This is a genomic window from Corallococcus sp. AS-1-12 (assembly GCF_020036995.1).
In the GTDB taxonomy this organism is placed as follows: domain Bacteria; phylum Myxococcota; class Myxococcia; order Myxococcales; family Myxococcaceae; genus Corallococcus.
Genome location: NZ_JAIQDD010000001.1, coordinates 456,543 through 511,685 on the forward strand (window position 1 = coordinate 456,543; position 55,143 = coordinate 511,685).

A 55,143-nucleotide genomic window follows, 5' to 3' on the forward strand; every position below is an offset into this window, starting at 1 on the left:
AAAGGCATACAACAATCCATCCACATCAAAACCTCTCACAAGATGAGGCAAGGATGTGGAGGGTTTGCTACAATGCCAGACGTCCGGGAGCCGGTCCGTCCGGGCGCGAAGTGTGTCCGCTTTGGGGAGGGTGCGCGACAGATGAACGACAACTCGACGTGGATTCCCGTGGATGGAAGCGACCCGATGCGTGCGTGGGTGCGACGCCCCGCCTCTGGAACGGGTCCGGCCCTGCTGCTGCTGATGGTGGAGGCGTTCGAGGGCAACGCCCACCTGAAGCTGATGGCCGAGCGCTTCAGTGAAGAGGGCTACGTGGTGGTGGTGCCGGACCTCGCCTCGCGCGGGGAGCCGGAGGAGGTGGACCTCAAGCCGGTGGTGGCCTGGGCGCGCTCGCTTCCGGAGGTGGTGGGGCTCCGGGGGAAGAAGCAGGTCGGCGCGCTGGGCTACGGGCTGGGCGGGACGCTGGCCGCGCAGTTGGCGGCGCACGCGCACGTGGACTGCGCGGTGGCCTACTGCGCGCCGGGCATGGAGGACGTGCTCGCGCAGGCGGGTGAGAACGCGGTCCCCATGGTGCTCCACTACGCGGAGTGGGACGGCTTCGTGCCCCCGGCCGCGGTGGCGCGGGTGAAGCAGCACGTGAGCGTCGACGTGGAGCTGTACGTGTATCAGGGCGTGCGCCACGGCTTCTTCCGCGAGGGGTCGCCGGCCTGGCACCGGCCCTCCATGATGACGGCGCACACGCGCACGCTCGCGCTGCTCAAGCGCGTGATGGGGCCGCGCTACGACCTGGCCGCGCTGTGGGACAAGCACACGGAGCTGGAGTTCGCCGCCCGGGACGCGGCCGCGACCATGAAGACCATGGTGTCGCACCCGTACGTCAACAGCGTGCCGGTGATGACGGGGGGCGTGGGCGCGGAGTACCTGCACCGCTTCTACGAAAACCACTTCGTGCACGCCAACCCCAAGGACACGAAGATGACCCTGCTGTCGCGCACGGTGGGCGCGGACCGCGTGGTGGACGAGTTCATCTTCAGCTTCACCCACGACGTCGAGATGGACTGGATGCTCCCGGGCATCCCGCCCACCGGGAAGTACGTGGAGGCGGCCTTCGTCGCGGTGGTGAACTTCCGCGGCGACAAGCTCTACCACGAGCACATCTACTGGGATCAGGCCTCCGTGCTCGTGCAACTGGGCCTGATTGACAGGAAGGGCCTGCCCGTCACCGGCGCCGAGGCCGCCCACAAGCTGCTGGATGAGACCCTCCCGTCCAACACCCTGATGGGGAAGTGGGACGAGAGCGCGCCCTCCAACCTCAAGGCCGGCTGACGCGGCCGGGTTGACCCCCGCGCCCCGGGTTCGTCGCTACCCAGGGCGCGGTGTCTGACTTTCACGGGCCGGCATGCGCGCGGCCATTGCGCCGGCTCCTCTGGATTGTCCACAATGCGGCACCTCGCTGGATGGTCCAGGGGGGCTTCGTTTCCCAGACTTCCTCTGGATTTGGCGCCGCTCCCGGATGCGACTCTCCCTCTCCCAGAAGCTCACGCTGGCGCCGCTGTTGGTGGCGCTGTTCTTCACGGTCCTCTTCTTCGGGTACCTCATCCCGCGCGTCAGCTCCGCCTTCGAGGCGCAGGGCCGGGACGTGGGAGGCGCGCTGCCCGCGGCGCTGGCGGCCACGCTGCCCGCGGCGATGCCCGGGGGGCAGACGGAGGCGCTCCAGGCGGTGCTGGAGCAGGCGGTGCGCCACCACCAGGTGGCCTACGTGGCCGTCTTCGACGGGGCCGGGCAGATGCGCGCCGTGGCGGGCGAGTACGCCGCCGCGATGCGGGAGCTGCGCGACCGGCTGGGCCGCGCGCAGGGTGAGGCGACGTTCTACGTGCGGGACGCGGAGCTGCTGGACGTGAGCGCGCGCTTCGCGAACGGGGCGGGCACCGTGCACGTGGGCTTCAACCGCACGTCGGCGCGCGCGCAGGTGCGGGCCATCACCACCGGGGTGAGCGTGGTGATCGTCCTGGCGCTCTCGCTCTTCGTGGTGGTGGGCATCCTGCTGGCGCGCCGGGTGGCGGCGCCGCTGGTGCAGTTGACGGAGGCGGCCCAGCGCATCGCGGAGCACGGCGACCTGCGCGAGACGGTGCGCGTGGGGGGCACGGACGAGGTGGGCCAGTTGGCGAAGGCCTTCTCCATGATGGTGTCCAAGGTGAAGGACCTGCTGCAGCAGCTCCAGGCGTCGTCGGACCTGCTGCGCGGCTCGGTGGACCACCTGAACGACTCCGCGGGCCGGCAGAACGAGATGGTGTCCCGCCACGCCGCCGCGCTGCAGGAGACGCAGGTGACGGCGCAGGAGATCCGCCAGACGTCGGTGGTGGCGTCGCGCGCGGCGGAGACGGTCATCGACGTGGCGGAGCGCGCGGAGGTGCTGGGCAAGACGGGCGAGATCGCCATCACGGAGAGCATCGAGGGCATGGTGGCCCTGCGCGCGCAGGTGGAGCAGATCGCCGAGCGCATCATGGCCCTGGGCGAGCGCACCGAGCAGATCTCCGGCATCACGGAGACGGTGAAGGACCTGGCGGACCAGTCCCACCTGCTGGCGGTGAACGCGGCCATCGAGGCGGCGCGCTCCGGGGAGCACGGCAAGGGCTTCGCGGTGGTGGCCCGGGAGATCCGCGGCCTGGCGGACCAGTCCATCCGCGCGACGAACCAGGTGCGCGGCATCCTGGCGGACATCAGCACCGCCATCTTCGCCACGGTGGAGATCACCGCCGCGGGCACGCAGCGCATGGAGGCGGGCCTCGCGCAGGTGCGCACGTCCGGGGACACGCTGCGCCAGTTGTCCTCCATCGTCCGGGACAGCGTGGTGTCCGCCCGTCAGATTTCGCAGACGGTGAACCAGCAGGCCACCGGCATCGAGCAGATCTTCACCGCCGTGAACGAACTCAACACGGTGATGGGCGACACGGTGAAGCGCATCTCCGCCACCAGCGAGTCCGCCGTGTCGCTCAAGCTCCTGTCGGAGCGCGTGGCGGCGATGGTGCGCGACTACCGGCTGTAGCCGGGCGGGGGCGGGGCAGGAACCGCTCCACCACCTGGGCCACGGTGCGCGTGGTGGCGGCGCCCGGTTCGTTCACCCGGGCCGCGAGGAAGGCGGCCCCCAGCCGGGCCACCGACGACACGACGAAGAGCACGTGCAGGTTCACCCAGAGGTGGCCGCCCAGCATGAACTGCTGGGGCACGCGCGCCGCCAGCGCCCCGCCCAGGGCCGCCGCCGCCGCGTAGGCCAGCCCGCCCGCGGTGGCGAACGCCGCCAGGTAGAAGGGCCGGCCGTGGCGCGGCGCCACCGTGAGGGGCAGCGCGAAGATGGCCAGGCCGTGGCCGCTCCACAGCGCGCCCGCCAGGAGCACGTCGAACAGGAGCGGCCAGAGCGTCCCCGCGGAGGGCAAGAGCCACAGCATGGGGATGGCGCTGATGCCCAGCGAGCAGAGCATCAGCACCGGCTGCGCGCCCAGCCGGTCGATGGCGCGCCCCCACAGGGGCGCCGTCAGCACGCGCACGCCCGCCACCGCCGCCGCGTGCAGGGCCATGATGACGAAGGTCATCTTGAGGTTCTGCAGGCTGTGCAGCGCGAAGAAGGGCGCGGACACGCCCACCGCCGCGTTCCACGCCACCTGGTACAGGAGCACCCGCCGGGCCCCGTCGTCCTTCCAGGGCAGCAGCGCCGCCTTGAGCTCCAGCTTCGGAGCGGTGCCCGGGGGCGCAGGATCATGCTGCGCGGCCATCATCAGCGTGGTGACGACGCCCATGACGCAGGCGGCGAGCGCCAGCATGGGCAGCGCCAGGCCCACCCCGTCCAGCCCCTTGAGCCGGTCCATCAGCAGGCCCGCGGTGAGCGACGCGGCGGTGCCCATCAGCGTGGTGAGCGCGGTGCGCTTGCCGAAGAAGCGGCCCCGCACGGCGCCCGGCACGAGCTCCCCCATCCACGCCACCCACGCGTTGTTGCCCACCACCGCCAGCACCGCGGACGCCCCGGCCACGGCCAGCAGCAGGTGCTGGCGCCCCTCCAGGGACAGCCCCAGCCACGGCAGGAGCGCCAGGGGCAGCAGGGCCAGGCGGGACAGGCACACCGCCGTCAGCGCCACCCGCCGGTGGCCGAAGCAGAGGGTGAGCCACGCGGCGGGGAACTGCACGAACTGCGCGAAGAACGGCAGCGCCGTCATCACGCCCACCAGGAAGGGCCCCAGCTTCAGCGCGATGGCCCACGCGGTGAGCACCGTGGGGCCGGCACACGCGGTGAACACCTCCGCGAACATCCCCTCCACGATGGACACCTTCAGCGACGCCCTCAGGCGCCGGTGCAGGGGCGGGCCCGGGCGGCCGTCCGGGGGCGGAGGGGCCCCCAGCAGGGGCGCGGACGAGCCGGGCAGCGAGGCGCCAGGGCGGAAGAGGGGGACGCCGGTGGCGAGGGAAGCGAAGCTCTGGACGAGGCGGCGACGGAAGGCGGCGGACACTGGGATTCGTTTCCCACGGGCTCGCATTCCCCCTCAATCGGACCTCCAAGGAGACCGCCGGGCCCGGCCGGACACCAACCGGCCTTATTCGTCGCTTTCAGCCCACTGTCCGCCCGCTTGGAGGGCAGGAGGGATTCAGGTGCAGTTCACGCGGTCTTGAACTATATGAACGACCCGGAAGGAGACCGCGCACATGGATGTCGCTCACGAGCTGACGGAGTTTCTGGGGCAGGTGGAGCAGCGTCTGACCGAATTGCTCGCGGATGGTGACGTCGGGCCGGACGTGAAGGGCGACACGCTGATGGACGCGGCGCGGCACCTGTGCCTGGGGGCCGGGGGCAAGCGGGCCCGTCCCATGCTCGTCCGCCTGTTCGGTGGCGTGGTGGGGGTGCCGGCCGCCCGGCTGGTGGACGTGGGCGTGGCGGCGGAGATGATCCACTCGGCCAGCCTGCTGCATGACGACGTGGTGGACGCGGGCATGTTCCGCCGGGGCCGCCCGACGGTGAACGCGCGCTGGGGGAACATCGTCGCGGTGATGAGCGGCGACCTCATCCTGTCCACGGCGCTGTCGCGGCTGTCCCTGCTGGACGCGCGCCTGGTGCAGAGCGGCCTGGCCATCGTCACGGAGATGACCCGCGCGGCCATCGCGGAGGTGGAGGCGCGTGGCGACATGAACCTGCCGCTCACGCGGCTGCGCTACATCGCCGAGGGCAAGACGGGCTCGCTGTTCGGCTGGTGCGGCAAGGCCGCGGCGACGCTGGCGGACCAGCCGGAGGCGCAGGCGCGCTTCGACGCCTTCGGCCGGCACCTGGGCGTGGCGTTCCAGATCGCCGACGACATCCGCGACATCCTGGGCACGGACGTGGGCAAGCCCCGGTACGCGGACGTGCACTCGCGCACGCCGTCGCTGCCCATCCTGCTGGCGGTGTCCCGGGACGAGTCCCTGCGCCGCAAGCTCAAGGACGCGTGGGCGTTCTCCGTCATCACCCCGGAGCGCACCCGGGAGATTGGCGCCGCCATCGAGGCCACCGGCGCGGTGGAGGCGTCCATGGAGATGATGAACCAGGAGATTGGCGCGGCGCTCGACAAGCTGGGGCCCTTCGCCAACGACGCCGCGGGCGCGGAGCTGATGAGCTGGGCGCACCGGCTTTCGGAGGGCATCGCGCAGCAGGTGAAGGGACGCGCTGCATGAAGGGCTACCTGTGGACTGGGGGGGATCCCGGGAGCCAGAAGACCGTCGCGCCGCCGGAGAACGGACGGCTGGCGCCATGGGAAGCCATCGCGGTGGAGGCGGTGGGCAACGTCATCGAGTTCTGGGGCTTCAAGCGCAACCAGGGCCGGGTCTGGGGCCTGCTCTACCTGCGCGGCGAACCCCTGACCGCCGGTGAGATCGAGCGCGAGCTGGATCTGTCCAAGGGCGGCGTGTCCATGCTGCTGCGCGACCTGGAGCACTGGGGCGTCGTCCAGCGGGTGCGCGTGCCGCAGGACACGGTGTGGCGCTACGCGGCGGAGACGGACCTGGTGCGGATGGTGACGCACGTGGTGGAGGAGCGCGAGGCGGCCTTCGTCACCCGCATCCGCGCGGACCTGGCCGAGGCGCGCCGGCTGGCGGAGGGCGCTGGCGGCGTGCAGGCGGAGAAGCTGCGGCGGCTGGAGCGCATGGCCGTGCTGGCCGACCACGTGGAGCGCGCGCTGCGGTTGTTCATCAAGACGTCCCGCCTGGACGTGGGCGGGGTGCTGGGCGCGTTCCGCGACGGCGCCCTGTCGCGCGGCAAGGCCGAGCGGTAGCCGGTAGGAGGACAGACCATGGATTCGCACTACGATCAGGTGATGAAGGCGCGCGAGCAGGCGGACGCGAACGCGCCCCGGCGCTACTTCGCGTACTCGACCATCCTGGACCGGGCCGCCTTCGACGAGTGGAAGCACCAGCACAGCTACGGCTTCTTCGAGCTGCCGGAGGGCCGGCTCGCCGAGGCGCTGGACGTGGACCTGGTGTACGACTTCCCGTCGCGCTGGTGGGGCGGCCGGGTGGCGGGCCTGACGGACGCGCCGGGCGCGCGGGTGTACGGCCGGCTCTTTGAAATCCCCGGCAAGGACTGGCCCATCGTCCAGCACAAGGAGGGCTTCGTCACCAGCATGTGCGTGGAGCGCACGGTGCGCGTGCGCGTGGACGGCCAGGAGGTGGAGGCCACCGCGTTCGTGACCAACCCGCGCCGCGCGTCCTCCGACGGGCCGGTGAGCCCGCGCTTCGTGGAGGCGCTGGTGCGCGGCGCGAAGAGCGCCGGGCTGCCCGCGGACTACGTGGAGAAGCTGGCGCGCGGCGAGTCGCGCTGAGCCGCTCGCCGCCGGGCTACGGCCGGGCGGTGGGGGCGATGCGGTAGAGCGCTCCGGCGGCGTCGTCGCTGACGATGAAGCCGCCGCCCGGGGCCAGGGCCACGTCCACCGGCCGGCCCCACACGCCCAGGTCCGGCGTTGTGAAGCCGGTGACCAGGTCCACCTCCGCCGTGGGCTGGTGCGTGGCCAGGTCCCACGGGAAGACGGTGACCTTGTAGCCGGTCCGCTCCGTGCGATTCCACGAGCCGTGGTAGGCGACCAGCGCGCCGCGCTGCCACGCCGGGTTGAGCTCCCCCTTGTCGAAGAACGTCAGGCCCAGGGGCGCGGAGTGCGCCTGGATGCCCTGGTCCGTCCTGTCCATCGCGGCGCAGTCCGCCCGGGAGCCGTCCCGGTTCATGTCGTAGTCGCGGTCCAGGGGCATGTGCTTCAGGCCGCTGGGGGAGTCCGGGTTGGGGTTGCAGAAGGGCCAGTCCCACCGGTAGATGGCGCCGCGCAGCGGGTCGCTGGTGGTGTCGCCCAGGCACACGTTGCAGGTGGACGCGATGGCCACGTACACGCGGTGCCGGGAGTCCACCGCCAGGTTCTTGAGCTCGTGGCCGTAGGCGCCGTGAAGCTCCGGCAGGGACGCGTCCGGCAGCCCGGAGACGACCGTCTCCACCGCGCCGCGCGTCGTCTCACCGGGCGTCCAGCGCGAGCGCGTGACGCGGTCCTTCTCCGACAGGAAGACCCACATCTGTCCGTCGCGCTCGTGGAAGACGATGTCGTGGGGCCGGCCCAGGCCGCCCGCCCACTGCGTCACCTCCGGGTCCTGTCCCGCGCGGGGGCGCACCTGCATCACCTTGCCCTGGCCGGGCACGGAGACGAGCAGGGTGCCCTCCGGCGAGAACGCGATGAAGCGCGCCCCCGGCATCCGTGCCCAGACCGCCACGGACATGCCTGATGGGATGTTCAGGGAGCGCGGCACGTCGAACGGGCTGCTCCGCATGCCCTCTGGAACCTCCACCGGCGCCGCCTGGAGGCTCCAGGGGCCAGGCGGCTGCCCCGCGTCCACCACGCCCGCGTCCTGGAGCGAAGGGGAGGGGCCAGGGGCCTCGGGCGGGTGGGACTTGCAGCCGGGCTGGAGGCATTCCAGCCTCAGGAAGATCGTCAGCACGAGTGGTCGCCGCATGGTCCTCTTTTCCTAACCGCCGGCCCCGACGGAAAGTGACCTGAACAAACCTTCAGCCATTTTTCCCGCCTCCCCGCGCGCCCCTGAACGGGCCTGAACAAACCTTCAGAGAGTTTCGCAGTGGCGACAAGCATTCATGCCTACATGAACAAAAGCCCAGGTATTGGCTTTGGGGTGAAACATGAAACAAATATCAATAATTAACTGCGATTGATTGTCATGTGTGTCTTTGCTTGGTGTGTTTTCATGTCTGTGTTTCGGGTGTTTCCGCCGTCCTCCGGATCGGCCGGGCTTGACGATGGCCGGGTGTTGTGGCCTCATGAATTTGATTTCGATAGTCAAAATCAATTGGAGGACGCGATGCTCGGTCAGGGATGCTGCAGGGCGGTGCTGGCGCGAGGCCCGTGCGCTGAAGTGACGCGGTGCAGTTGTGGGCACATCCACCTGGCGGTGGGGCCGGTGACGCTTCGCCTGGAGGAGGACGTCCTGCGCGCGCTGGGCCACACCCTGGTGGAGGCGATCCACCAGTTGGAGCTGCCGCCTACGCACGAGGCGGACGCGCGGGAGCCGGCCGAGGCCGCCGCCCACGGGGCCCCCACCGGCGGGTGGAAGCAGTGAGCGGCGTCCGGGGCATGATCCGCTGGGGCGGCCTCGAGCGCTCCGCGAGGGACAGGCGCCTCCCTTGCGCATCCACGGCCCTCGCGGGCCTCCCGTCCACGCAGCGGCTGTCCCTGCGGTTGGAGCAGGGGACGGGGATGGCGCGGCGCCAGGCGGAGCAGTCCCCCTTCCTGGAGGCGCTCTTCCACGGCTCGTGGAACGGCGGCGTCTATGGCCAGTTCGTGCGGGCGCGCCACTACGTGAACCACCTGCGCCAGCTCCACGTCGTCTACGAGTCGCTGGAGTCCGTGCTGCCGGGACTGAAGGACGGCCCGCTCACGCGCGTGCTGCGGCTGCCGGAGCTGCGGCGGGCCTCCGCGCTGCTGGCGGACCTGGACTGGTTCTGCGGCGACACGCGCACGAAGCCCTTCGCCTGCGCGGAGGCGCGGCTGCACGCCGAGCGGATCCGCGAGGTGGCGGTGGAGGCCCCGCACCTGCTCATCGCCCATGCCTGGGCCCGCTGCGTCCAGGACGTCTTCACCGCGCCCCAGCGCTCGGAGCTCGTCGCGAGGGCGTTCGAGCTGGAGAACGGCCGCGGCACGGCCTTCTACAACGCGGTGTCCGCCGCGGAGCTGCCCGCCTTCCAGTCCCGGTGGGCGGCCCGGCTGGACGAGGTGCCGCTGACGGAGGCCCAGGCCCAGGAGGTGGTGCAGGAGGCGCGGCTGGCCTTCCGCATCCAGGTGCTCATCGGCGACGAGCTGGCGCGGGACGCACCGGAGCTCGAGGGCCCGGGCGGGATCGCCGGGTAGGGTGACTTCAAACCCACCGGGGAGGTGAGCCGGCACCACGGGGCACCGCCTCGGCTGGGAGGGCGATATGCCGTTTCGTGACAGCCACGCTAGGATGGTGGAACGTGACGCTCCAGATGACCTCTCCCATTGATCGCCGCGCTTTCCCTCGCATCCACGCGCCCCTCTATTCGCGTCCCGCGCGAATGAAGGTGGGTGAAAAGAAGCAGGTGCTCGACGTCAGCCTCGGGGGCGCGCGCATCTACTCGGATGATCCACAGGACGTGGGCACGCGTCTGGACCTGGAGCTGTTCCTTCCGGACGGAAGCTCGCTGGAATGTACCGCGCGCGTCGTCTGGGCCATCAAGTTACCCAAGGACGCCGTGGCCCGCTTCGAGGTCGGCCTGTCCTTCATCGACGTGCCGGAGCCCGTCCTGGAGCGGCTGAAGACAGTGCTCGTCTCGGACGAGCGCTGACGCGAAGAGCTTGGGACTCCAGGCCAAAAGCGGCTGAGCAGGGGCGCGCATCTCGCGAGCCCCCGTTCGTCAACTCGGCCCTCATCCGCGGCAAGGACAGCCCGCAGGATTGCCAGGCGCAGAACCGCATCAACGGCGGCCTCCCCGTCACCGACCCGGCCTGGAACGGCCGACTTCCTCCTGGAGGGCAGGGGGCCCGGCGTCACGCTGCGCCAGGGCCCGTCCTTCGTTGGACCGCGGCTAAGCGGCCGACGCGCGGTCCAGCTCGCGCAGGTCTTCCGCCTCCAGCCTCAGGGAGAAGGCCCCGAGCAGCTCCTTCACCTGCGCCACCGACGTGGCGCTGGCGATGGGCGCCACCACCGTGGGCCGCGTCTCCAGCCACGCGAGCGCCACCTGCGACGGCGTGGCCCCGCGGCGCTCCGCCACCTTCTTCAGCGCGGCGACGACGCCCCAGCCCCTCGCGTTGCCGTACTTCCTGAGCACGTTGCCCGCGCGCGCGGACGCCGGGGCCGGCTGCCCCTCCTGGTACTTGCCGGTGAGGAAGCCCGCGGCGAGCCCGAAGTAGGGCGCCACGGCCAGGCCCTCCTGCTCGCTCACCTGCTGGAGCGCGCCCTCGAACTTCGGGCGCTCCACCAGGTTGTACTCCGGTTGAAGCACCTGGTAGCGCGCGAGCCCCAGCTTCTTCTGCGTGTCCAGGGCCTCCCGCGCGCGCTCCGCCGTGTGGTTGCTCAGGCCCAGCGCCTTCACCTTGCCCGCCTTCACCAGCGCGTCGAAGGCGCGGAGCGTCTCCTCGAAGGGCGTGTTCGGGTCGTCGTAGTGCGCGTAGTACAGGTCGATGCGCTCCACGCCCAGGCGCCGCAGGGACGCGTCCACGCTCTTCTCGATGTGCTCGCGCGTGAGGCCCTTGCCCAGCGCCGTCTCCGCGCCGACCTTCGTGGCCACCACCAGCCGGTCCTTCGCCTTGCGCGAGGCAATCCACCGGCCCAGCACCGTCTCCGACTCGCCGCCCACGTGGCCGGGGACCCACCGCGAGTACACGTCCGCGGTGTCCACGAAGTTGCCGCCGCCTTCCACGAACGCGTCGAGCACGGCGAACGAGGTCGCCTCGTCCGCCGTCCAGCCGAAGACGTTCCCGCCCAGACACAGCGGGAACACCTCCAGGCCCGTCGCTCCCAGCTTCCGCTTCGCCGCTGCTCCTGCCGCCATGCCCCAGTCCTTCCGGTGAGGCCGGGCCCGTCCTACCCCGGCGTGAACCACACCACCGACAGCGGGGGCAGGGTGAGCACCGCGGACGCGGGCTGGCCGTCCCAGCCCGTCGCCTCCGTGTGCACCTGGCCCCGGTTGCCCATGCCGCTGCCGCCGTACTCCCCGGCGTCGGTGTTGACCAGCTCCACATAACGGCCGTGGAGCGGGAAGCCCACGCGATAGTCCTCGCGAGGCACCGGCGACAGGTTGGCCACGCACACCACGTGGCGGCCCGGCGTGCGCGAGCGGCGCACGAAGGCCAGCACGTTCGCCGCGGACGCGTCCGGCTGCAGCCACTGGAAGCCCATGGGCTCGCTGTCCGAGTCGTACAGCGCGGGCACGTCGCGGTAGACGCGGTTCAGGTCGCCCACCAGCTTCTGGATGCCCTTGTGGCCCGGATCCTGGAGCAGGTGCCAGTCCAGGCTCTTGTCGTGGTTCCACTCCGCCGGCTGGCCGAACTCGCCGCCCATGAAGAGCAGCTTCTTGCCCGGGTGCGCCCACATCCACGCGAACAGCGCGCGCAGGTTGGCGCGCTTCTGCCACGCGTCCCCCGGCATGCGCCCGTACAGGCTGCCCTTGCCGTGCACCACCTCGTCGTGGCTCAAGGGCAGCATGAAGTGCTCGCTGAACGCGTACAGCAGGCCGAAGGTGAGCTGGTTGTGGTGGTACTGCCGGTAGACGGCGTCCTTGGAGAAGTACGACAGCGTGTCGTGCATCCAGCCCATGTTCCACTTGAAGGTGAAGCCCAGGCCGCCCTCGCTGACGGGCTGGGACACCTTGGGCCACGCGGTGGACTCCTCCGCGATGACGACCACGCCCGGGTGCTTGCGGCGGAGGGTCTCGTTGAGCTCGCGCAGGAACTGGATGGCCTCTTCGTTCTCCCGGCCGCCCCAGCGGTTGGGGACCCACTCGCCGTGCTTCCGGCTGTAGTCCAGGTAGAGCATGGAGGCCACCGCGTCCACGCGCAGCCCGTCCACGTGGTACTCCTCCAGCCAGAACAGCGCGTTGGCGATGAGGAAGTTGCGCACCTCGTTGCGGCCGAAGTTGAAGACGAGCGTGCCCCAGTCCGGCTGCGAGCCCTGCCGCGGGTCCGCGTGCTCGTAGAGGGCCGTGCCGTCGAACTGGCCCAGCGCGTGGCTGTCGCGCGGGAAGTGGCCCGGCACCCAGTCCACGATGATGCCGATGCCCTCCTGGTGCAGGTAGTCCACCAGGTAGCGGAAGTCGTCCGGGTGCCCGAAGCGCGCGGTGGGCGCGTAGTAGCCCCCCACCTGGTAGCCCCAGGAGCCGCCGTAGGGGTGCTCCGACACGGGCAGCAGCTCCACGTGCGTGAAGCCCAGCTCCTTCGCGTAGCGCGACAGCTCCGGCGCCAGCTCGCGGTACGTCATGGGCCGGTCGCCGTCCTCCACCACGCGGCGCCAACTGCCCAGGTGGACCTCGTAGACGCTCCACGGGTGGTGGGCCGCGTCCACGTGCTTGCCGCGCGCCTCCAGCCACGCGCTGTCGCCCCAGGCGTAGCGCTGCAGGTCATGCACCACGGACGCGGTGGCGGGCGGCGTCTCCGTGCGGAAGGCGAAGGGGTCCGCCTTGAGCAGCGGGCCGCCGCCATGGCCGGGCCTGATCTCGAACTTGTAGCGGGTGCCTTCACCCACCTCCGGGACGAACAGCTCCCAGATGCCGGAGGACCCCATGCGCCGCATGGCGTGCAGGCGGCCGTCCCAGCCGTTGAAGTCCCCCACCACGGACACGCCCCGGGCGGTGGGCGCCCAGACGGCGAACGACGTGCCCTTCACGCCGTTGTGGTGGAGCAGGTGCGCGCCCATCCGCTCCCAGAGCCGCTCGTGGCGGCCCTCGCCGGCGAAGTACAGGTCCATCTCCCCGATGGTGGGCAGGAAGCTGTACGGGTCTCGCAGCGTGAAGACCTTCTTGCCCGGGTACTCCACCTCCAGCAGGTAGCTGAAGGGCTCCGTGCGGCCGTTGATGCGCGCCTCGAAGACGCCGCCGGTGCGGTGCTGCATGGGCACCTTGCCCCCGAACTCCGGCAGGACGTGGATGGCCACGGCCTCCGGGCGGTAGGCGCGCACCACCACCGCGTCGCCGTCCGGGTGGACGCCCAACACGGAGTGGGGCTCCGGATGGCGCAGCTCCACCACGCGTTGCAGCTCCGCGTCCACCTGTGCTCTGTCCGCAGGCTTCCTCACTGGGCATCCTCCATCCGCAACAGGGCCTCGACGGGGATGCGCACCCAGTCCGGCCGGTTGGCGAGTTCGTAGCGCACTTCGTACAACAGCTTCTCCAGTTCGAAGGCGCGCAACATCGTGTCGAAGGCTTCGTCGGTGTCGGGCAGGAAGGGGGCGCCGCGCGTCGCCTGGCGGTAGCCCTCCAGGAACGCGTCACGGGTGGGGCCCACGCGCCCGCGCGGCTGGCCGCCCTCCAGCGCCACGGTGGCCTCCGCGTAGTCGAACGAGCGCAGCATCCCCGCCACGTCGCGCAGCGCGCTGTACTTCTCCCGGCGCGCGGTGAAGGAGCGGGACGGCTCGCCCTCGAAGTCGAAGAACAGCCACTGGCCCTCCGAGCGCAGCACCTGCCCCAGGTGCAGGTCGCCGTGGATGCGGATCTTCTGTCCGGAGGGCGCCACCTGCGCCAGCCGCTTCGCGTACGCGATGAGGCTCTCGCGCCGGCCCTCCAGGTCCGCGTGCAGCCGCCCTGCGTCCGCCAGCGTCACGCCCAGCTCGCCCACGATGGACGCGCTCCAGCGCTGCAGGTCCTCCTGGAGCAGCGGCTCCGGGGAGAACGCCAGGTCGTCCGGCCCCGCGGAGGCGAACGCCTTGTGCAGCTCTCCCAGCCGCGCGCCCAGCTCGCGCATCTCCCCGAGGAAGCGCTCGGAGAGCGCCTTCTCCTGGCGCAGCCGCTCCAGCGTGTACTTCCAGCCGTCCACGGCGTCCGGCACGAAGCGGTGCGCCAGCGCGAGCGTCGCGCCGGCGGGGCCCTCCAGGTTCAGCGCGCCCACCAACTGCGGCGTCGCGCGGAAGGACGTCTTCGTCGCGAGGAAGCGGCCCACCTCGTATTCGGGGTTCACCCCGGCCTCCAGCTTGCGGATGACCTTGACGATGACCCGCTCGCCCAGCACCAGCGAGGTGTTGCTCTGCTCCACGTTGAGCCGGCGCACGGTGAGCGGCTCCGGCAGCGCCACGCCGCTGTCCGTGGAGGTGATCCACTCGCCCACGACGCGGCCGGATCCGGACACCACCTGCCGGCCCTCGCGCGCCAGGTTGAAGAGGGCGCGCACGCAGTCGTCGTCATCCAGCGCGCTCACCAGCCCCTCGGCCGTATGGCGGGCCTGAAGCTGGTAGCGCTCCGGGTTCCCCAGCTCGTAGACGACCTCGATGATGGCGAGGGTGAAGGAGCACGTGCCCAGCTCCATGTTCACGTGGTCCGCCACGCTGACGCTCTTGATGGGCCACGCCTTGCCGGCGAACCAACGTTGGGCCTTGAGGAAGTCGGGCAGCTTGGTCAGGTCCAGGGGGGTCACGCGGGGTTACTCCTTCGCCTGCAGCGGCTTGTCCAACCGGAACCACAGGAACATGTAGGGCCCCATCGACAACTGATAGGGCAGGTCGCTGATGCGGGGGAACGGCGTCTCTCCAATCAACTCCACGGGGATGCTGCCCTCGAACTCGCGCAGGTCCACCACGCCCGGCTGCGCGAAGCGCGACAGGTTGCACACGACGAGCACCGTCTGGCCCTCCCATTCGCGCACGAAGGCCAGCACCTTGCGGTTCTCCGTGGTGAGGAAGCGCAAGCTGCCCATGGCGAACACGGGGTAGCGCTGGCGGATGCCGATCATCCGCTTCACCCACTGGAGCAGGCTGGACTTCTGCCGCTCCTGGGCCTCCACGTTGATGGACTGGTAGCCGTAGACGGGGTCCGCGATGACGGGCGCGAAGAGGCGCGCGTAGTCCGCGCGGCTGAAGCCCGCGTTGCGGTCGCCGGTCCACTGCATGGGGGTGCGCACGCCGTTGCGGTCGCCCAGGTAGATGTTGTCCCCCATGCCGATCTCGTCCCCGTAGTAGAGGACCGGCGTGCCGGGCAGCGTGAAGAGCAGGCTGTGCATCAGCTCGATGCGGCGCCGGCCGTTGTCCATCAGCGGCGCCAGCCTGCGGCGGATGCCCAGGTTGATGCGCATGCGCGGGTCGGTGGCGTACTCCCGGTACATGTAGTCCCGGTCCTCGTCCGTCACCATCTCCAGCGTCAGCTCATCGTGGTTGCGCAGGAAGATGGCCCACTGGCAGTTGTCCGGGATGTCCGGCGTCTGCTGCATGATCTCCACGATGGGCGTGCGGTCCTCGCGGCGCACCGCCATGAAGAGGCGGGGCATCACCGGGAAGTGGAAGCCCATGTGGAACTCGTCGCCCTCGCCGAAGTACACGCGCACGTCGGCGGGCCACTGGTTCGCCTCCGCGAGCAGCACCTTGCCCTGGTACTCGGAGTCGATCGTCTTGCGCAGGCGCTTCAGGAACGCGTGCGTCTCCGGGAGGTTCTCGCAGTTGGTGCCCTCGCGCTCGAAGAGGTAGGGCACGGCGTCGCAGCGGAACCCGTCCACGCCCATGTTGAGCCAGAAGCGCATGACGTCCAGCATGGCTTCCTGCACTTCGGGGTTGTCGTAGTTCAGGTCCGGCTGGTGGCTGAAGAAGCGGTGCCAGAAGTACTGCTTGGCCACCGGATCCCACGTCCAGTTGGAGCGCTCCGTGTCGGTGAAGATGATGCGCGCGCCCTTGTAGGACTCGTCCGTGTCGCTCCAGACGTACCAGTTGCGCTTGGGGCTCTTGGGATCCCGCCGCGCCTCCTGGAACCAGGGGTGCTGGTCGCTGGTGTGGTTGACGACCAGCTCGATGAGGATGCGCAGCCCGCGCTTGTGGGCCTCTTCCACCAGGCGCTGGAAGTCCGCCAGCGTGCCGTAGTCCGGGTGGATGCCGTAGTAGTCCGCGATGTCGTAGCCGTCGTCACGCAGCGGGGACGGGTAGTGCGGCAGGAGCCACAGGCAGTCCACGCCCAGCTCCTGCAGGTACGGCAGCTTTTCAATCAGGCCCGGGATGTCCCCGTGGCCGTCCCCATTGGAGTCGTGGAATGCGCGGATGTGCAGCTCGTAGATGAGCGCTTTTTTGTACCAAAGCGGATCCAGGTCCATACGCCTCTCGGAAGGGGTCACTCGAAGTAGTCGAACGCGTGTTCGGTGCGGCGGTAGCGGTACACGGCCCAGATGGCCGCGGGCTGTTCGGGCGTCAGGCGCACCTGCACGTCCGGACCCTGCCAGAGCGAGCGCTGATCAGCCATCAGCTCCTGCACCTGATAGGTCTCCTCCGCGCTGACGCCCAGCCACTCCATGGGCGCGCGGAGCAGCGCCTCCTGGGGCGCGTACGGATCCAGGCTCACCGCCACCAGCACCGTGCTGAGGCCGTCCGGCGAGCGCTTGCCGTAGAAGAGGACGCGCTCGTTGTCGGACTCGAAGAAGCGCAGCGCCTGGTAGTGCTGGAGCGCGGGGTGCGCCTTGCGGATGGCGTTGAGCTTCGCGATCCATTCGGAGATGTTGCCCGGCCGGTCCCAGTCCCAGGCGACGAGCTGGTACTTCTCCGAGTCCAGGTACTCCTCCTTGCCCGGCACCGGGCGGCCCTCGCACAGCTCGTAGCCGGAGTACATGCCCCACACGGAGGACAGCGTGGCGGCCAGCGCCACGCGCAGGCGGAAGGCGCCGGGCCCCGCGTTCTGGAGGTTCTCCGGGAGGATGTCCGGCGTGTTGGGCCAGAGGTTGCCGCGGAAGTAGTCCGCCACGGGCGGCTGGGTGATCTCCTCCAGGTACGTGCGCAGCTCGTCCTTGAAGAGGCGCCAGGTGAAGTACGTGTACGACTGGGTGAAGCCCACCTTGGCCAGGGCCTTCATCACCTTGGGGCGGGTGAAGGCCTCCGACAGGAAGAGCACGTCCGGGTGCAGGTCCTGCACCTCGCGAATGAGCCAGTGCCAGAACCGCATGGGCTTGGTGTGCGGGTTGTCCACGCGGAAGGTCCGCACGCCGTTGTCCACCCAGTGCAGGACGACGGACCGGAGCTCCTTCCAGAGGGCGTCCCGGGCGGGGCCCATCCAGTCGAAGTTGACGATGTCCTCGTAGCGCTTGGGCGGGTTCTCCGCCGTCTTGATGGTGCCGTCCGGGCGGTGCTGGAACCACTCCGGATGTTCCTTCACGTACGGGTGGTCCGGCGAGCACTGGAAGGCCAGGTCCAGCGCCACCTCGATGCCGTGCGCCTTCGCCGCGTCCACGAACGCGCGGAAGTCCTGCAGCGTGCCCAGCTCCGGGTGCACGGCCTTGTGGCCGCCCTCCGCGGCGCCAATGGCCCACGGGCTGCCCACGTCGCCGGGCTCCGCGCGCAGGCTGTTGTTCCGACCCTTGCGAGCGGTGCGCCCGATGGGGTGGATGGGCGGGAGGTAGACGGTGTCGAAGCCGAGCTTCTGGATGTACGGCAGCCAGGCCTGCGCGTCCTTGAACGTGCCGTGCGTCTTGCCGTCGCGCTTCGCGGAGCGGGGGAAGAATTCGTACCAGGCGGCGTTGCGCGCCTTCTCCCGGTCCACGAACACCTCCAGCACCTTGTCGTACTTGCCGGCGAGCGTGCGGTCCGGGTGCCGTGACGCGGCGTCCGCCAGCTCGGAGGACAGCGCGATGAGGAGGTGGTCCGGCGTGGGCGGCGTGCGCAGGCGGGCCCCTGCCTCGGCGAGCAGCCGGTGGTCCTCCGCGGACCTGCCCTTCGCGCGCGCGGCGGCGCCCTCCAGCAGGGCGGCGCCCTCCAGCAGCTCGCTCTTCACGTCGCGGCCGGCGTCCACCTTGCGCTTCAGCTCGTGGGCCCAGGTGCGGAAGAGATCCGGCCAGGCTTCAATCGTGAATTCGTAGCGGCCGTTGTTCGCGAGCGGGATGGAGCCTTCCCAGGCGTCGTTGTTCTTGAAGGCGAGGGGGACCTCGGCCCAGTCCGTCTTCTGGGCGGCGGGGGTGACCTGGCGCCAGCGGGCGACGGCCACGAGGACGTCATGGCCTTCCTTGAAGATGTCCGCCCGGACGGTGAGGGTCTCCCCGGCGACGCGCTTGATGGCGTAGCGCCCCGCGTCCAGCTCCGGCTGGACGTTCTCGATGAACACGCTTCCGAGTCGTTCGGTCATATCGGCTGGCGGCCCCTTATAGGACTCCGAGTCAGTGGCTCCAGGCGGCAATGCGCGGGTGTTGTTGATTGAAGATGGGTGCCGCCTGGTCGCGTTGGCCTGTCAACGTTAGGAACGAGGGGAGCGGACGCCCAGCCCGAGGGGCTGGGTGGACGGGCCCCGATGGTTGAAGCTGGGATCCGCCCCTCCGGTTGCGGTATCCGGGATGACCATGCCGCCCAACGACTCCGCTGCACAGCAAGCGAGTGACCTGTCGGCCGACCGCGACCTGCTGAGGCAGGTGGCGCTCGGCGGCGCGGCGGCCATGCGGGAGGTCTACGCGAGGTGTTCCGCGCGCGCGTTCGCCATCGCGGTGCGGCTGTTGCCCACGCGCGCGGACGCGGAGGAGGTGCTGCAGGAGACCTTCCTGGACGTCTGGCGGCGCGCGCGCGAGTTCGACCCGGAGCGCGGCGGACTGGAGACGTGGGTCACGACCATCGCGCGCACGCGGGCCATCGACCGGCTGCGGTCGCTGGGCACGGTGTCGCGGATGGTGGAGGGGGTGGCGCAGCAGCCGCCTCCGGTGAGCGCGACGCCGCCGTCGCCGGATGACGCCGCCACCGCGGCGCAGGACCAGGCGCGGGTGCGGGCGGCTATTGCGCAGTTGCCGCCGGAGCAGCGGGAGGTGGTGCTGCTCGGGTATTTCGACGGGCTGTCCCAGAGTGAGATCGCGAAGAAGACAGGCCAGCCGCTGGGGACGGTGAAGACGCGTGCGCGGCTGGGGCTGGAGAAGCTGGCGGTGCTGCTGGACGCGGCGCCGGTGCGCGCATCCGGCTGATTGCAGGACATCCGCCCTGTTCCCTGGGGACGGGCGGTGGGGCAGGCCCCGGCCGTGGCCGCCTTGCCGCTGTCGGGAGGGGCCCCAAAGCTTGCGACTGTTTGGCGAACCCGAGGGAGGGGGCGGACATGCGCAAGATGCGGGAGACGGGGACGGCGTTGATGAACGCGCGGGAGATGCGGCTGGTGTTGGCCAGCGCGCCGCGCAACCTGATGGAGCTGTCCCGGCGCGAGCTGATGGGGATGGTGCGGCGCGCGCGCGGCCTGGTGGACCAGTACGAGAAGCTGGCGCACCGGTTGCGCCGCGAGGCCATGCGCGTCCCCATGGGGAGCCGCGTGATGGGGGGGCGCATGGACACGCGGCGCAAGGCGGCCCTGTTCCGCAAGGCGCTGACGCGCTTCGAGTCGCAGTTGCGGCGGATGGAGATGGCGCCGGCGCGCAAGGCAAGGCCGACCTTGCGCAAGCGGCCGGCGGCGAAGAAGACGCTGCGGCCCGCGGCGCGCGCCACGGCGAGGCGCAAGAAGACGGTGGCGAAGAAGGCGCTGCGCCCCGCGGGCTATGCGCGCCGGGGCCCGGTGAAGGCGCGGGCGCACAAGGCGCGGCGCGTTCCGGCGATGAAGGCGCAGGCGCACCGGACCGTGAAGGGGCGGACGCCAGCGCGCCGGGCCGCGACGCGGTAGCGGAGTTCGGGGGAGGGAAGCCGGGTCCGCGTCCAGCTCGTGGCCTGGCGAGGGGGAGGGGAGCTGGACTGTGTCCGCCCCGCTTGGGGGCGGACACGGTGGGCTCCAGTTGAGTCCGCCGCCAGAAGGACGCAGACAAAGCTGAAGTGAGCGTGCGAGAGTGAACACGAAGAGGCTTCGCCGCGCACGACGCAGGCCGAGCAACGAAATGGGTAGGGAAGCGCCAGAGGCCCACCGCAGTCTACGCGCCGAAAGCCCGAAGAAAGTCCTAAGCGGTGCTGAGCCGTTGAACAGGACTCCCAGGTGGGAGAGCCCATCATGTCCCCGGAGCATTCTTCACGGGCATAGAGGGGGAATCCTGGGCCACTGGAGACGGTATCGCCCCGAAGTCCGGATCCACGAGGAGTGCCGCCATCTGGAAGCAAGGAGCAAGCCCGAGCGCTTCGGTGTCCTCGGTAGCTCGTTAGGGGAAATCGGGAGCCGCCAGCTCCGCACCGGAGCACGACTCCTGTGCGCCGTCCGGCATGGTGGCTGAAGCGACGATGTCGGCGGCACGCTTTTCCATGTCAGAGCGCGGCTCCGGCGTTCCGTCATGCTCGGTCGTTGACGAGGCGGCGCGCGCACCCTGCTCCTCACCGCAGGTGCTCCGCTCCAGCGCCACGTCCTGCGCGGCGGGTGACACGCAGGCGCCAATCTCCTCGATGCATGGGAGCCGCTTCAGCGCGTCGACCTGCACTGCCGCTAAAGCGGAGGCGCGGGCACGCTTCTCCTCACCGCAGGTACTCCGCTCCAGCGCCACGTCCTGTGCTGGGGCTGACACGCAGGCGCCATGCTCCTCGATGCATGGGATCCGCTTCAGCGTGTCGACCTGCACTGTTGTTGAAACGGAGGAGCCGGCACTGCGCTCCTCACCACAGTTGTTCCGCTCCAGCGCCACGTCCTGCGCGGCGGCTGACACGCAGGTGTCATGCTTCTCAATGCATGGGATCCGCTTGAGCGTGTCGACCTGCACTGTCGCTGACACGGAGGAGCCGGCACTGTGCTCCTCACAGGAAGAGTGGTGCTCCGGTGCTTCGTCGTGTGACGCCGCTGATGAGGAATTGGCGGTGCTACCTTCCTCGCTGCAAGGGTGCGGCTCCGGTGTCTCATCTCGTGCGGGCGCACCGAGGCTGGTCTCCTGTTTGTGCGGGGCTTCGGCAGAGACAGATGCCCGCGGAGCGGGGGCGAAGGCATTCAGGACGAGCTCATCGCAAGCCTTCATCAGCGCCGGCAGCTCGTGCTGAAGCGCCCGCCCGTCGCGCTCATGCAGCATTGCCATCGCGCGGGAGGCCCACGCGCGCAGCGTGGCTCCGCCCAGGAGCGGCAGGAGTTCGGCGGCTCCTCCCATGAAGGCCCGCTGCAGGGACTGGACGAGGAGCACATGCCCGGGCCGCTCCGCCACGCGTGCAGCCTCCCGAAGCAGCTCGAACTCCGCCTGGGCGCAGGTTGCCCCCGACTCCCAGCGCGCCGCGTCCTGGAGCCGGAAGCACGCGCTCCCCAGCCGGTCCAGGTCGCGGTCCGAAGCCTTCGAACAGCAGTCGACGAGCAATTCCACCAGCACCTGCCGCTTGAGGCTGAAGTAGCCCTCCAGCAGCCACCGGGCCTGCGGGGAGCGCGCGTCATGCAGCGCCAGCCCCAGGTTCTCCAGCGTCAGCGATTCATCCAGGGCCACCGCGCGAGTCTTTCGCCCTGGGCGCTGCACCACCAGCCCCCGCGCCGCCAGCCGCCGCAGCGCCTCGCGGATGGTGCCCCGGCACACCTCATAACGACGCGCCAGCTTCGCTTCGGAGCCAAACTGCCCGCTCGGGTGCAGCCGTCCCAGCGCGATATCGCGCTCGATTTGCGCTTCCACGTACGCCACGAGTCCTCGCCGCTCCATCCCCATCCCCCTCCTCGTTCCAGCGTCGCCATCCCACCACAGGGGTCTGACATGGACGTGCGGCCCACCTTCCGCATCGCGGACTTGCCAAGCCCACCCCCGGGCGGCGGGAGGCGAAAACCTGTCCGACTGTCGGACAGGTTTTGAGGCCACCGGCCCCGGGCGGGCGCCTCTTCCGCGCCCCACCTTGGTGTTCATGCACGCACGGCGTCACGCCCGCACCGGTCCAGCCCGGCCTTGGGTACACGCGGCGGAAACTGGTCCGACGGTCGGACAAGTTTTGATGCAACGAGGCCCCGTCGGGCGCCTCTGTCCGTGCCCCACCTTGGCGGTCGCACACGCACGACGTCGCGGCCCACGGTCACGCTTCGCGCGGCCCTTCCTGATGGTCTGGGCGCGGGGTTTGCTTACGAATTGTGTCGATGAAGGCCCATGCGGAAATCTCGGCCGTACGCCGTGGTGGTGATGCTGGTGTTCTTTGGAGTGCCTCAGCTCCTGCACCACTTCATCCCCGACCGACAGTTGGCGATGATGATGTTTCCCGTCGTCCTGTTCGTCCTGCTGGTGCCGACAGCCCTCTACTTTTTCCTCGCTACCGCCGGAGCAAGCAGCTCACGGACGAGGGGCTCCAGTTGTTGTCGGAGGGGAGGGTGGCCGCCGCGCTCGAGCGGTTCGAGGCGTCGCGGCCCCTGGCGAAGGTCCAGGTCGTTCCCATGTACAACATCGGAATCGCCCGGCTCCAGATCTGGCAATTGCCGGTGGCGGGGCGGGAGCTTTCCAGTCTGGAGTCACGGAAGGGTTTGACGGCGCAGTTCCGCGCGGTGTTGTCCGCGGCGCTCGCGCTGGTGGATGCGATCGAAGGTCGGCTGGCACGGGTGGCGCCCCGTCTGGCTGAGGCGCGGTCGCGGGTGGACTTTCCCTTGTGGTTCGCCCCGCTCGCTTCCGCAGTGGTGGCGTGTCGAGAGGGGCACTGGGCCGAGGCTCGCGCGCTGCTGGCCGATGCCGCGCTGGAGAATCTCAACGGGCCGCTGCGTGGTCTGCGGAATGCGCTGGAAGCATGGTGCGTCGAGCAGCTCACCGGGGAGGCTCGGCCGGTGGACGCCATCGCTCTGTTCGGGGAGGCGTCACAGGACTCGCTCCAGGCCGCGTGGCCGTATGTGGTGAAGCGGTCTCGCTGAGTCAGAAGCCGGTCCGTGGGAGCGACTCGGGCTGACTTGAGGCCCAGGCCCCATGTATCGGGTCCAGTCACTCCGGCGGGGGAATCAGCGGACCGGTGAAGGCGACCTCCAGGCCTCCGTACTCCGAGGGGGCCAGGGTCATCTTCCAGCCGTGCAGCTCCACTACGTTGTGCACGATGTGCAGGCCCAGGCCCTGGCCTTGTGGCTCTCGTGTCCTCGCGTCGTTGCCTCGGAAGCGGCGCTCCAGGATCCTGGAACGCTCTTCCTCGGCGATGCCGGGTCCGTCGTCGATGACCCTCAGGTGGAAGGTCTGGTGGCGCGTCGTCTCCAGCACCACCGCCACGTGGCCGTCCTCGCGGCCGTACCGGATGCCGTTGAGCACCACGTTGCTCACCGCCTGCTCCAGCAAGGTCTCGTCGCCCATCACCCAGGTGGGCGTCGCCGGGACTCCGCTCTCCAGGGCGATGCGCTGGGGCCTCGCGATGGGCTGGTGCCGGCCCAGCACCCGTGACACCAACGCGTTCAGGTCCACCGGCGCGTGCTGCACCTGCGGTGCTCCCGCCTCCAGCCTCGCCGCCGCTCCCAGGTTGTGCACCAGCGAGGCCATGTAGTGCGCCTCGCTCATCGCGGACACCATCAGGCCTGACTCCAATGGCTCACCTGCTCGCATCCGCTGCTGCATCGCGGCCAGGTGCCCCTGCAACACCGTGAGCGGCGTCATCACGTCGTGCGTCGTGTTCGCCAGGAAGTCCCGCAGCGTCTGCTCGCGCGCTTGCTGGTGCGCCATCTGTGCCTGGATCTCCGCTCGCGCCTGCTGGAAGGCGCGGGCCAGCTCCGCGATCTCGTCGCTGCCGCTCACCGTCACGGGCTGCTCGTAGCCGCTGCCCGAGGAGGCTCGCACCTCTTCCGTCAGCCGGCGCAGGCGCTGCACCACCGGTCCCAGCGCGACCACCATCGCGGACAGGAGGATCAACGTGGGCACTCCCCAGACGTACAGTGGCGGCAGTCCCACCTCCGGCGACTCCGCGGGCTCCACCCGCCGCGCGAGCACGTACTCGCAGGGGCCTCCATCCCAGGGCATTCGCAACAGCAGGTCCTGCACCAGCGCGCCGTCCGCCTTCGAGTAGCGGCGCACGCCCACGCCATCTTCCCGCGCGCCCTTGCGCAGCTCGTCGTCCAGTGCCGGTGCCTGCGGGTTTCGCGAAACGAACTGTCCGTCGAACGGGTAGAGGTTCACCGGGGGCAGGCGCCGTCCCAGCGGCCCCCGGGGCTCCATGCGCGGCGGACCTTCATCCCCGGGCCTGGGGCCCCCGGATGCGGGCCTTTTGCCCGGGGGGGCGTTCGGGGCGACCTTGCCGGAGGGCGGACCTCCGTTGCCGTCGGGCAGGCCTTCGCGCTCCCAGGGGGGACGTTGGGGCGAACGGGCGCGGACCATCCACGTCTCGGGCGCGGCCTCGCAGCGCTCGCGGCCGCCGGACTGCATCTGCGACAGCGTGGACGCGATGATGACTTCGTCCGTCGTGCGGCGGCGCACCGAGTGCTCCACCTGCACCAGCGCGAACACCGCGGGCACCGTCACCGCCACCGCCGTGAGCGCCAGCCGCAACCGCAGCTTCACGCATCCTCCCCGGGCACCAGCCGGTAGCCCACGCCCCACACCGTCTCCACGCACTTCACCGGCCCCAGCTTGCGCCGCAGCCTCGACACGTGGACGTCCAACGTGCGCTCCGTGCCCTCACGCTCCGGATCCAACACGTGCTCCACCAGCCACTGCCGCGTCACCGCCTCCTGCGGCCTGCGCGCCAGCGCCGCGAGCAAGCCGAACTCCACCCGCGTCAGCTCCACCGGCCGCCCCTGCACCTGCACCGTGTGCCCCTGCAGGTCGATGCGCACCGGGCCCACCTCCACCACCGCCTGCTCCTTCTGCAACGTGGGCCGGCGCAGGCGCGCACGTACGCGCTCCACCAGCTCCTCCGGCCAGAAGGGCTTGGTCATGTAGTCGTCCGCGCCCAGCTTCAGCGCCCGGACCTTGTCCAGCGTGTCGTTGCGCGCGCTCAGGATGAGCACCGGGACCTCCGAGAAGGTCCTCAGCGCCTTGAGCATGTCCATGCCATAGGCGCCCGGCAGCATCAGGTCCAACACCACGAGGCTCACGTCCGGCAGGTCGCCGGAGACCAGCAGCCGGCCCTCGCGCCACCACACGGGCTCGAAGCCCGCGCCGCGCAGGTGCCCGACAATCTGGGACCCGAGCGCGTCGTCATCCTCCACCAGCAGGATGCGGTCGCCCATGCGCCATGCCTCCCTTCGGACACCCGCCGGAGGACTCCGGGGGCCCGGCTCACCCTAGTTCAGGGCGTGCCCCCGTCGAAGCCGGGCGGCGGCCCCATGCCGCCATCCCAGCCAGGTGGAGGACCCATGCCTCCGTCGCCGCCCGGAGGCGGACCGCCGGGCCCACCGCCACCGCTGCCGCCCGGTATGGCGCAGGACGCGTTGTCCAGCGACGAGCGGATGACCAGCGTCTTGGACGCCAGCATCGCGCCGTCCGACATGCGCTGCGTGGCGAAGAGGTAGTCGCCCACCGCGTCCGCGGAGACCACCGTGTCGTTCTGGTTGGTCGTGTCGCGCGCGCCGCGCGTGTCGTAGAGCGGCTGGTGGTTGATGATGTCGTCGCTCGTCGCGTCGTCGAAGAACAACTGCGACGTGACGAACTCCTGGCCGTTCACCCGCACCGTGAAGTGGATGTGGATGGTGCGGCTGCTGTACCAGCCGGGGAAGCACGTGTCGAAGTCCACGCGCCCGTTGGCGTCCGTGGTCTGCACGCCGCGGAACCACCGCGCCGACCGGGCCGTCGCGTCCCCGGACGTGCAGAAGTCGCTCGCGTCCTCGCCGGAGTACAGGCCCTCCGGGCCCGCGTGCCAGATGTCCACCGTGGCACCCGGGATGGGCTTGCAGGACTCGTCCACGACGAGGAAGGCCAGGCGCACCGGCAGGCCGTCATGGCCCTCGCTGATGTCCTTGCGGTCCACCGTGGTCGCGTAGCAGGGCCCCAGCGTTGCCTCGCAGTTGAGGTTGCACACCGTGCCCATGCCGGACGCGAACGGATCCGGATACGTGGCGGCGGCTGTCATCGCCGCGGTGCCTCCCGTGGCCCAGGTGCCCGGGTCCACCACTCCCGCATCGGTGTCCGTGCCCGCGTCGGTGTTGGTGTCGCCGCCCGTCGTGTCGTCGCCTCCGCAGGCGACGAGCAGCTTCGCCACGGGAACCGCGGCCAGCGACAGGCCGATGCCGCGCAGGAGGCTCCGGCGCGTGATGACCTTGGGGGAAGGGTCCTGGGGGGATTCGCTCTTCATCCGGGGTTCCTCCGGGAGCTCGGGAGCCGGGGGCGGCGAGGGGCCACCCGCGGACCGCCCGGGGCTGACCGGACGGCGAACCGGGTTATCGCGGGAGAACCTTAAGCAATCCTTGCGCGGAAGGGCCTCGACTCAGGAGAAGCGCACTCGGAAGGCCGCGAGCAGTGGACCCGCCGCCCGTCCGTCCGCCGTGGACCGGGGCCCGCCCTCGGGGAGCGTCGTGCCCAGCTCCTCCAACGCGGGCTTCATGGACTCGAAGGCGTGGAGCGCGTCCGCCGCGTTGTCGAAGAAGCGCGGATGCGCCAGCCAGCCGGAGATGCCGCAGGTGACGACATGGAACGAGCGCGAGTCGTCCGCTTCGTAGGTCAGACGCAGGAGGCCGCGGAGGCCCTCGTCCCGCACGATGGTGCCTCCCTGGCTGCCCATGCCCCCGAGCGTCGCGCCGCCCTCGTAGTCACTCCAGCCCGCATCCGTGCCCATGCCCCCCGCATAGCACTCCGAAGGCCCGCGCGGGCGGCGTGACAGGGAGGCGCCGCGCCGTTGCCCGCGGTCCCGGTCTGCCGCAGCGAGCGCCGCCCCGCGTGGGGTTGCACGCCGGTTGTCGGCCCTCGCGCACCGACCAACGTTTGCGGTGTGGGGGGATGCTGTCATGTCCGCGGAGACCATCCATGAGCCGCGCTACACCGAGGAGATCGTTCCCTTCCTCGCGGGCGACGGCCGCGCGCTGCACCTGGTGCACCTGAGCGGCGTCGAGAGGGCGGACAAGGGGCCGGTGGTGCTGGTGCACGGCGCCGGCGTGCGCGGGAACATCTTCCGCGCGCCGGTGCGCCAGACCGTCGTGGATGCGCTGATTGAAGACGGCTACGACGTGTGGCTGGAGAACTGGCGCGCCAGCATGGACGTGGAGCCGGGCGAGTGGACCCTGGACCAGGCCGCCGTCATGGACCACCCGCCCGCCATCCGCGCCGTGCGGGAGAAGACGGGCGCGGACAAGGTCAAGGCCATCATCCACTGCCAGGGCTCCACCAGCTTCACCATGGCCGCGGTGGCGGGGCTCCTTCCGGAGGTGGACCTCATCATCACCAACGCGGTGTCGCTGCACCCGGTGGTGCCCGCGACCGCGAAGGTGAAGCTGCACTACGCCGTGCCGCTGGTCGCGCGGCTGACGCCCTTCCTGGATCCGCAGTGGGCCTACGGCGGCCCCACGCGCACGGCCCGGATGCTGACGCACGTGGTGCAGGCCACGCATCACGAGTGCCAGAACCTGGTCTGCCGCTGGACCAGCTTCACCTACGGCACGGGCTTCCCGGTGCTGTGGCGCCACGAGAACCTCAACGCCCAGACGCATGACTGGCTCCAGCACGAGTTCGGCCCGGTGCCCTTCAGCTTCTTCCGCCAGATGGACGCGTGCGTGCGCGCCGGCCACCTGGTGCCCGTGGAGGGCTTCCGCGCGCTGCCGGAGGACCTGGGCGTGCGCGAGCCCCAGACGGACGCGCGGTTCGTCTTCCTCGCGGGCGAGCAGAACCGCTGCTTCCTCGCGGAGAGCCAGCGCCGCAGCTTCGAACACCTGGAGCGCTTCCACCCGGGCCGGCACGCGCTGCACCTCCTGCCGGACTACGGCCACCTGGACGTCTTCATGGGCAAGCGCGCGTCCCAGGACGTGTTCCCCCTCATCCTCTCCGAGCTGGATCGCCCGGTGATCCACTGACGAAAGGCAAAACCATGTTCCTGCCTCGACGCATCCAGACCCAGTCCGGCCGCTATTCGCGGGTGGATGACATTCCCTACGCGCTGCCCGTGGACTCCAAGGGGGCCCCGGCGATGTTGGCCGCCTTCACCGTTGACGCGCGCCGCGCGGCGGCCCTGCTGCCCGGCAACGAACTGCACCCGCTGCGCGTGTCGCGCGACCGGAGCGTGCTGCTCGTCTCCGTCATCGACTACAAGCAGACGGACATCGGCGCGTACATCGAGTTCAGCATCGCGCTCGCGTGCACGCACGGGCGCAGGCCCGCGCCGCCGCTGCTGCCCCTGCTGTTCCAGAAGCGCTTCGGCGTGGGGCAGTACGTGGTGGACCTGCCGGTGAACACGGAGATCTCCGTGAAGGGCGGCAAGGGCATCTGGGGCATGCCCAAGCACCTGGCCCGGCTGGACTTCCGCATGGAGGACGGCTCCGTGAGCAGCCGCTACGAGGAGGGCGGCCAGCAGGCGGTGCGCGTGCGCATCGAGCGGCCGAAGCTCGCGTGGCTGCCGCTGCGGATGGCGGCGGTGAACTACTGCGCCTTCCGGGGGATGCTGATGAAGTCCACCATCTACTTCCGGGGCCGCTTCGGCTTCCGGTTGGGGAGGCGCGCGTGGGGGACGCTGGAGCTGGGCGACCATCCGCGCGTGCAGGTGCTGAGGGACCTGGGCATCTCCCCCCGGCCGTTCCTCACCGGGTTCTTCCCGGCGTCCAGCGGCGTGCTGGATGACCACTGCGAGGCGTGGTTCCTCACCGAGCCCACGCTGCCTCCGGACACGTACCCGGAGGGGCTCAAGAGCGTGGTGGACCTGGGGCAGGATCAGACGCCCATGCCGCCGCCGGAGCCGGAGGGAGCACCGCCGGAGGCGCTCCAGGCCGTGGGGCCCGTGCCCGGAGCACGGCCTCGCGAGGAAGCGCGTCCATGAAGCGCGGCGGCCGTCTGGATCTGGCGAACGCGTGCCTGCTGTTCCTGTGCACGTCCATGTACCTGGGCACGGGCTGGTCGCTGATCCTCTTCTCGTTCCCCATCGCGCCCCAGCTCACGGTGGACAACTACTTCCTGCAGTTCGTGCCGCAGGTGCAGGCGGCCACGCGGTTCTTCACCTGGATGACGGCGGTGATGCTGCTGTCCTCCGGCGTGCTGGCGTGGCGCGAGCGCCGGACGGCCCTTCTCTTGTACCCGCTGGTCGTGCTGCTGGCGGTGGCGGTGGCCACGCTGCTCACGCGCATCTTCATCTTCCCGTACAACGCCGAGATGGCGGCCGGCATCACGTCGCCCGAACGGCTGAGGGAGGTGCTGGACGCGTGGATGCGGATGAACCGCATCCGCGTGGGGCTGTGGACGGTGCAGTGGCTGTTCACGCTGGGCTACTTCGTGCACCGGGTGCTGCGCGCGGAGCACCCGGCGGCGAAGCGCCTCCGCGTGGGGCTGTCCGTGACGGCGCGCCGGGAGGCCCACGCATGAGCCCGGCCGCGTCGCGATGGTTGGAGCGCCAGGCCCGCGTCAACGGACGCCCGTGGCGCTGGGCGCTCGCGGCCATCGGGTGGATCACGATCGCGACCGGCACGGCGCAGATGTTCCTGCCGGGGCTGGAGCTGCGGCTGCTGCACGCGGACGCGTCCGCCGCGCCCGCGCACTTCTTCCGCATCGTGGGCATGTTCATGGTGCTGTTCGGCGGCCTGCTCCTGCACGGCCTGCACGAGCCCCGGGCGAACCCCGCCGCCTTCCTATGGACCGGCCTCCAGAAGGTGGGCGCCTGCGGGATGGTGACCGTGGGCGTGGCGCGCGGCCTGCTGTCGCCCCTGGCGCTGGGGGTGGCGGCGTTCGACCTGCTGTCCGCCGTGCTGGTGCTGGGGTTCTACGCGTCGCTGCGCCAGCGCGAGCAGATCATCACCGTGCTCAAGCCGCGGACAGAGGAGGCCTCTCCAGAGGTCGCCAGCCCCTCCGTCAGCGCGCTGCGTGTCGCGGAGGCGACCCGGAATGGCGGGCCTCCCCGGCCGTCCCCGCGCGCGCTCGGGGAGGGCGCGGCCGTCCCGGTGTCTCCAGCGGAGGGCCCCCGGCGTTCGCTGGTGCTCGCGGGCGGCGGCATGCGCGTGGCGTGGCAGGCGGGCGTGCTGCGCGCGCTGACGGACGCGCGGCTGTCCTTCCGCCACGCGGACGGCACGTCCGGCGGCATCATCACCCTGGCGATGTGGCTGTCCGGCCAGTCCCCCGCGGAGATGTGCGAGCGGTGGCGGACGCTGGACGTGAAGGACTTCGTGTCGCTGATGCCGCTGGACGACTACGCGCGGCCCTGGAAGCTCACCGCGCTGGGGGACGCGGACGGCATCATCCAGCGCGTCTTCCCGCACCTGGGCGTGGACGTGGACGCCATCCGCGCCAACCGCGACCGCGCCGGCACCTTCAACGTGTGCGACTTCACCCGGAAGACGAACGAGGCCATCCCGCACACGGACGTGGACCGCGACCTGCTGGTGGCGGGCATCTCCCTGCCGCTCTTCATGCCCCCGGTGGCGAAGGACAGCCACCTGTACCTGGACTCGGTGTGGATCCAGGACGCCAACGTGATGGAGGCCGTGCGCCGGGGCGCGGACGAGGTGTGGATCGTCTGGTGCATCGGCAACACGCCCAGGTACTCCGACGGCTTCTTCCACCAGTACGTCCACATGATCGAGCTGAGCGCGAACGGCGCGCTCTTCGCCCAGTTGGAGCAGGTGCGCGAGCTCAACGCGCGCATCCTCGCGGGCGAGCGCGTGCCGGGACACGCGCGGCCCATCACCGTGCACCTCATCAAACCCGAGCACCCGCTGCCCCTGGACCCGGACTTCTACGCGGGCCACATCACGGCGGCGACCCTCATCGACCAGGGCTACTCGGACGCCTGCCGCTACCTGGCGGTGGCGGACGGCCGGGGCCTGCCCCTCACCCCGGAGATCACGCAGATGACCGAACCCGCCTACGACCTGAGCTTCCGCGAGACCATGTCCGGTCCGCTCGCGATGGGCACCACCGACCCGGAGGCGGGCGCCCACGACGGGCGCTCCACGCCCTTCACCATGCACTGCACCATCACCATCGACGACATGGAGGCGTTCATCCGCGATCCGGACCACGCGGCCCGGCTGGTGGCGCACGTGCAATACAAGCCGCTGGGCATGGACCTGCCCGTGCGCGACGGGAGCTTCAACCTCTTCCGCGCCACGGATGATCCGCGCACGAAGATCATGAGCTACGGCCTGCGCTTCCAGGCGAACGGCCAGGACTACTACCTGGACGGCACGAAGACGCTGCGCGACGACCCGGGCCCGGACCTCTGGCGCGACACCACCCGGCTCTACAGCTACCTGCACGAAGGCGTGGACGCGCGCGGCCCGGTGGTGGGCGCGGGCGTCCTGGTGCTGGGCATGCGCGAGCTGCTCCACCTGGTGTCCAGCATGCACTCGTCGCGCGGGGGCGTGGAGGGCGCGGAGATGATGGCGCGCTTCGGCCGCCTGTTCCTGGGCGCGCTCTGGGACCTCTACGCCCCGGAGGCACCGGTGCGCGAGCACGAAGGGGAGGCGCCCCATGGCCACGAGGGATGAGCACTTCGACGTCGTCATCGTGGGCTCTGGCTTCGGCGGTTCCGTGATGGCGTGGCGGCTGGCGGAGGCGGGCCTGCGGGTGTGCGTGCTGGAGCGGGGCAAGGCGTATCCGCCGGGCTCCTTCGCGCGCAGTCCGTACGACATGCGCCGCAACTTCTGGGACCCGAGCAAGGGCATGCTCGGCCTGTTCAACCTCTGGTCCTTCCAGGGGCTGGGCGGCGTGGTGTCCTCGGGGCTGGGGGGCGGGTCGCTCATCTACGCGAACGTGCTCCTGCGCAAGGACGAGAAGACCTTCATCCACGAGGACCTCCATGGCGGAGGCTACGAGGACTGGCCCGTCACCCGCGCGGACCTGGAGACGCACTACGACGCCGTGGAGCGGATGATGCACGCGCAGCGCTACCCGCTGGAGCATCCGCCGTATGCCTCGACCGCGAAGACGCTGGCCATGCGGATCGCGGCCGAGCGCCTGGGCCACGCGGACGACTGGCAGCTTCCGCCGCTGGCCGTGACGTTCGGCAACCCCGGCGAGGTGCCCGTCCCGGGCGAGCCCATCCGCGAGGAGCACCCCAACCTCCACGGCCGCACGCGCACCACCTGTCACCTCTGCGGCGAGTGCGACATCGGCTGCAACTCGGGCAGCAAGAACACGCTCGATTACACGTACCTGTCCGCGGCGAAGCGCGCGGGCGCGGAATTGCGCACGCTCGCGGAGGTGACGGAGCTGTGGCCCTCGGAAGGGGGCGGCTACGTGGTGCGGTACCTGGACCACACGGACACGCCGGAGGACGTGCCGCGCGAAGGCCCCAAGTCCCTGCTGCCGCGCAGCACCGTGACGGCGGACCGGCTGGTGCTGGCGGCGGGCACGTTCGGCACCCCGTTCCTGCTCCTGAAGAACCGGCGGAACTTCCCCGGGCTGAGCGGACAGTTGGGCACGCGCTTCTGCGGCAACGGGGACCTGCTGGGCTTCATGCGCCAGTGCCACGATTCGAGCACCGGCAAGCAACTGCCCCGCATCCTGGAGGGAGGGCACGGGCCGGTCATCACCAGCGCGCTGCACTTCCGCGGCCAGGAGGAGGGCGGCACGGGCCGGGGCTACTACATCGAGGACGCGGGCTACCCGGAGTTCGTCAACTGGCTCTACGAGGGCGCGCGGCAGGTGCCGTTGATGGAGCGCGGCCTCAAGCTGGCGTGGCGCCTGATTCGCGGGTGGACGGGACACGCGCACGACTCCGACGTGAGCGAGGAGATCGCCGAGATGCTGGGGGACTGCCTGGGCTCCGCGACGTCGTTGCCGCTGCTGGGCATGGGGCGCGACCTCCCCAACGGCCACATGCGGCTGACGGACGACGGGATGCTGGCCATCGACTGGCGGATGAGCGGGTCTCGCGAGTACTTCGATCAGGTGCGTCAGTCGATGGCGGACATCGCCCGGACGCTGGAGGGGCGGCTGCTGCAGAACCCGCTCAGCTACCTGAGCCGGGTCATCACGGTGCACCCGCTGGGCGGCTGCCCCATGGGGCGCGGTCCGGACGAGGGCGTGGTGGACGCGACGGGTGAAGCCTTCGGACACCCGGGCCTGTACGTGGCCGACGGCGCGATGATGCCGGGCCCCGTCGGGCCCAACCCGAGCCTCACCATCGCGGCGCTCGCGGACCGGTTCGCGGATTCGCTCATCGATTCGTTCCGCCGGGGCACGCGCGGACGCACGTGGCGGGAAGCGGAGGAGGGGCCATGGCCGTCCGCGCCTCCGATGTGAGCCGCATCCCGGGCCAGCGCGTCGAGCCCGAGCCCCAGACGCCTCCGGGCCGGAAGATGGTGTCCTGGTACGACCCGGCCGTGCTCGCGAAGTCGGGCATCAAGGCGCTGCTGTCCGGGACGTTCGGAAAGCAGGCGGACCGGCGGCTCCTGGACGCCGTGTCCCGGCCGCAGCCGCTGGCGTTCGACTACTCGGTGGACGACACCGGCCATCCGCGCGACGAGCTGTGGCTGGACTACGTGGCGGACCTGGGCGACGGCTGGGACTCCACCTACGCGGTGGCGTCCGCGGTGATGGCGCCGGAGCTGGCGCTCACGGACGAGTCCGGCACGACGCATGTCACGCGGGGCGGAGACGTGCTCGTGTTCGGCGGGGACGAGGTGTATCCGACCGCGAGCGTGGACGAGTACGAGGCGCGCACGGTGGTGCCGTACGAGGACGCGCTGAACAAGCGGCGGCACCGGCCGCACCTGTTCGCGGTGCCGGGCAACCATGACTGGTATGACGGCCTGGTGTCCTTCACGCGCCTGTTCTGCCAGGGCCGGCGCTCCAATGGCTGGCGCACGCAGCAGCAGCGCAGCTACTTCGCGTTGAGGCTGCCGCACGGCTGGTGGCTGCTGGGCACGGACTTCCAACTGGAGTCCGACCTGGACGCGCCGCAGGTGGAGTTCTTCCAGAAGGTGGCCGCGCGGATCCACGGCACGGACCGGATCATCCTCTGCAACGCGGAGCCCGCGTGGGTGAAGCAGCAGGTGGTGCCTCACGCGGGGCGCGGATTCCTGGACCACAACATCGACTTCCTGGAGCAGGAGGTGCTGGGCAAGAAGGTGAGCGTCTTCCTCGCGGGGGACCTGCACCATTACCGGCGTCACGAGAACGCGGACGGGCGGCAGAAGATCATCGCGGGTGGGGGAGGGGCGTTCCTGCACCCCACGCACCTGCCCAAGGTGGACCAGAGTCCCGGCGGCTTCGTGCAGAAGGCGAGCTACCCGTCGCGGCGGACGTCGCAGTGGCTCACCTGGCGCAACCTGCTGTTCACCGCGATCAACCCCTGGTTCGGCGTGTTCATGGGCGCCGTCTACACGCTGCTGGGCTGGGGCGTGGCCGCGAACCTCAACGAGGGGGCGGTGGGCGCGCCTTCGTTCCGGGAACTCATCAACGCGGCGTTGCAGAGCACGGGCTCCATGGTGCTGGGGGCCGGCGTGGTGCTGGGCGCGGTCGCGTTCGCGGATCGCCGGAGGGGGCCTCTCTGGAAGAAGGCCGCCGGCGTGGCGCATGGACTGGCGCACATGGGGGTGGCGCTGCTGCTCACGTGGGGCGTGTCCGCCGTCGCCTCGCCGCTGGCGGCGGAGCTCCAGTGGAGCCTGCGGCGGGACTTCTTCAGCGGGCTGCTGCTGTTCGGCGGCGGTGCGCTGGTGGGGCCGCTGGTGGTGGGCGTGTACCTGCTGCTGTCGCTCAACGTGTTCTCCTGTCACCCCAACGAGGCGTTCTCGGCGCTGTCGATCCCGGACTGGAAGAACTTCCTGCGGCTCCACTTCGACGAGACGGGCAATCTCACGGTGTACCCGGTGGGGTTCCGGCGGGTGCCGCGACGGTGGAAGCGGGGACGTTCTCCGGAGGAGCCGGTGTGGGTGCCGGACCCGGCGGACACGCGGGCGACACCGCCCCGGCTCATCGAGCCGCCCATCGTCATCGGCCGGACGAAGGCGCTTCCGGGGCGGCGGGAGACCGGTCCACCGGGCCCCCCGGGCATGATGGTGGACGAACATCCTCCCGGCGGAGCGGTTTGAGCGGCGCGGGCCAACGTCCTACGCTGCCATCCCCATGAAGGCGATGCTCTTGTCCCTGCTCATCCTCGGCGCCGCGCCGTCCGGCCCCGCGCCGTCGTCCCTGCCTCCCGAAGCGCTGGGCGCGCCCCCGCTCGTGGATGCGTCTCCCACCGCGTGGTCGTGCACCATCGACACGCTGCGCGCGGGCAAGGAGTGTGTGTTCGAGGCGGAGGTGCCGCCTTCCAAGGGCGCGAACGCGGACGTGGAGTCCGCGAACATCAAGCTGCTGAAGGACGCGTCGCGCGCCCTCTGCTCGGAGGCCGTGAGCAACGCGCGGGACGGCATGCCCGACCCCAAGCTCGTCGCCGTCTGCGAGCGCAAGTACGCGGACGTCGTGGGCCGCTGCGGTATCGAAGGCAACACGCCGGTGGTGGATGCCAGGGGCCGCTTCGCGCCCGCGGCGCGCGCCTGCTACCGCGCGCTGTCCTCCGTGCTCCAGGAGGTGCAGTTGATGGCCTCCGTGGCCTCCACCTGCTGTGAGTGCGCCGCGCGCAGCCAGTGCCCCGGCAACGGCGAGAGCTGCTACGCGGCCGTGTCGCGGCAGCAGGCGGGGCCCACCACGCTCGCGTGCATGGACGAGCGCTGCCACGACGCGTGCTCCCTGATGCTGCCCGCCTCCGCGTCCATCCCGCGCCAGGCGCCGCCGCGCCCGAGCCAGCACACCGACTCCGCCTCGCTGTAGCGCGTCCACCGCGCTCCGGGGGCACGCCCTGTCCGTCGGGCACGCAGGTCTCCCGGTCCGCCGCGCTTCACCGTCCCGCGCAGCCTCATCGCGCATCCAGTCCGCAGCGCTTCACCGTCTCGCGCAGCCTCATCGCGCATCCAGTCCGCAGGGCTTCACCGTCCCGCGCAGCCTCATCGCGCATCCAGTCCGCAGGGCTTCACCGTCCCGCGCAGCCTCATCGCGCATCCAGTCCGCCGCGCTGTCGCACTTCAAGGAGCCCCGCGCCATGCCCCGTCTTCCGTTGCTGACCCTCCTGGGTGCGCTCGCCACCGGCTGCGGTGCCTCGCACTCCCATGTCGCGCTCGAGGACCGCGCCCTCACGGACGCGCCCCCTCCGAAGACGCCGGCCCCCGCGCCCCGGCACTCCGTGGCCGCGGAGGAGCCGCCCGCGTCGCCGCATGACGCCCGCGCGTTCCTGGCCCGCTACCCCACGCCCGCCTCGTGCGAGACCGCCGCCCGCCGGCTCCAGGCGACCTCTCGCGACGACGCGTGGCTGGCCCTGAAGGTGTGCGCGGAGGCCCCCGGCTTCACGCAACTGGGCGCGGTGCTGGGCAGCGCGTGGGCGGAGGACCTGCGCGTGCGTCCGGACGCCGCCAACCTCATCGCCCGTGTGGTGGCCCAGCGCGGCGGCAGCGTGGAGGGCGAGCTGCGCCTGCTCCACGCGCGCAAGGTGCCCATCTTCTCGCTCGCGTCCGCCGTCGCCCAGCCGGACACCTACCGCGGCCGCTACGTGCTCCTGCGCGCGCAGGTGGCCGACCAGCGCTCGGAAGGGGAGCGCCCCACGCTGTGGCTGGTGGAGCAGGGGCTCCAGTCCGTGGCCTCCCGCCGCGAGGTCGGCGTCGCGTACAACACCGACACCGTCATGGAGTCCTCCGGCGACCTGGGCGGACGCACGGCGCTCACCGGCGAGGGCCGCGTGGGCGGCTCCATCTTCACCCGCGAGAGCACCACCCAGTCCGCCTCCGAGCGCACCTACGACAACCTCTCCGAGGAGACCGGCCGCGAAGCCCTGGGCCGGCTGGCCGCGCCGGATCCCTTCCTGGAGACCCGCCGCGACTACGTCATCCTCGCGCGCTTCGACGGCCTGCGCGTCACCTCCGGCATGACCACCGACGACGAGGACGAGGGCCCGAAGATCCCCGTGCTCACCATCGTCAGCTACCACCTGCCGCAGGCGCTCGCCGTCTACTGACGCTCAGCGCTTCACCGGCGTGACGGTCGCCGCCGCGGTCAGGTCCCGCGACGGCGTGCCGGAGTAGATCTCCACGTCCGTGGCCACCCACGTCCCCAGCCGCTCGCCGTAGGTCGTGTGCACCAGCACGCCGGGCCGGAGCTGGGCGCGGGCCACGCGCTTGCCGTCGCGCAGGATGCGCGTGGACGGCGCCACCACGAACGGCCGCTCCACGCCGTCGTCATCGCGCACCGTGAAGCCCCGTGAGCCCGAAAGCGTCACCGTGCCGTAGAAGTCCGGCACGCTCTCGGACGCCACCGCCGCGCCCGCGCTTCCGCTGCCGCCGGTGCCTTCCTCCGTGGGAACCGCCGGCCCGGGCTGGAGCACCGTCAGCCGCGGCACCATGCCGCTCTCCGCGACCGCCCCGTCCCGCGACTGGCACGCAGTGACGCCCAGCACGAGCCCTCCAGCGAACAGCCACCTCCCCCATCCCTGGCGCATGGCACCCACCTCGCGAGCGTTGGTGCTCCCAAGATGGGGCGGAAACCCGGTCCGACAACCACCCCCGGCAGGGAGGTCCGCCCCAGTGTCACCCGGGCCACGGGGACCGCGACCGCGAGTGGGGGCAGGGGACCGCCGTCAGTCCGGGCCGGACACCAGCCCGTGCTTGCGCAGGAGCTTGCGCAGGTAGACGCGGTCGATGCCCGCCTCGCGCGACGCCTTGGAGACGTTGCCGCCACACCGCTCGAGCAGCGTGCGCAGGTAGTCGCGCTCGAAGCCTTCGATGAGGCGCTCCTTCGCTTCCTTGAAGGGCAGCTCCAGCGCCAGCGGCAGCGTGTCCTCCGGGCCCAGGTCCGGGGACAGGGCAGGGCGCGGGGCAGGCGTGTCCGGCAGCTCCGGCAGCGCGGACTCGCCCAGGCTCACCACCCGGTCCACCACGTTGCGCAGCTCCCGCACGTTGCCCGGCCACGGGTACTGGGCCAGCAGGGCGCGCGTCTGGTCCGACAGGGCGCTGGGCGGCTTGCCCATGCGCTCCAGCACCGTGTCGATGAGCAGCGGGATGTCCTCCGGCCGCTCGCGCAGGGGCGGCAGCGTGGCGCGCAGCACCGCGAGCCGGTGGAACAGGTCTCCCCGGAAGCGGCCCGCCTTCACCGCGCCCTCCAGGTCCTGGTGCGTGGCCGCCACCACCCGCACGTTCACCGAGCGGTAGTCGTTGGCGCCCACCCGCTTCACCTGCCGGCGCTCCAGCGCGCGCAACAGCCGGGGCTGCACCTCCAGAGGGAGCTCCCCGACTTCATCCAGGAAGAGGGTGCCGCCGTGCGCGCGCTCGAAGGCGCCCGCCCGGTCCGCCTGCGCGCCGGTGAAGGCGCCCTTCACGTGGCCGAACAGCTCCGACTCCAGCAACTGCGGCGCCACGCCCGCCAGGTCCACGATGACGAAGGGCCCCTTGGAGCGCCCGCCGTGCAGGTGCAGCCCTTCCGCGCACAGCTCCTTGCCGGTGCCCGTCTCGCCCTGGATGAGCACGTCGGACTCGCCCTGGGCCACGCGCTCCAGCAGGGTGAACACCTCGCGCATCCGGCGGCTCTGGCCCACCAGGTTGCCGAAGCGTTCGCGGTTGGACAGGGGCAGGGCGTGCGCCTTCTCCGCCTCCGGGACGAGCTTCAGCTCCGTGGTGCCCAGCGTGAGCACCGCGCCGGGGCGCACCTCCAGGGTGGTGAAGCGCATGCCCTCGCAGAACGAGCCGTTGCGCGAGCCCACGTCCACCGCCTGGATGCCGTCCTCGCGCACGTCCAACAGCAGGTGGCTGCGGGACACCGCCCGGTCCGCGAGGATGACGTCCGAGCTGGCGTCCGCGCCCACCCGGTAGCGCCCGGGCGTCAGCGGGTAGCTCTGGCCCGCGTCCGGGCCGGACAGCACCACCAGCCGCACCCGCACCCGCGCCGAGCGGATCGCCGGCAGGGCGTCCGTGCGCAACTGTCGGTCCTCCTCCCCGCTGTCGTCCCCGAAGCGCGCCACGGCGCGGACCATAACATACGGAAACAGAAAGGCCCGGCCTCCCCGTACGCACCGGAAGGCGCGTGGCCGGAAGAGGACGGGCCCGGGAGGAGTCCAGGGCTTGCCGCGGCGGTCAGGCCGGCGGCTTCGCGTGCTTGTAGAAGAGCACCAGCGTGTAGCAGTGGAACTCGTTGTCCGAGGACTGACACACGACCCGGTCCACGATCTCCAGGTCCGCGTTGCTCTTGATCCAGCGGGTGACGTTCTCACCCAACTCTTCCCGCTCCTTGGCCTTCGTCGCGGAGAAGACCTTCACGCCCGTGAACATCGCCTGCCACTCCTTGTGGGTGGTGAGAAAAGGCTTGACCGGGGGTTATCGCACACGCCGTTTCGGGGTGTCAAAAATGCTGCGGACCCCCGGTCGTGATCCGTGAGGGAGCGGGGGGGCGCCGAGGGGTGGGGGTTTGCAGGTGGACCGGCATGCATAGGTTCACCCGGTCGCACCCGGTTCTTGGATTGGGGCGGGGCCCGGGGCCATTTCCGGCTCCAGGGGCATGGGCGGAAAGAGGGGGCAGGACCGTGGACATGAAGACGAAGAAGGACCTGGCGGTGGATTTCATCAACACCATCCGCACCATGGAACCGAGTGCGCTCAACGCCCTCATCGTGAAGGAGGCGGGCGAGGAGCTGGCGCAGTTCTTCCTGAACTACAGCGCGAACCTCATCTCGAAGGATCCGTCGCGGGTGCTGGAGAACACGTCCTCGCTGATGCTGATGGGCTACCTCATCCGCACGTACGAGGAGAAGAACAGCCAGGCCAAGCAGGGCAACTTCCAGTCCTACGCGTACGCCTGAGGGCCTGTGCGCGCGGGCTCGACAGGCCCCGGGAGGCCTGTTAGGCACGCGTCGCCCATGCTCATCGACCTACACGCCCATTCCCACCTGTCCAAGGGGTGCGACCTGGAGCCGCGCGCCGTGCTGGAGCGGGCGGCCCTGTTCGGCCTGGACGCGGTGGCGTTCACGGAGACGAACACCCAGGACGGCTGCGACGAGCTCTTCGAGATCGGCGCGAAGTCCAAGGTGAAGGTCTTCGTGGGCCTGGAGCTCGTGACGGACCGGGGCCAGTACCTGTGCTTCTTCCCGAAGCCGGAGCTGGCGCCGGAGCCCGTGCAGATGTGGGGCAGCAACCGGGAGAAGCCCTGGAGCGCCGCCGAGTGCCTGCCCAAGGTGAAGGCGCTGGGAGCGGCCATCGTCGCGGCCCGCCCCTTCGACCGCGACGTGCCCAACCCCGCCATGGACTACGTGCGCTCGCTGTCCGGCGTGCTGTGCGCGGTGGAGGGCTACAACGCCAAGGTGAAGCAGACGGCCAACGACCTGGCCGTGGAGGCCGCGGAGGTCCTCAAGGTGCCCTGCGTGGGCGGCAGCGACGCGCGCGGCTCCCTGGACGAGATGGGCCGCGGCGCCACCTTCTTCAAGCGCGACGTGCTCACCCAGGCCCAGTTGGTGGAGGAGCTCTTCAAGGGCGACTACTGGCCGGTGATGGCCGGGGAGCTGCCCCGCCTCACCCGGCCCGGCGAGGCCCAGGCCCAGCGCAAGGGCGGTGGCGGCGGCAAGAAGCAGCACCGCCGCGGCGGCCGGCGCTAGGGACTCAGGGCAGGACGGACCTGCCCGCCTCCTCCGCGCGCACCAGCCTGCCGTCGCTGAGGAACGCCTTGCGGCGCTCGCCGGTGTAGCGCCACTCCTCGTTCTTCGCGGTGCCCTCCAGCGTGCGGCGCACGGACTCCGGCGGGCCCCAGGCCATGCGCACCGCGTCCGCGGGCATGTCCGGCACCAGCTTCTTGGTGCGCACGGCCTCCCGCACCGCCGCGCTGAAGCCGTTGAGCTGCTCCGTCAGCGGGTGGGGGGACAGCGTGTTCCCCAGCTCCGCGCGGAACGCGTCCGGCCGGTCCAGGTTGGGTGGCAGCACCAGCACCACCTGCTCGCCCGCGGGCGCGCCCTCCACCGTCACGTACACCCACGGCCAGGTGCGCGGCGAGTAGAGGACGCGCTCGGTGACGACCCACGCGGTGGGGAACTCCACCTTGGAGATCCGCACGCGCGAGCCGGCCGGGAGGATGGCCTGGATGGGGCCGGGGTTGATGGGCTTGCCCTGGGTGTCGTCCACCAGCCGCACGTCCTCCGGCGGGTAGGGCGTGAGCAGCCGCTTGGACGCGTCCCCGAAGAAGGGCGTCAGGTAGGCGGAGACGCGCAGGTACTGCTCCGCGTCCGGGCCGCTGAGGCTCCGGTCCAGGGAGGCGCGATCCTCGGGGGACATGCGGGTGGCGGACGCGCAGCCGGCGGCGGCTGCCGCGACCACGAGCGGCACCAGGAGACGGGACGACAGGGAGCGGAGGGAACGCGGCATGGCACCTGGAGGCGCGCGGGGTGGGACGGCGCGCGCCTGCGGGTGTCTGCTTAGCCTAGCGGATGGCCTGCGTCAGCGCCGGCGTGTCCGTCGCCGCGAGCTTGCCGTTGCGGCAGCCGCGCTGCGGAGGACACACGGGGCCGCGGCCATGCGGGTCCGCGACCAGGAGGAACCGCCCCTGCCCCCGCGCATCCGTCAGCTCTGGATGGCCGCACAGCGCGCAGTGGCGGGGGGGACGCTTCGAGGGAGGAAAGGGCACGCGTCAAGTGTGCGGCCTCCCCGCGCCCCCAGCGAATTTTCAGCCGGGGGCGGTGGAGCGCGGGCGCTACGACTTGTCGCCGGACGCGGCCGGCGTGCTCGGCGCGGCCGCGGGAGCGCTGGCCGCCGCGCTCGTGCTGCTCGACGCCGCGGGCGACGACGCCGAAGAGGAGGATGACGACGAACCGCCGCCGTCCTTCTTCGTGGAGCCGTACAGGTCCGAATACCAGCCGCCCCCCTTGAGGTGGAAGCTGGAGCGGCTGACCTGCTTGCTCAGCGTGCCCTGGGCGCCGCACGCGGTGCAGGCGGGGGGCGTCGGGTCGGACATCTTCTGCAGGACGTCGATGGTCTTTCCACAGGCCGAGCAGCCGTACTCGTAGATGGGCATGGGGTGGGTACCTCGTCGGTGGGTCAGTGCGAAGGAGATTGAGCCTGGGCGGAGAGCTGCTTGCGCAGGCCCTCCGTCAGGTTCAGGCGTTCGAAGGCGCGAGTCACCAGCTCCGCGGGCGCGCCGTGCTTGCGCCCCACGACGTTGGCCAGCGAGTGGAGATCCGTGGCGTCCGGCAGGGCGTCCTTCGCCAGCCGCTCCAGCTCCTTGCGGAGCGCGTCGGCGAAGCGCTTCTGGATGCCCAGGTCCACCAGGTACTTGTCCCGGCCGAGCAGGTCCAACCGGTGGGTGAGGTGGCCCGTGGCCAGCACCTCGTTGCGGAAGCGCTCGCGCAGGGCCTCCACGGCCTCCTCCAGCTTGAGCGCGTGCGTGAGCCGCTGCAGCTCGCTGGGAGACAGGCCGAGCGCCCAGGCCACGCGGCCGGCGGCGCCGCGCTGGGACGCGTAGGCGGTCTCGATGTTGTGGCGCTCGCGGGCCTCCAGCGTCTCCATGATGCCGTGCTGGCGCAGCACGTTCTCCATGTCGACCTGGGTCAGCTCCCCGCGCGGGCCGTTGTAGCGGTGCTCCAGCGTGCGCAGCAGGGAGTAGCGGTGCTCCGTGGCCTCGATGGCGGCCTCCAGCGTCTCCTTGCCCTCCGCGCGCGTCAGTTCAAAGAAGGACAGTCGCTGGGCCTCCACGCGGGTGAAGCGGCCGCGGGGGCGGGGCAGCTCGCGCTTGAGGAAGCGCGGGGCCTCCTCTTCCGGCGGAGCCTGGGGGGCCTGGGCGGGCGCGGCGGTGTCGGCGTCGTCCGCGTCGGTGGTGCGCTTCTTCGGAGCGATGCGCTCCTGGACGGCGGCGGCCTCCGCCTTGGCGCTCTTGCGGCGCCCCGTCTTCGCGTCCGTCTCCTCGGAAGGAGGGGTGGGGAGCGCGAACACGGGCGCCGTGGGGGCGGGCGCGGGGGGCGGCGTCTTCTCCTCGCGCACCTGGGCCAGCTCCTGCGCCACGTCGTAGTAGCCGCACTCCTGGCGCTGGGCCGCGAGCGCCGGCGTCACGCCGCGCAGGATGTCCACCACCGCGAAGGGACCCAGGGGAGAGGTCTCCGGTTCACCATCCGTGAGGGCGCGGACCCGGAAGTCCTCCTCCTCCGTGAGGAGCGCGAGCGCTTCGCGGACCTGCTGTGCGGGGGCCGGAGCCTTCGCGCGTCGGCAGAAGTCCGACACCGCCACCGCCACCGGGGTGGGTACGTCATCGGGCTGCCGTCTTCTCTGCCAGGGACTGATCATGGAAAGGTTCGGAAAATTGCTCGTTTACGAGGGCGGATGCCCTTATCTTCGCGGCCAGACAGGTGTCAATGAGCCAGTCCGGCCTCAATGTAAACAGCCCACGCGCGGCGCAAGTCGAAGACGCCGGACTCCGTGGTAGTCAGCGGGGGAGCGGGCGCTCGCCCGGGCGGCCCGGCCAGATTGTCTTGCGGGAGCAGGCATCCCCACCCCAACACATGGGGTGCTCCAGAGATTGCAGATGACGACCCACCACCACAGCCACTCCCATTCCCACGCGGACAAGGACAAGGACGAGGTGCTGGCGCGCTACATGGCCCAGCACGGCCTGAAGAGCACGCGCCAGCGCAGCCTCATCATCGACACCTTCTTCGAGGTGGGCGGCCACCTGTCCGTGGAGGAGCTGTGGAACAAGGTGCGCGAGCAGGACACCAAGGTGTCCGTGGCCACCGTCTACCGGACGATGAAGCTGCTCAACGAGTGCGGCCTGGCCCACGCGCGCAACTTCGGTGACGGGCAGACGCGCTACGAGGCGGCGGCGGGGCGCGAGCACCACGACCACCTCATCTGCACGAGCTGCGGCACCATCGTGGAGTTCGAGAACGACCGCATCGAGACGCTCCAGGACGCGGTGGCGCGCAAGCACGGCTTCACGGTGACGTCGCACAAGATGGAGCTGTACGGCCTGTGCCGCGAGTGCCAGCTCCGGGGTGGCCCTCCGGGGTCGGAGGCCTGAGTCCGGTGCGACGGCGCGCGCTCCTGGGCGCGGTGGCGCTGGGCGTGCTGGCCCTCACGGGCGCGTGCGCCCACGGCGGGCCGGTGGACGCCGGGCCCGCGTTCTACCGGGCGCTGTGGCTGCCGTCGGTGGGGCCCACGCGGTACGACCCGCGCCAGCTCCCCGGCAAGGTGGTGCTGGTGTCCTTCATGGCCACCTGGTGCTTCCCGTGCCTGGCGGACCTGCCCACGCTCAAGCAGCTCCAGGAGACCTACGGTCCCCAGGGCTTCCAGGTCGTCGCGGTGGGGATGGACATCGACGAGGGCCGGGTGCTGGGGCCGTTCGCGAACCACTACGCCTTCCCGTACCCGGTGCTCCTGTCGGACGAGCGGATGCGCGCGGGGCAGAGCGCCTTCGGCCGCATCCGGGCGCTGCCCAGCACGGTGCTCCTGGACAAGCACGGCCGCGCGGTGGCCGCGTGGCAGGGGATTGAAGGCCAGGCGGACGTGGCGAAGGCCATTGAAAAGCTGCTGAAGGCGGACTGATTTCCGCCCCCGCCCGCGGGTGCTACAGGGCTGGAGCGGAATTCTTGCGGGCAGGGGGGCCGCTGGTACCTTCGCCGGCGCTCATGACGTCCCGGCGAAAGCTCCTGATGGTGGCGGCGGTGGTGGCGGTGGCCTTGAGCCTCGCTTCGGTGGCGGACGCCAAGGGCTTCCGGCGCTACCTGCGCCTGCGCCAGGACGTGGAGGCGCTCGACGAGCGCAACCGCGCGCTGGCCGCGCAGAACGACGCGCTCCGCAAGGAGATCGCGGCGCTGCGCAAGGATCCGGCGGCGCTGGAGCAGTCGGTCCGTGAGGAGCTCGGCTACGTGAAGCCGGGCGAAATCGTCTTCCACCTGGAGTCGCCATGACCTCGTTGTCCGTGGTGCCCTCTCCCGCGAAGCTCATGCGCGCGTTCTTCCGCGCCATCCCCGCGACGGTGGCGCTGGCCACGTTCGTCCACCTGGCGCGCGGCGGCTTCCGGGGCCTGCACACGCTGGGGTGGACGGAGGCGGCGCTGGTGATGGGGCTGCTGGTCGGCATCGGCATGGCGGCGTGGCGCCGGGCCATGCGCTCCTCGGTGGGCGCGGTCATCGACCTGCGCGACGACCTGGAGTTGGGCGGCGGGCTCATCTCCGCGGCCTTCATCGTGGTGGCCATTGGCGGCGGGGAGCTGTTCCCCATCGTCTACCTCCTGATGGCGTTCCTGGTGGCGTTCCTGCCTCGCAACGCGGGCATGACGCTCCTGGGCGTGGCGCTGGTGTACGACGGCCTGGTGACGCTGGGCGGGCCGGTGGTGAACGTCACCGGGTTCCTGACGCACACGCTGTTCCTGGCGCTGTTCGCGGGGCTGTACCACCTGGTGCTGTCCGCGCGGATGCTGGTGGCGAAGCGGGCGGAGTCGGACGCGGTGCAGAAGCGCATCCGCGAGGTGGAGGAGCGCGCGCGCACCTTCCGGCTGGTGTCCTCCGGGACGCAGGACAGCTTCAGCGGGATGAACTCCGACGAGAAGTGGCTGGTCGCGTCGGTGAAGGAGATTGAGGGCGCGGTGCACGCGGCGCTGGAGATCGCGGAGACGGGCCTGCGCACGGACACCTGCGCGGCGTTCCTGCTCACGTCGGATGACCGGAGCCTGAAGCTGTACGACTGCCGCTCGGGGTCGGAGCGGGTGCAGCGCGAGAAGTTCAACGCGGGCGAGGGCATCATCGGCGGCGTCTTGAAGCGCCGCGCGCCGGTGCGGATGAACTCGCCGCAGGGGCTCAAGGGCGTCACGTACTACGAGAGCGGCGGCCCCACGGTGCAGGCGCTGCTGGCGGTGCCCATCCTGGAGGGCAGCGGGCTGGTGCGCGGCGTGCTGGTGGCGGACAAGCTGAAGAACGAGCCGTTCACGGACCAGGACGAGAAGATGCTGACCACCATCGCGGGAGAGGTGCTGCGCTCCATCGAGGTGGAGCGGGTGATGAGCTACATCCGCAAGACGCGCGACGAGAAGGACCGGTTCTTCCGGGCGATCGAGGAGCTCAACCGCGCGGGCAGCCCGGACCAGGTGTTCGTGGCGGTGCTGGAGGCGACGCGGCAGTTGGCGGGGCTGGACTTCTGCGCGGTGACGCTGGTGTCGGAGCACGAGGGCAAGCGGGTGCACCGCGTGGCGCGGATGACGGGCGTGACGGCGCAGGGCAAGGCGCTGGAGGGCCAGACGTTCCAGGACAACAACGGCCTGGTGGCGAACGTGGTGCGCTACGGGGCGCCCTTGCCGGGGCGGGACATCAAGGCGATGGACCGCCAGGTCATCTTCGACGAGGAGACGCAGGTGCGCGGCCTGGGCGCGCTGAAGATCTTCCCGCTGGTGGCGGGGGACCGCATCCTGGGCACGCTGGTGGCGGGGTCGCGCAAGAAGGCGGCGTTCGAGCAGGACGTGCTGCGGATGATCGAAGTCATCGCCATCCAGGCGGCGCAGGCGGTGTTGCGCGCGCAGCTCTACGAGCAGATGGAGAAGATGGCGACGACGGACGGGCTCACGGGCCTGCTCAACCACCGCACGTTCCAGTCGCGCGCGGACGACATCCTGGCGCAGGCGCGGCGGTACAACCGCAAGTGCTCCATCATGTTGACGGACGTGGACCACTTCAAGAGCGTGAACGACACCTACGGCCACCCGACGGGCGACCAGGTGCTCAAGGGCGTGGCGCGCATCATCAAGACGCTGGCGCGGGACACGGACGTCGTCGCGCGCTACGGCGGCGAGGAGTTCGTGATGGTGATGCCGGAGACGGACTCGCAGGGCGCGAAGATCATCGCGGAGCGCATCCGCGAGGCGGTGATGGCGGAGGTGTTCCAGACGGAGATGGGCCCGCTGCGGATCACCATGTCGCTGGGCATCGCGACGTTCCCGGACAACGCGATGGAGAAGCAGCAGCTCATCGACCTGGCGGACCAGTGCCTGTACCACTCGAAGCGCAATGGCCGGAACCAGTCCGTGACGGTGGCGCAGATGCAGGGTGGCCGGAAGCTGGCGGCGGTCGCGGAGTAGGGCGCTTCAGTCCAGGTCCGCGAGCTGGCCTTGCGCGAGCTCGCGGTAATAGGGCACGACCTCCACGGCGAGCAGGTCCCGCATCTGCTGACGCGCGCCGTCCAGGTCACCCTGTTCGCGCAGCCGGTACATGCGGTGGAGCGCATCGCCCATGCGCCGCGAGCCCTCCGTGACGCGCTGGCGCATCTGGTGGAGGAGGGTGAGTGCGGCCTCCGGGGTGCGCAGTCCCGCTTCCACCTCCGCGGTGGTCATGGCCACGGATGGGCCCGCGCGGCGCAGGAGCGCGCGTAGGGCGTCGTCCAAGACGAGGGTGCCTTTGGTCTGGGCGCGCGTGTCGAGCACGCGGAGTTGATGCCAGTCACCTTCGAGGTCTTCGACCATGGCTCATTTCCTGGAAGTAGGAGCGCACGCCTTGAAGGGCCATTCCTGTTGCCCCTCGCAGTATCGCAGACACTCATAGCAGCGGCCCTTCCAGCCCTGGTTCTTGCAATCCACGTAGTTGCGAATGCAGGCCTGCTGCCATTCAGGAAGATGGGCGTTGTTGGCGAAGTCGTCTTCGGTCAGCCGTGAGGCTTCGTAGGCCGTTCTCAGGACCGAGAGTGCGGCGATGACCTCAGCCTCGGAAGCGCCACAACTGTCGACGGGATTCAGGGGATGCGACTTGATGCAGCAGCTCACGGTGGAGTCCGCCGGAGTGCATGTCGCGAGCGGTGCAGCAGCGCAGCCTCCGGTCAGCCCCCCTACCGCGAGCATTGCAATCCAGGCCCGAAAGTTCATGTGGCCCATGGTATGGGAGCGTCTTCTCGATGACTCCGCTTCCCCTCGCCGTCACCACCAGTACGAAGACGGATGCGGCCACGGTGCGCGAGGCGCGGGCCGTGGCGCAGCGGTGGAACCTGCCGTTCCTTTCGCGCCGCTCCAGTGAGGGCATCGCGCCCTGGCTGGGCACCAGGGTGGAGGCGCTGCTCGTCGTGGGCGGCGATGGCGTGACGCTGTGGGAGCCTCAGGGTTCGTTCGGCTTCCACGCGGGCATGGCGCACCTGCGGCGCATGCGGCTTCGCCAGGGCCAGCGCGATGACGCGTTCCTCAAGGTCGCGGAGATTGTTCCCGGGGATGCCGTGCTCGACTGCACCCTGGGACTGGCTCAAGACGCGCTGGTGGCGTCGCTTGCCGTGGGCCCCACGGGCCGTGTCGTGGGGCTGGAGAAGAGCCTGCCGCTGTGCATCGTCGCCGCGGAGGGGCTCCAGCGCTACGACCGGGGCGCGGACTCGTGCGCCATTGAAGTGCTCCACGCGGATGCGCACGCGTATCTGAAGACGCTGCCCTCGAAGTCCTTCGACGTCGTCTTCTTCGACCCGATGTTCGCCAAGCCCAAGAAGGCCCAGCCCGCCTTCGACGTCCTGCGCCGCTTCGCGGAGCACGCGCCCCTCACCCCTGAAGCGGTGGAGGAGGGGAGGCGTGTCGCTCGCCGGTGGGTCGTCGTGAAGGGCGCCCGCCACACCGACGACCTGAAGAAGGTGGGCATCCAGCCGGAGCCCACCTCGCGCTTCAGCGACGTCATCTGGGGACGGCTGCCCGCGCTTCCCTGAGCTACTCCTTCTCCGACCCCTTCGGCGGGCCCTCGCTGCCCATCGGCGACATCTTGCTCGACAGCGCTCCCGCCTGCTCGTGCGCCATCAGGTCGCGCGGCGAGCGGTAGTACTGCATGGGCGAGTGGTGCAGGAAGTTCGACACGCGGCTCGTGTAAAGACACGCGTACTGCTCCACCTGGTAGCCGAAGCGGCTGTTCTCGTTGCCCTCCTTGAACAGCAGGCCCCAGTACGGGTTGAAGCCCTCCTCGACGTCGCGCTCCAGCGTATTCGCGATGCCGTTGGTCTCCTTCAACGAACGGCGCAGCTTCTCCAGCTCCGCCTTCACCTTCTTGCGCAGCTCCTCCACCTCCTGGCGCTCGGGCCCCGACAGCGCCTCGCGCTCCAGCCTGCGCTCCAGGGTGTTCAACACCGTCTTGCGGTGGTTCACCTCGTCGTCCAGCCGCGCGCGCGTCAGCTCCACCTCCGACAGCGTGACGATCTCCTCGCGCCGCGCGTCCGTGTAGGTGATCTCGTCCTCAATCTCCTGGACGATCATGCACGTGCGCCACAGCGACGACTTCTTCGACTTCAGGATGTCGCCGTAGATGTGGTCGCCCACGTAGAGGATGTGCTCGCCCCGGTAGCCGGTGAACTCCTCGAACTGGGCCAGGTTGCCGCCCGAGTACACCGTGCCGCGCTCCAGCGACTTCGCCTCGCCCACGACCTTGCCGGCCTCCGTGGACGAGTCCAGCTCCAGGAACGGCCGGTTCTCCGTGAAGAAGGCCGGCTTGCCCGCCGCCGTCACCACGAAGTCGAAGTAGTTGCGCCAACTGGGGTACTCCGCCAACTGCCCCTCCAGCAGGTAGCGCATCACCGCGTTCGTGTAGTCCCACGCGGAGTTCGTCAGCAGGAACAGCCGCTTCCCGCCCGAGCGCAGCTTGTGCAACGCCGGCCCCAGCTCCGGATCCAGGAACACGTAGCGCGACAGGTCCTTGCGGATCTCCCGCTTGAGCGAGTTGTCCCGGTGCACCGTGTCGATGGCTTCCCGGATGTCGTCGTAGAGCTTGCCGTAGTTCACGGTGTGCCCCAGCGACTCCATCAGCTCGATGATGCCCGAGTACAGGCACGTCTCCGGCAGCGAGAAGAGCGTGTCGTTCCACGCGAACTGCGGGTTGCGCAGCCGCACGCGCTTGTTGCGGTACAGCTCCTTCCACGCGTCGCGCTTCAGCGGACGCAGGCCGTGGTACGCGCGCCCCACGTGGCCGAAGCGGTCCATCTTCAGGACGTTGCCGTTGACCCGGTCCACCGCCAGCCCGCGCATCACGAAGTGGTGGTCGTAGAGCAGGCCGCCCACGAACGGCGGGTAGCCGTACTCGCTGATCAGCTTCGCGAGCGTCATGTCGAACGACAACTGCTCCAGCCGGCGCATGTGGTAGATGGCCAGCGTGTAGTCCATGTCGAACCCGATGAGTTCGATGTGGTCCATGCGCAGGTTGCGGTTGACGAACACGTCCCGCGCGTGCGGCACCTGGTCCACCAGTTCACGCGGCGTGGTGAGCAGCCGGCCGAGCACCTCGTCGGTGAGCAGATCCCTCGCCCGGCGGGCCGCGTCGTCGGCGTGCTCGCGGCGGATGGAGGAACGGAAGCTCCCGTGCAGCGGATCCTCGGAGGGTCCGCCCGGGATGGGCCTGGCAGGGGAGAGTAGGGGCGACACGGGACCTCAAGACATAACACGCGCCCAAGGCCCTTCGCCCGCGTCCTTGCGGGCTTCGCACGGGGCTGGCACGCTCCCGTCCAACGATGCGCACCCCACGTCCATCCCCGGCCACCGCCGAGGACCTCCACGCGCGCCTGGCCGCTCGCATCACCGCGCTGGAGGACCGGGTGCGCCGTCTGGAGGCCCGGCTCGCCCTGGAGGCCCGCAAGCCGCCCCCCGTCCGCACCCGGGCCAGCGTCTCCGCCGCCACCGTCCGCACCGCCAGGCCCCGGCCTCGCTGCCCCGGCTGCACCCTGGAGCTGCCCCGTGGACGGCGCGGTGAGTCGTGCGTGTGGTGCGGCTTCATGTTCGCCGCCGTGTCACGCCGCCGCGCCAACGGGCCCAAGACGCCCCGGAAGCAACGATGAGCGGGACGTACCGGCTCGTCGGCCGCACGGAGGCGGGGGACCTCGCGGAGCTGTACGAGTCCCTGCTGCTGCCCACCCTCCCCGTCGCGGTGAAGCTCTTCCTGCCGCGCACCTCCGACCCCGCGTACGCCCGCGCGCTGGCGGAGACCGTGCGGCGGCTCCAGCCCGTGCGCCACCCGGGCCTCCTCCACGTCGTGGACGTGGGCTTCGTGCGCCAGCGGCTCGCCGTGGTGCGCGAGGACGTGGACGGCTTCACGCTGGGCGTCGCGCTCCAGCGCCTCAACACGAAGGAGGTGCTGCTGCCGCCCACGGTGGCGCTGTCCATCGTCATCCAGTTGCTGGAGGCCGTGCAGCTCGCGCACGACGCGGGCGTCGTCCACGGGGCCATCACCCCCGGCAACGTGCTGCTGGCGCGCGAGGGCTATCCGGCCATCTGCGACTTCGGCGCGCTCCAGGCGCTCCTGTCCGTGCCCCAGCTCAAGCGCACGTTCGCGCACCGGGGCCGCAGCGCGTACCGGGCACCGGAGGTCACCCGCGGTGAGGCGCCCACGGAGGCGTCGGACGTGTACTCGCTGGGCGCCATCGCGTACGAGCTGCTCACGCTGCGCGAGGCCGTGGTGCCCGGCAGCGGCGTGAGCACCCGCCGCGAGGCGCTGCCTCCGCCCAGCCGGTTGGACCGGCGGATCAACTCGCGGCTGGATCCGGCGATCATGCGCGCGTTGGATCCGGCGCCCCAGCGCCGCTTCCGCTCGTGCGGCGAGTTCGCCCAGGCCCTGCGCAACTTCCTCTCCGCGGGCGGCGGCCTGCCCGGCGCGGAGGAGGTGGCGCGCTTCGTGTCGGAGCTGTTCCCCAACGAGGTGAGCATCGCCGCCCCCGGGCCCGTGCCGTTCGCGGAGCCCTTCCAACTGGAGCCCGTCTCCGGCGCGGAGATGGACGACCTGCACGCGGAGGAGCACGAGGCCTCCATCGTCCAGCGCGCGCCGTACAGCCGCGCGCCCTCGGAGCAGGAGGCCTCCGCCGAGACGCAGGAGGCCGCGCCCGGCTTCGAGGAGTTCCGCCCCGAGGACTACGCGCCGGATGACGACGCGCCCATGGACGACGAGCCCGGGCCGGAAGGCGAACCGCGGAGCACCGAGCTCTCACCCGCGGGGCCGCTGGAGCAGGGCTGGGACGCGCCGCCGGGAGTCCTTGCGCAGAAGGCCCGCCGCCCGGACAGCCCGGCGTCCGCGCGAGCCGGGCGCAATCCTCGCGTGAAGGTCATCGAGGACTTCTCCGGCCCTGCCCTCGGTGACGACGAGCCGCCCGTGCCCACCGGCCGCCGCGCGGCCATGCGCCCCGGTCCGGCCCTCGGTGACGACGAGCCGCCCGTGCCCACCGGCCGCCGCGCCGCCATGCGCCCCGGGCCACCGCTGGGCGGGGATGAACCCGTTCCTCCCTCCGGCCGCCGCGCGGCCCTGCGCCCCGGCCAGCCCGCGGGCGCGGAAGAAGAACCGGCGAAGCGCCCGGCCCTGCGTCCCGCGAAGGGGGCAGGGGGCAGGGCTCCCGGCCAGGAGACGGCGGTCCTCCCTGCTGGCGGTGGCGCGCCCTCGCCGGCCCCCGTGGCCGCCGACGCGGGTGGTCCACGCCGGGGCCGCGCCGAACCCACGGAAGCACTTCCCGCCGAGCCCCGCTCGGAGCGCCGCATGGCCCCTCCGAAGGCGGAGGGCCGCGTGCGCTCCGACATGGCCGAGCCCGCGCCGTCGGACCGGCACGTGCCGGTGCACCAGCGCTTCGACACCGTGGAGACGCCGCGCATGGACGCGGTGGACGCGGGCACCCGGCGCAAGCGCCTGCTCTTCATCGCGGGCGGCATCGCGCTGGTGGGCCTGTTCATGTTCGCCGTCGCCGCGTGGCGGCTGGGCCTGGAGCCCGTGCAGGAACCGGAGCTGCCCCGCTACGATCCCAACGCCCCGGTGGCGAACGGAACGCAGACGCCCGCGAACCCGTCCGCGCTCAAGCCCATCACGCCTCCGCCGCCCGCGCCGCCGCCCAACCCGGGCGCGCGGGACATCGAGGACGAGGAGGCGGCGGAGGACACCGCCGAGCCCGCCGTTCCTCCCAAGAACCAGCGCGCGTTCCTCACGCTGCGCACGAACCTGCCGGCGAACGTCTTCATCGACGGGGCGAAGGTGCGCCGCGCGACGCCGCTGGTGAACCACCCGGTCCGCGTGGGCACTCGCGACATCCGCGTGGTGGCCATCTCCACCGGCGAGCAGAAGGACTTCCAGCTCCGCTTCTCGCGGGGCCAGCACCAGAAGCTGGACGAGCAGTTCCAGCCTCCCCCCACCAGGCGGTGAGTTCCGTGGAGCGCACGCGCATCTTCGTCGTCGAGGACCAGCCCCAGTTGCTGCGCAACCTGGTCAAGGTGCTGGGCACCTTTCCGGAGCTGGAGGTCGTGGGCACCTCCCAGGACGGCGAACAGGCGGTGGACGACATCGTCCGTGAACGCCCGCAGCTCGTCCTGCTGGACCTGGAGCTCCCCAGCCTCAACGGCATCCAGGTGACGCAGAAGGTCAAGCGCCGCGCCCCGGAGGTGGAGATCCTCATCCTCACGTCCTTCGAGGACGAGCAGAAGGTCTACGAGGCCATCCAGGCCGGCGCGTCCGGCTACCTGGTGAAGCGGGTGGGGCCGGAGAAGATCCGCTCCGGCATCCAGGAGGTCATGGACGGGGGCACCGTGCTGGAGCCCATCATCGCCCGGCGCTTCTGGAACTACTTCCAGTCCGTCCAGGCGAAGCCCGCCAAGAAGCCCGCCGAGCTGCCCTGGGGGCTGACGGCCGTGGAGCTGGACGTCCTCCGGTACGTGGCCAAGGGCCTGTCCAACGCGGAGGTGGGGCGGGTGATGACGCTGGAGCGGCGCACCGTGCGCACGCACCTGTCGCATATCTACCGGAAGATGGGCGTCAACTCCCACGTGGACGCGGTGGTGAGGGCCCTGCGTGAAGGTGTCGTGGATCTCTAGCCGCGCCGTGGTTACGGTGTGGCACCTATGTCCAAGGCATCCCCGCGGTCCACCGCCGTGCGCGCGGTGGACCCCACCCTCGCCGCCCTCTTCGACGTTCACGAGGCAACGCTGCCCAACGGCCTCAAGGTCCGCCTGCTGGCGAACCACCAGGCCCCGGTCGTCAGCCTCTACACCTTCTTCCAGGTGGGCAGCCGCAACGAGCGGCCCGGCATCACCGGCATCAGCCACCTGTTCGAGCACATGATGTTCAACGGGGCGAAGAAGTACGGCCCCAAGATGTTCGACAAGACGCTGGAGTCCAACGGCGGCCGCTCCAACGCGTACACGTCCAATGACATGACCGTGTACTACGACGACTTCAGCGCGGACGCGCTGGAGACGGTGCTCGACCTGGAGTCGGACCGGATGCGCTCCCTGCGCATCTCCGACCAGACGCTGGCCAGCGAGCGCCAGGTCGTGATGGAGGAGCGCCGCGTCCGCGTGGACAACGAGATCCCCGGCATGATGGACGAGGAGCTGGGCACGCTCGTCTACAAGGCGCACGCGTACCGCTGGCCCGTCATCGGGTGGATGGCGGACATCGAGAACATCACCCGCGAGGACTGCCAGGAGTACTTCCGCACGTACTACGCGCCCAACAACGCGGTGCTCTACATCGTCGGGGACATCGACCCGAAGAAGACGCTCGCGCTGGTGCGCAAGTACTACGGCAACATCCCGCGCGGCCCCACGCCCGCGCCGGTGCTCAACGCGGAGCCGGAGCAGAAGGGCGAGCGCCGCGCCGTGGTGCGCCACCCCGCGCAGTCGCCGTCCGTGATGATCGGCTTCCGAGGCCCCGCCGCCAGCGACGAGGCCACGCTGGTGCTGGACGTGGTCCAGTACATCCTCACCAAGGGCGAGGGCAGCCGGCTGGTGAAGTCCCTGGTGTATGACCAGAAGGCCGCCGTGTCGGTGATGCTCGACTGGAGCTGGCGCATCGACCCGGGCACCATCCTGTTCTACCTGGAGCTCAAGCCGGACTCGGACGTGGCGAAGGTGGAGGCCCTGCTGTACGCGGAGCTGGAGCGGCTCGCGCGCGAGGGCGTCTCCGACAAGGAGCTGCAGAAGGCGAAGAACAACCTGCGCGCGGACCACCTGCGGGAGCTGTCCACCAACAGCGGCCGGGGCCACGCCCTGGGCCACTACGAGGCCCTGCTGGGCGACTGGCGTGAAGGCCTGTCCCTGCCGACCTTCTACGCGTCCGTCACCGCGGAGCAGGTGAAGGCCGTGGCCGCGAAGTACTTCGCCCCCGAGCGCCGCTCGGTGG

Annotated in this window: 52 protein-coding genes (1 of these 52 cut by a window edge); 30 read left to right on the plus strand and 22 right to left on the minus strand. The window is 70.7% G+C overall.

All coding sequences use genetic code 11. From position 1 onward, the window contains the following. Positions 1–141: 141 nt before the first annotated feature. Positions 142–1,326, plus strand: a complete 1,185-nt coding sequence (locus K8556_RS01675) for an alpha/beta fold hydrolase (RefSeq protein ID WP_223738271.1) — start codon at positions 142–144, stop codon at positions 1,324–1,326. Between the two features lie 187 nt (positions 1,327–1,513). Next, positions 1,514–3,046: a methyl-accepting chemotaxis protein gene (locus K8556_RS01680; RefSeq protein ID WP_223738272.1), complete on the plus strand. Its 1,533-nt coding sequence runs from the start codon at positions 1,514–1,516 to the stop codon at positions 3,044–3,046. Here K8556_RS01680 and K8556_RS01685 read toward each other — a convergent pair. Beyond that, positions 2,994–4,526 (minus strand): MFS transporter, encoded by a 1,533-nt coding sequence (locus K8556_RS01685; RefSeq protein WP_223738273.1) that lies wholly within the window; start codon positions 4,524–4,526, stop codon positions 2,994–2,996. The genes K8556_RS01680 and K8556_RS01685 overlap by 53 nt on opposite strands. Before the next feature lie 166 nt (positions 4,527–4,692). Here K8556_RS01685 and K8556_RS01690 point away from each other — a divergent pair, with 166 nt between their 5' ends. From K8556_RS01690 to K8556_RS01700, 3 genes are read left to right on the plus strand one after another with little or no spacing between them, the layout of a single operon-like run. After that, entirely contained in the window at positions 4,693–5,691 is a 999-nt protein-coding gene (locus K8556_RS01690) for a polyprenyl synthetase family protein (protein WP_223738274.1), read from the plus strand. Next, on the plus strand, positions 5,688–6,287 hold the full coding sequence (locus tag K8556_RS01695; protein WP_223738275.1) for a GbsR/MarR family transcriptional regulator: 600 nt from the start codon (positions 5,688–5,690) through the stop codon (positions 6,285–6,287). The genes K8556_RS01690 and K8556_RS01695 overlap by 4 nt, the downstream gene beginning before the upstream one ends. 18 nt (positions 6,288–6,305) lie before the next feature. Beyond that, positions 6,306–6,833, plus strand: a complete 528-nt coding sequence (locus K8556_RS01700; RefSeq protein WP_120590935.1) for a gamma-glutamylcyclotransferase — start codon at positions 6,306–6,308, stop codon at positions 6,831–6,833. Between the two features lie 16 nt (positions 6,834–6,849). Here K8556_RS01700 and K8556_RS01705 read toward each other — a convergent pair whose 3' ends face one another. Beyond that, on the minus strand, positions 6,850–8,001 hold the full coding sequence (locus K8556_RS01705) for a sorbosone dehydrogenase family protein (protein WP_223738276.1): 1,152 nt from the start codon (positions 7,999–8,001) through the stop codon (positions 6,850–6,852). 360 nt (positions 8,002–8,361) lie between these two features. Here K8556_RS01705 and K8556_RS01710 point away from each other — a divergent pair, with 360 nt between their 5' ends. From K8556_RS01710 to K8556_RS01720, 3 genes are all read left to right on the plus strand, one after another. Continuing rightward, complete coding sequence (locus tag K8556_RS01710) at positions 8,362–8,619, plus strand: hypothetical protein (protein WP_223738277.1); 258 nt, start codon at positions 8,362–8,364, stop codon at positions 8,617–8,619. Between the two features lie 137 nt (positions 8,620–8,756). After that, a complete protein-coding gene (locus K8556_RS01715; RefSeq protein ID WP_255651268.1) occupies positions 8,757–9,407 on the plus strand; it encodes a biliverdin-producing heme oxygenase in 651 nt (216 codons plus the stop codon). 116 nt (positions 9,408–9,523) lie between these two features. Next, positions 9,524–9,862, plus strand: a complete 339-nt coding sequence (locus tag K8556_RS01720; RefSeq protein WP_223738391.1) for a PilZ domain-containing protein — start codon at positions 9,524–9,526, stop codon at positions 9,860–9,862. Between the two features lie 240 nt (positions 9,863–10,102). On the opposite strand, the gene K8556_RS01725 is transcribed toward K8556_RS01720, so the two are convergent. The 5 genes from K8556_RS01725 to K8556_RS01745 are packed head-to-tail and all read right to left on the minus strand — an operon-like array spanning position 10,103 to position 18,304. Next, positions 10,103–11,068, minus strand: coding sequence for an aldo/keto reductase (locus tag K8556_RS01725; RefSeq protein ID WP_223738278.1), 966 nt, complete (start codon positions 11,066–11,068; stop codon positions 10,103–10,105). A gap of 32 nt (positions 11,069–11,100) precedes the next feature. Further along, on the minus strand, positions 11,101–13,305 hold the full coding sequence (gene glgB / locus K8556_RS01730) for a 1,4-alpha-glucan branching protein GlgB (protein WP_223738279.1): 2,205 nt from the start codon (positions 13,303–13,305) through the stop codon (positions 11,101–11,103). Continuing rightward, entirely contained in the window at positions 13,302–14,636 is a 1,335-nt protein-coding gene (locus tag K8556_RS01735) for a phosphotransferase (RefSeq protein ID WP_223738280.1), read from the minus strand. The genes glgB and K8556_RS01735 overlap by 4 nt, the downstream gene beginning before the upstream one ends. 6 nt (positions 14,637–14,642) lie before the next feature. Continuing rightward, positions 14,643–16,292: a maltose alpha-D-glucosyltransferase gene (gene treS, locus K8556_RS01740; protein WP_223738281.1), complete on the minus strand. Its 1,650-nt coding sequence runs from the start codon at positions 16,290–16,292 to the stop codon at positions 14,643–14,645. Between the two features lie 17 nt (positions 16,293–16,309). Next, complete coding sequence (locus tag K8556_RS01745; RefSeq protein WP_223738282.1) at positions 16,310–18,304, minus strand: alpha-1,4-glucan--maltose-1-phosphate maltosyltransferase; 1,995 nt, start codon at positions 18,302–18,304, stop codon at positions 16,310–16,312. A gap of 211 nt (positions 18,305–18,515) precedes the next feature. Here K8556_RS01745 and K8556_RS01750 point away from each other — a divergent pair, with 211 nt between their 5' ends. Then, positions 18,516–19,121 carry a sigma-70 family RNA polymerase sigma factor gene (locus tag K8556_RS01750; RefSeq protein WP_223738283.1) on the plus strand — a complete coding sequence of 202 codons (606 nt, stop codon included), beginning with the start codon at positions 18,516–18,518 and terminating at the stop codon, positions 19,119–19,121. Positions 19,122–19,249: 128 nt separating this feature from the next. Beyond that, on the plus strand, positions 19,250–19,801 hold the full coding sequence (locus K8556_RS01755) for a hypothetical protein (RefSeq protein ID WP_223738284.1): 552 nt from the start codon (positions 19,250–19,252) through the stop codon (positions 19,799–19,801). A gap of 463 nt (positions 19,802–20,264) precedes the next feature. Here the strand turns inward: K8556_RS01755 and K8556_RS01760 are convergent, their stop codons facing one another. Then, complete coding sequence (locus tag K8556_RS01760; RefSeq protein ID WP_223738285.1) at positions 20,265–21,725, minus strand: FadR/GntR family transcriptional regulator; 1,461 nt, start codon at positions 21,723–21,725, stop codon at positions 20,265–20,267. 644 nt (positions 21,726–22,369) lie between these two features. Between K8556_RS01760 and K8556_RS01765 the strand changes: the two genes are divergently transcribed. Continuing rightward, positions 22,370–22,897: a hypothetical protein gene (locus K8556_RS01765; protein WP_223738286.1), complete on the plus strand. Its 528-nt coding sequence runs from the start codon at positions 22,370–22,372 to the stop codon at positions 22,895–22,897. A 67-nt stretch (positions 22,898–22,964) separates the two neighbouring features. Here K8556_RS01765 and K8556_RS01770 read toward each other — a convergent pair whose 3' ends face one another. From K8556_RS01770 to K8556_RS01785, 4 genes are all read right to left on the minus strand, one after another. Further along, positions 22,965–24,515, minus strand: a complete 1,551-nt coding sequence (locus K8556_RS01770) for a HAMP domain-containing sensor histidine kinase (RefSeq protein ID WP_223738287.1) — start codon at positions 24,513–24,515, stop codon at positions 22,965–22,967. Next, entirely contained in the window at positions 24,512–25,186 is a 675-nt protein-coding gene (locus tag K8556_RS01775; RefSeq protein ID WP_223738288.1) for a response regulator transcription factor, read from the minus strand. The genes K8556_RS01770 and K8556_RS01775 overlap by 4 nt, the downstream gene beginning before the upstream one ends. Before the next feature lie 59 nt (positions 25,187–25,245). Further along, positions 25,246–26,247 carry a protocatechuate 3,4-dioxygenase gene (locus tag K8556_RS01780; protein WP_223738289.1) on the minus strand — a complete coding sequence of 334 codons (1,002 nt, stop codon included), beginning with the start codon at positions 26,245–26,247 and terminating at the stop codon, positions 25,246–25,248. Between the two features lie 132 nt (positions 26,248–26,379). Continuing rightward, entirely contained in the window at positions 26,380–26,727 is a 348-nt protein-coding gene (locus K8556_RS01785) for a hypothetical protein (RefSeq protein ID WP_223738290.1), read from the minus strand. A 169-nt stretch (positions 26,728–26,896) separates the two neighbouring features. Here K8556_RS01785 and K8556_RS01790 point away from each other — a divergent pair, with 169 nt between their 5' ends. The 8 genes from K8556_RS01790 to K8556_RS01825 all read left to right on the plus strand — a co-directional run bounded on the left by K8556_RS01790 (position 26,897) and on the right by K8556_RS01825 (position 37,071). Next, positions 26,897–27,955 (plus strand): alpha/beta fold hydrolase, encoded by a 1,059-nt coding sequence (locus K8556_RS01790; RefSeq protein ID WP_223738291.1) that lies wholly within the window; start codon positions 26,897–26,899, stop codon positions 27,953–27,955. 14 nt (positions 27,956–27,969) lie between these two features. After that, positions 27,970–28,911: an acetoacetate decarboxylase family protein gene (locus tag K8556_RS01795; RefSeq protein WP_223738292.1), complete on the plus strand. Its 942-nt coding sequence runs from the start codon at positions 27,970–27,972 to the stop codon at positions 28,909–28,911. After that, positions 28,908–29,450: a hypothetical protein gene (locus tag K8556_RS01800; protein WP_223738293.1), complete on the plus strand. Its 543-nt coding sequence runs from the start codon at positions 28,908–28,910 to the stop codon at positions 29,448–29,450. The genes K8556_RS01795 and K8556_RS01800 overlap by 4 nt, the downstream gene beginning before the upstream one ends. Continuing rightward, positions 29,447–31,567, plus strand: a complete 2,121-nt coding sequence (locus K8556_RS01805; protein ID WP_223738294.1) for a patatin-like phospholipase family protein — start codon at positions 29,447–29,449, stop codon at positions 31,565–31,567. Before K8556_RS01800 ends, K8556_RS01805 begins: the two co-directional genes overlap by 4 nt. Beyond that, positions 31,551–33,326 carry a GMC oxidoreductase gene (locus K8556_RS01810; RefSeq protein ID WP_223738295.1) on the plus strand — a complete coding sequence of 592 codons (1,776 nt, stop codon included), beginning with the start codon at positions 31,551–31,553 and terminating at the stop codon, positions 33,324–33,326. The genes K8556_RS01805 and K8556_RS01810 overlap by 17 nt, the downstream gene beginning before the upstream one ends. Further along, positions 33,302–35,116, plus strand: coding sequence for a metallophosphoesterase (locus tag K8556_RS01815; protein WP_223738296.1), 1,815 nt, complete (start codon positions 33,302–33,304; stop codon positions 35,114–35,116). Before K8556_RS01810 ends, K8556_RS01815 begins: the two co-directional genes overlap by 25 nt. 34 nt (positions 35,117–35,150) lie before the next feature. Continuing rightward, positions 35,151–35,837: a hypothetical protein gene (locus K8556_RS01820; RefSeq protein WP_223738297.1), complete on the plus strand. Its 687-nt coding sequence runs from the start codon at positions 35,151–35,153 to the stop codon at positions 35,835–35,837. 268 nt (positions 35,838–36,105) lie between these two features. Next, positions 36,106–37,071, plus strand: a complete 966-nt coding sequence (locus K8556_RS01825) for a hypothetical protein (RefSeq protein ID WP_223738298.1) — start codon at positions 36,106–36,108, stop codon at positions 37,069–37,071. A 3-nt stretch (positions 37,072–37,074) separates the two neighbouring features. Here K8556_RS01825 and K8556_RS01830 read toward each other — a convergent pair whose 3' ends face one another. The 3 genes from K8556_RS01830 to K8556_RS01840 all read right to left on the minus strand — a co-directional run bounded on the left by K8556_RS01830 (position 37,075) and on the right by K8556_RS01840 (position 39,373). Then, complete coding sequence (locus K8556_RS01830) at positions 37,075–37,551, minus strand: hypothetical protein (protein WP_223738299.1); 477 nt, start codon at positions 37,549–37,551, stop codon at positions 37,075–37,077. A 138-nt stretch (positions 37,552–37,689) separates the two neighbouring features. Beyond that, a complete protein-coding gene (locus K8556_RS01835; protein WP_223738300.1) occupies positions 37,690–39,078 on the minus strand; it encodes a sigma 54-interacting transcriptional regulator in 1,389 nt (462 codons plus the stop codon). 100 nt (positions 39,079–39,178) lie between these two features. Beyond that, positions 39,179–39,373, minus strand: a complete 195-nt coding sequence (locus tag K8556_RS01840) for a hypothetical protein (protein WP_014397120.1) — start codon at positions 39,371–39,373, stop codon at positions 39,179–39,181. A gap of 251 nt (positions 39,374–39,624) precedes the next feature. Here K8556_RS01840 and K8556_RS01845 point away from each other — a divergent pair, with 251 nt between their 5' ends. After that, positions 39,625–39,900, plus strand: coding sequence for a hypothetical protein (locus K8556_RS01845; protein ID WP_043321624.1), 276 nt, complete (start codon positions 39,625–39,627; stop codon positions 39,898–39,900). 57 nt (positions 39,901–39,957) lie between these two features. Next, complete coding sequence (locus K8556_RS01850) at positions 39,958–40,689, plus strand: PHP domain-containing protein (protein ID WP_223738301.1); 732 nt, start codon at positions 39,958–39,960, stop codon at positions 40,687–40,689. Between the two features lie 4 nt (positions 40,690–40,693). Here K8556_RS01850 and K8556_RS01855 read toward each other — a convergent pair whose 3' ends face one another. The 4 genes from K8556_RS01855 to K8556_RS01870 form a co-directional block, all read right to left on the minus strand. After that, complete coding sequence (locus tag K8556_RS01855) at positions 40,694–41,449, minus strand: hypothetical protein (protein ID WP_223738302.1); 756 nt, start codon at positions 41,447–41,449, stop codon at positions 40,694–40,696. 55 nt (positions 41,450–41,504) lie between these two features. After that, on the minus strand, positions 41,505–41,708 hold the full coding sequence (locus K8556_RS01860) for a hypothetical protein (RefSeq protein ID WP_120530714.1): 204 nt from the start codon (positions 41,706–41,708) through the stop codon (positions 41,505–41,507). A gap of 66 nt (positions 41,709–41,774) precedes the next feature. Further along, positions 41,775–42,095, minus strand: coding sequence for an FmdB family zinc ribbon protein (locus tag K8556_RS01865; RefSeq protein WP_223738303.1), 321 nt, complete (start codon positions 42,093–42,095; stop codon positions 41,775–41,777). A 23-nt stretch (positions 42,096–42,118) separates the two neighbouring features. Beyond that, positions 42,119–43,357, minus strand: coding sequence for a hypothetical protein (locus tag K8556_RS01870; protein ID WP_223738304.1), 1,239 nt, complete (start codon positions 43,355–43,357; stop codon positions 42,119–42,121). Between the two features lie 238 nt (positions 43,358–43,595). Here K8556_RS01870 and K8556_RS01875 point away from each other — a divergent pair, with 238 nt between their 5' ends. From K8556_RS01875 to K8556_RS01890, 4 genes are all read left to right on the plus strand, one after another. Continuing rightward, positions 43,596–44,090 carry a Fur family transcriptional regulator gene (locus tag K8556_RS01875; RefSeq protein WP_223738305.1) on the plus strand — a complete coding sequence of 165 codons (495 nt, stop codon included), beginning with the start codon at positions 43,596–43,598 and terminating at the stop codon, positions 44,088–44,090. Continuing rightward, positions 44,087–44,614 carry a TlpA disulfide reductase family protein gene (locus K8556_RS01880; protein ID WP_223738392.1) on the plus strand — a complete coding sequence of 176 codons (528 nt, stop codon included), beginning with the start codon at positions 44,087–44,089 and terminating at the stop codon, positions 44,612–44,614. The genes K8556_RS01875 and K8556_RS01880 overlap by 4 nt, the downstream gene beginning before the upstream one ends. Before the next feature lie 83 nt (positions 44,615–44,697). Further along, positions 44,698–44,979, plus strand: a complete 282-nt coding sequence (locus K8556_RS01885; RefSeq protein WP_223738306.1) for a septum formation initiator family protein — start codon at positions 44,698–44,700, stop codon at positions 44,977–44,979. After that, positions 44,976–47,138, plus strand: a complete 2,163-nt coding sequence (locus tag K8556_RS01890; protein ID WP_223738307.1) for a diguanylate cyclase — start codon at positions 44,976–44,978, stop codon at positions 47,136–47,138. The genes K8556_RS01885 and K8556_RS01890 overlap by 4 nt, the downstream gene beginning before the upstream one ends. 6 nt (positions 47,139–47,144) lie before the next feature. Here K8556_RS01890 and K8556_RS01895 read toward each other — a convergent pair whose 3' ends face one another. Beyond that, entirely contained in the window at positions 47,145–47,519 is a 375-nt protein-coding gene (locus K8556_RS01895) for a DUSAM domain-containing protein (RefSeq protein WP_223738308.1), read from the minus strand. Positions 47,520–47,522: 3 nt separating this feature from the next. Next, positions 47,523–47,924 (minus strand): hypothetical protein, encoded by a 402-nt coding sequence (locus tag K8556_RS01900; protein WP_223738309.1) that lies wholly within the window; start codon positions 47,922–47,924, stop codon positions 47,523–47,525. A 20-nt stretch (positions 47,925–47,944) separates the two neighbouring features. Here K8556_RS01900 and K8556_RS01905 point away from each other — a divergent pair, with 20 nt between their 5' ends. Further along, on the plus strand, positions 47,945–48,727 hold the full coding sequence (locus tag K8556_RS01905; RefSeq protein WP_223738310.1) for a class I SAM-dependent methyltransferase: 783 nt from the start codon (positions 47,945–47,947) through the stop codon (positions 48,725–48,727). Between the two features lies 1 nt (position 48,728). Here the strand turns inward: K8556_RS01905 and K8556_RS01910 are convergent, their stop codons facing one another. After that, positions 48,729–50,423, minus strand: a complete 1,695-nt coding sequence (locus K8556_RS01910) for an HAD-IG family 5'-nucleotidase (protein ID WP_223738311.1) — start codon at positions 50,421–50,423, stop codon at positions 48,729–48,731. 86 nt (positions 50,424–50,509) lie between these two features. Here K8556_RS01910 and K8556_RS01915 point away from each other — a divergent pair, with 86 nt between their 5' ends. The 4 genes in view from K8556_RS01915 to K8556_RS01930 are tightly spaced (at most 27 nt apart) and all read left to right on the plus strand, a layout consistent with a single transcriptional unit that may run on beyond the window. Beyond that, positions 50,510–50,833, plus strand: coding sequence for a hypothetical protein (locus tag K8556_RS01915; protein ID WP_223738312.1), 324 nt, complete (start codon positions 50,510–50,512; stop codon positions 50,831–50,833). Beyond that, entirely contained in the window at positions 50,830–53,169 is a 2,340-nt protein-coding gene (locus K8556_RS01920; protein WP_223738313.1) for a serine/threonine-protein kinase, read from the plus strand. The genes K8556_RS01915 and K8556_RS01920 overlap by 4 nt, the downstream gene beginning before the upstream one ends. A 5-nt stretch (positions 53,170–53,174) precedes the next feature. Further along, entirely contained in the window at positions 53,175–53,834 is a 660-nt protein-coding gene (locus K8556_RS01925) for a response regulator transcription factor (RefSeq protein ID WP_223738314.1), read from the plus strand. 27 nt (positions 53,835–53,861) lie between these two features. Further along, positions 53,862–55,143, plus strand: the 5' portion of a protein-coding gene (locus K8556_RS01930; RefSeq protein ID WP_223738315.1) for a pitrilysin family protein. It continues 59 nt past the right edge of the window; the window shows 1,282 of its 1,341 coding nt (coding positions 1–1,282); the start codon lies at positions 53,862–53,864; the stop codon falls past the right edge of the window.

What these genes read in the sequence shown, in the direction of transcription:
- K8556_RS01695 (WP_223738275.1), top strand. Translation starts at nt 5,688, where the DNA reads ATGAAGGGCTACCTGTGGACTGGGGGGGATCCCGGGAGCCAGAAGACC.
- K8556_RS01790 (WP_223738291.1), top strand. Translation starts at nt 26,897, where the DNA reads ATGTCCGCGGAGACCATCCATGAGCCGCGCTACACCGAGGAGATCGTT.
- K8556_RS01785 (WP_223738290.1), bottom strand. Translation starts at nt 26,727, where the DNA reads ATGGGCACGGATGCGGGCTGGAGTGACTACGAGGGCGGCGCGACGCTC.
- K8556_RS01920 (WP_223738313.1), top strand. Translation starts at nt 50,830, where the DNA reads ATGAGCGGGACGTACCGGCTCGTCGGCCGCACGGAGGCGGGGGACCTC.
- K8556_RS01900 (WP_223738309.1), bottom strand. Translation starts at nt 47,924, where the DNA reads ATGGGCCACATGAACTTTCGGGCCTGGATTGCAATGCTCGCGGTAGGG.
- K8556_RS01720 (WP_223738391.1), top strand. Translation starts at nt 9,524, where the DNA reads ATGACCTCTCCCATTGATCGCCGCGCTTTCCCTCGCATCCACGCGCCC.
- K8556_RS01795 (WP_223738292.1), top strand. Translation starts at nt 27,970, where the DNA reads ATGTTCCTGCCTCGACGCATCCAGACCCAGTCCGGCCGCTATTCGCGG.
- K8556_RS01800 (WP_223738293.1), top strand. Translation starts at nt 28,908, where the DNA reads ATGAAGCGCGGCGGCCGTCTGGATCTGGCGAACGCGTGCCTGCTGTTC.
- K8556_RS01885 (WP_223738306.1), top strand. Translation starts at nt 44,698, where the DNA reads ATGACGTCCCGGCGAAAGCTCCTGATGGTGGCGGCGGTGGTGGCGGTG.
- K8556_RS01890 (WP_223738307.1), top strand. Translation starts at nt 44,976, where the DNA reads ATGACCTCGTTGTCCGTGGTGCCCTCTCCCGCGAAGCTCATGCGCGCG.
- K8556_RS01690 (WP_223738274.1), top strand. Translation starts at nt 4,693, where the DNA reads ATGGATGTCGCTCACGAGCTGACGGAGTTTCTGGGGCAGGTGGAGCAG.
- K8556_RS01805 (WP_223738294.1), top strand. Translation starts at nt 29,447, where the DNA reads ATGAGCCCGGCCGCGTCGCGATGGTTGGAGCGCCAGGCCCGCGTCAAC.
- K8556_RS01760 (WP_223738285.1), bottom strand. Translation starts at nt 21,725, where the DNA reads ATGGGGATGGAGCGGCGAGGACTCGTGGCGTACGTGGAAGCGCAAATC.
- K8556_RS01835 (WP_223738300.1), bottom strand. Translation starts at nt 39,078, where the DNA reads ATGGTCCGCGCCGTGGCGCGCTTCGGGGACGACAGCGGGGAGGAGGAC.
- K8556_RS01810 (WP_223738295.1), top strand. Translation starts at nt 31,551, where the DNA reads ATGGCCACGAGGGATGAGCACTTCGACGTCGTCATCGTGGGCTCTGGC.
- K8556_RS01815 (WP_223738296.1), top strand. Translation starts at nt 33,302, where the DNA reads ATGGCCGTCCGCGCCTCCGATGTGAGCCGCATCCCGGGCCAGCGCGTC.
- K8556_RS01705 (WP_223738276.1), bottom strand. Translation starts at nt 8,001, where the DNA reads ATGCGGCGACCACTCGTGCTGACGATCTTCCTGAGGCTGGAATGCCTC.
- K8556_RS01905 (WP_223738310.1), top strand. Translation starts at nt 47,945, where the DNA reads ATGACTCCGCTTCCCCTCGCCGTCACCACCAGTACGAAGACGGATGCG.
- K8556_RS01755 (WP_223738284.1), top strand. Translation starts at nt 19,250, where the DNA reads ATGCGCAAGATGCGGGAGACGGGGACGGCGTTGATGAACGCGCGGGAG.
- K8556_RS01715 (WP_255651268.1), top strand. Translation starts at nt 8,757, where the DNA reads ATGGCGCGGCGCCAGGCGGAGCAGTCCCCCTTCCTGGAGGCGCTCTTC.
- K8556_RS01745 (WP_223738282.1), bottom strand. Translation starts at nt 18,304, where the DNA reads ATGACCGAACGACTCGGAAGCGTGTTCATCGAGAACGTCCAGCCGGAG.
- K8556_RS01825 (WP_223738298.1), top strand. Translation starts at nt 36,106, where the DNA reads ATGCCCCGTCTTCCGTTGCTGACCCTCCTGGGTGCGCTCGCCACCGGC.
- K8556_RS01725 (WP_223738278.1), bottom strand. Translation starts at nt 11,068, where the DNA reads ATGGCGGCAGGAGCAGCGGCGAAGCGGAAGCTGGGAGCGACGGGCCTG.
- K8556_RS01675 (WP_223738271.1), top strand. Translation starts at nt 142, where the DNA reads ATGAACGACAACTCGACGTGGATTCCCGTGGATGGAAGCGACCCGATG.
- K8556_RS01680 (WP_223738272.1), top strand. Translation starts at nt 1,514, where the DNA reads ATGCGACTCTCCCTCTCCCAGAAGCTCACGCTGGCGCCGCTGTTGGTG.
- K8556_RS01840 (WP_014397120.1), bottom strand. Translation starts at nt 39,373, where the DNA reads ATGTTCACGGGCGTGAAGGTCTTCTCCGCGACGAAGGCCAAGGAGCGG.
- K8556_RS01865 (WP_223738303.1), bottom strand. Translation starts at nt 42,095, where the DNA reads ATGCCCATCTACGAGTACGGCTGCTCGGCCTGTGGAAAGACCATCGAC.
- K8556_RS01895 (WP_223738308.1), bottom strand. Translation starts at nt 47,519, where the DNA reads ATGGTCGAAGACCTCGAAGGTGACTGGCATCAACTCCGCGTGCTCGAC.
- K8556_RS01830 (WP_223738299.1), bottom strand. Translation starts at nt 37,551, where the DNA reads ATGCGCCAGGGATGGGGGAGGTGGCTGTTCGCTGGAGGGCTCGTGCTG.
- K8556_RS01855 (WP_223738302.1), bottom strand. Translation starts at nt 41,449, where the DNA reads ATGCCGCGTTCCCTCCGCTCCCTGTCGTCCCGTCTCCTGGTGCCGCTC.
- K8556_RS01850 (WP_223738301.1), top strand. Translation starts at nt 39,958, where the DNA reads ATGCTCATCGACCTACACGCCCATTCCCACCTGTCCAAGGGGTGCGAC.
- K8556_RS01870 (WP_223738304.1), bottom strand. Translation starts at nt 43,357, where the DNA reads ATGATCAGTCCCTGGCAGAGAAGACGGCAGCCCGATGACGTACCCACC.
- K8556_RS01710 (WP_223738277.1), top strand. Translation starts at nt 8,362, where the DNA reads ATGCTCGGTCAGGGATGCTGCAGGGCGGTGCTGGCGCGAGGCCCGTGC.
- K8556_RS01700 (WP_120590935.1), top strand. Translation starts at nt 6,306, where the DNA reads ATGGATTCGCACTACGATCAGGTGATGAAGGCGCGCGAGCAGGCGGAC.
- K8556_RS01685 (WP_223738273.1), bottom strand. Translation starts at nt 4,526, where the DNA reads ATGCGAGCCCGTGGGAAACGAATCCCAGTGTCCGCCGCCTTCCGTCGC.
- K8556_RS01775 (WP_223738288.1), bottom strand. Translation starts at nt 25,186, where the DNA reads ATGGGCGACCGCATCCTGCTGGTGGAGGATGACGACGCGCTCGGGTCC.
- K8556_RS01780 (WP_223738289.1), bottom strand. Translation starts at nt 26,247, where the DNA reads ATGAAGAGCGAATCCCCCCAGGACCCTTCCCCCAAGGTCATCACGCGC.
- K8556_RS01820 (WP_223738297.1), top strand. Translation starts at nt 35,151, where the DNA reads ATGAAGGCGATGCTCTTGTCCCTGCTCATCCTCGGCGCCGCGCCGTCC.
- treS (WP_223738281.1), bottom strand. Translation starts at nt 16,292, where the DNA reads ATGGACCTGGATCCGCTTTGGTACAAAAAAGCGCTCATCTACGAGCTG.
- K8556_RS01875 (WP_223738305.1), top strand. Translation starts at nt 43,596, where the DNA reads ATGACGACCCACCACCACAGCCACTCCCATTCCCACGCGGACAAGGAC.
- K8556_RS01750 (WP_223738283.1), top strand. Translation starts at nt 18,516, where the DNA reads ATGCCGCCCAACGACTCCGCTGCACAGCAAGCGAGTGACCTGTCGGCC.
- K8556_RS01915 (WP_223738312.1), top strand. Translation starts at nt 50,510, where the DNA reads ATGCGCACCCCACGTCCATCCCCGGCCACCGCCGAGGACCTCCACGCG.